This is a genomic window from Pedobacter sp. ASV28, from assembly GCF_016428855.1.
Classification (GTDB): Bacteria; Bacteroidota; Bacteroidia; order Sphingobacteriales; family Sphingobacteriaceae; genus Pedobacter.
Window position 1 is genome coordinate 1 of sequence record NZ_JAELTN010000033.1, and the last position, 57,671, is coordinate 57,671.

The following is a 57,671-nucleotide window of genomic DNA, read 5'->3' on the forward strand; positions in this document are numbered from 1 at the left end:
CCCCCGAGATCTACACTATGGCTCGATCGTCGGCAGCGTCAGATGTGTATAAGAGACAGGAACCAAAAGAAACTCCTGAACAAGTCGGTTTCTGTGAATCGTAAATTGAAACTTTTTCCATGTGTCCGCATCGTGTGCAATAGTGCCACCGTGGAAATCTTACGAATGGAATCTTCAATGATGGATTTGTAATTCCTGGTCCGGGGTCTCTGAAATCAGGCGGTAATCTGAATTCTTTTACGCCTAACCTTTTTGCTAATCGTTCTTCGGTTACTTTAAATTCATCCAACTCAGAAATTGTTCTGAATTTTTCTTCCCACATGTCAAGTCCGACAACCATCAATGATTCATCCTTTGGAAAGTTTATCATCTGTCCAACTCCCCAGGGAGAAATTAACTGTGACCTTCTTATTGGTTTTTTAGCTGGCATATTTTAGTTGTCAATGTTTAAGTATTCTGCCGGAATAACATACGCTTCACAAGTTGAATCAACATTTCTCATTGATGTTGGCGTTGACCATGCTCTTGCCTTTATGTCTTCTGATGGATTTGTTCCAGCCGGATACATTAGTGGAATATTTGTTTGCTGTCCGAATGAACCATAAACAAGAGGCAATTCATTTTTCCAGTAGTCCAGTTTTTCTTCAATAAGTTCCAATGTCTTTTCGTATTCTTCATCGTCAATCAAATGAACTCTGTCAAAAATTATTTGAGTTACTCTTTCAATAATTTCTTTTTGAGGAAAAGGTCTTGGCGTGATTGAACTTTGGTCTGTTGAATAAAATCTAACCAACCCAACTAAGATTGCATGCAACGCTCTTTCTCTTGCCGGTGCTGAAAAAGGAGTAACGCTTGTCGGTTCAACCTTGCTGTAAATTTTTGAATGGTATTCCTGGAAATGTTCAAAGTGTGAACGGTCTCTTGGCTTTGAACAGTTGTAAATGGTAAAGACAAGCCCAGGACCTTTCTTTGAACGACCAACACGGCTTGTTGCCTGAATGTATTCGGAAGTTGTTTTTGGTTGCCCGATTACCGTCATTAAGCCTAGTCGTGGAATGTCAACGCCTACTGAAATCATGTTTGTTGCAAGGCAAACATCAACCGGATATTCTGATTTATTTCCTGTCCATGATTTTGAAAGTTGCTCTAGGTATTCAGGAATATCATTGCTGTTGATACGGCTTGTGAGTTCAATATCACGATTGATAAATCTTCTTTCATCACCTTTGATTGCCTTCCGAATCCAAATTGAATTCATGTATTCCCGTATGTCTGCACGAATGAGTGTAGCGGCATGACCTAATTCCCGAATACTGTTGAAGTAAGTCAATGCAGTCCAGTAAGGGTCTCTTTCTTTTTCATCAGCAACCGGAATTGATTTTACAGCTTGAAGTAATGCAGAAATAACTCTTACTTGTGCGGTTGCATGAGAAGGTAATGCAGATGCAAATATGCCCGTATATATTCTTCCTGTGCTTGTTGTGTCCTCGTATGCAAAGAACGAATCACCTGCACCTAAACATTGTGCAGGGAAAATGTTTACATTGCCTGTGCCTCTGCCATAAAGCGAATTGATTTGTTCCTTGGCTCTGCTGATTGTTGCTGACGAAGCAATAATTTTTGGTTTTACATTGTTTGCCGTGCAGAGTTCTTCAATCATTGTTTCATACAAACCTACCATAGAACCCAACGGACCTGAAATCAAATGCAACTCGTCTTGGATAATAAGTTCGGGTGGAGAAAACGGTCTTTCATTTCCCCTGAAACCAAAAAGTGTTTTTGCTTCCGGTCTCCATGTCAGCATTGCAAACTTGTCAACTGTTCCGATTAAGAGTGTTGGTGGATTGTCATAAATATCTTCGTCAATAACAACCAATGGCAAATTGTAATCAGGTTTTGAAAAATCACATTGCTGATTGTCGCACTGATATACAATTGTTTCTTTCGTTCCAACTTTTCTCCTCTTGTAGCCCTTCACCTTGTTTGTTCTCGCTTCTTTCAAATAACCCATTTGAGAACCGCACCAAGGACATTTCAGAACAATGAAAGGGTTTTCTTCTTCTCTGCCTTGTTCCATTATCTGAAATGCTTTTTTCGCTGCATCTCTTTTGTTCGGTGTCAATTCGCCAACCCAAAGTCCAATTGAAATTCTTGCTGTTCCTAATTCTTCCTCGTTCTCTTTTCTGATTTTATCACAAGCACAAATCAAAGCTGCTGCCCTTTGAAATTGTTGTGCTGTCAGTAGTCGTAATGTATAACGCATCAGCACAGTTGTACCTGAATCATTCTTGTCCTTCAATCTTTTCATAAAAATTGTAAACGCTGACAAACCCAGATATGCTTCTGTTTTTCCTCCGCCTGTCGGAAACCAAATCAAGTCAACCATTTCTCTGTCTGCATGGTTTGCATCCAACATTGCATTCAAGTTCATCAGTATGAAAGCAAGCTGAAACGGTCTCCACGCTCCAAGCCCTAGTTTCCACGTTGAACTATTATTGATGTCAGGAATGACTGCATTTTTCAAACCTGTGATGCTACCTTTATCAAGAATCCAGTTTCTTGTTTCAATGCTGTAATGAAGTTGCTGTAAAAGCATTGCACGATTCATCAACCTGAAAGCACGATTGACTTTTTCATTGCTGTTCAAAATAGCAACGCCTTCATTCATTCGTTGCAAACACAATCGGCAACTTTCAATGTGCCGCAAAGCGGTTTCAAGAAGTTCATCTTCCAATTCAGTATTTGCAATTTCTTCCTGTTGGTTTATCCATGCCTCGTATTCTGAATTCAGCTTGACAAGATTTGCCGTAATATCTTTGTCTGACAAATCACTCAGGTCAAACATTTTCAGTTCAACACTTTTTAATTCATTCGGAACGATGGGTTTTATTTCATAAACTGGAATTGCCTCCGTTATGATTGAATTTGTGAATTCAATATCGTTGTCGTTCCATGATGGCGAGCAACCGTGTCCAACTGCAAAAGTTTTTTTCTTCCTGAATAACAGCAGATTTGATTTCTCATCATCTTTATCGGTTTTGGATGCTGCTGCTTTGTAAGGGCAAAAACATTTTTCGGTTGCACTAACTGAAAACGAAACTTGGAAAAAACAATCTTCATTCCTGATATTCTCTACTCCTCCGATATGCAGATTTATCAAAGTGAATGTGAGCAGATGAATGTTTCTGCCAGTTTCATTTCCGTGAGTTCTGTTGCGGATATTCAGTTTAAGATTTATTTTATTTCCGTTTTTGTCAACAAGGGCTTTATCAATGTTTTTTCCTAGCTGTGTTGGAATTTCATTTGCAGCCAAAACAAATTCTTGGTCAAGTGAAGTTCTGTAATATGCTTTTCGTGTTACTGTGGTAGCATCCTCCTTCTGATAACTGTATTCCTTGATTTGATAAATTCCAACATTGACTTTAACAGCAAAACCGTCTTTAGGGATTTTTGTAAAGCAACTGAAGCCCATTGCGGATGGTAGAAAAGAATTTGCAAGCCCAATTTCTTCTTCAAAGTCCTCTGCCATGTCAACAGGAGCTTTGCTGTCCTCTGCAGTTACAGGGTCATCAACTTCTTTCTTTTCATCTTCCAGTTTTTCCAAAACCTTTTCTTCTTCGGTTGAAGTGGAATCAAGTTTTTCAATTGTGGCTGCTCTTGGAAATAATACACCTGCACCATATCTCAATCGTGGCGGTTCATTCAATAAAATTTCTTCTCCGTTCTCCTGTATGTGTGGTTTCACAGGGTCGGGGCCAATCAATTCTTTCTTTATAAATTTAAGAATATCATTTCTCATACTAATTGAGTTTTCGTTTTAGAATTTCCCTGTATTCATTCCTCATCTTCTCTGAAATGAAAAGTATCAAACCATATCTTGCTCTACTCATACCTACATATAATAATGACTTTGCAATTTCACTCGACAAATCTTCGATGTCCGTTATCAATATGTAATTACCCTCCATGCCTTTGTAGGATTGAACTGTTGCAAAACCATAAAAAGTTTGTGCCGGACAAATCTCATTGTTATTTTTTATTTCTCTGATTGTAAAACCTGAAGCAGAATAAGAACATGAGCTTTCAAATTTTCTTGGTGAAATTATCACCAACTCATTTAGAGGAAGTTTGATTGATGAAAGTTTTTGAAGTTGCTGCGCAAGCAAAGTTTTCTGATGTGTATCATCAGTGTAGAAAATGTATTCAACTGGAATTCCTTCGAGATGCTCCAACAAAAACGGTGGTTGCTCAAAACCCGAAATCAAACAGGTTTCCTCTCCGACTTGTTTTGTGTTACGGCAATTGATGGTTAAAAGGTGTCTTGAATAATTTCCAAATCTTTTTACGAGGTCTAACATTTCTTTTTCTGAAAGCTGTGCATAAATTGCTTGCCTCTCAAAGTCACCAAATATTTCCCAATTACCATTTGCTAAACCTCCCTCAACCATTGAATCAAATAGGTTCAGATATTCTTCTCTGATTAAGTCCTGACCTTCATCTATTATTAACTTATCAAACTTCTTACTTATCCCTTTTTGATAAATGTCTTTTAGTAGGGTCGGCAAATATTTACTGTAAAAATCCTGTTTATTGTCCTGTGATTTGTCATAGTCAAATCCTTTGGATTGCTCAAACAAAAAGCCATGTAAACTTGAAACAGTGATTTTATCTTTCCATTCTTCAACCTGCTTTTGCATCCATTCACCAATTAATCGGTTATAGCAGGTAAGGAAAACCGTTTTGCCTTCTGCTGCTGCTCTCACCGCTGATTCAATTGCAATCATTGTCTTACCTGTGCCCGCACTTCCTTGTGTAACACTTCTGTCATTCAGTTGAATCGAATCAAGTATTCTGTATTGCTCCTCTGTGTATTTTTTAACTTCCTTATCAAACTCCGCTAATCGTTCTTTTACTGTTCGCACTCTTTCAAAATCTCCTCTCAAAAAATCACAAAGCGAATTCAAATCATTTTTATCAGGCAAAGAATCCTTTTCAGAAAACCATCTTTGCCCCTTATGCTTTTGAATGAACTTCTGAACTAAATTCTTAAAAAAACTTTCTGTTACGCTTTGGATTGAATCTTTGTCAAGTATCTGCCATGATTCATACTCAACACTGTGCTTGTCAAAACTTATGTGGGGGAATGCACAAAAAAAACCGGATAAGATTTTTGTGAACTTATGTCCTTTGCCAAATTCTTTTTCAATTGCGGAACGCAAAGAAAACATTGCGTCTCTTGCTTGGTTGAACGGACTTTTGTTCTTGTTTACATTTCCATGCCTGTCTATGAAATGCCAAACTCCGTCAATACATTTTACATCACCACCTTTCACTTCCATTACAAAAATTCCACCTCCTGGAATCAGAATCAAAAAATCAATTTCACCATACAGGCGTATTGTGTGTTGTGAAAGGTTCAGTGAGTGCAGCACAATCCAATCTTTAGCGAAAGAATTGTTTTTGAGAATTTCAAAAATCATTTTCTCGCCTGTGCTTTTGCAATTCCTGTCTATATATGGTGGTAATAGTTTCGCCATTATATAATATCTTTTTGCAGTAATCTGTTTATATATCGTCCGTCAATATTCTCCCACTTATCTGAAATATCAGTTATTTTCAAAACCGTTATACTTCCTAGGTCTTCTATCACTATTGTATTATTTACAATCGAACTATCTGCAAATTCATGAATTTTTGATTTGATTTTTTTTATAATAGCATCTGCCGCTTTCATCCTCCATCCGGTCATTTTCCTAATGGCCTCCCTCACTGTAATTATATTATCGTTCAAAAGGTCTGAATTAGTTAATAAAGCGATACTAATTAAATCTGAATCATCATCAGGCCCGATTCTGTTTTCATCCTGTAACCAAGTTTTGATAGTAATTTCATGTTTTTTGCAATCATGTTCCCGTAAATCCTCAATCAGTTTTTTGAAGTCATTACCTATTGAGACGAAGTATTCTTTCAGTAAATTTTTCCAGAGGTTAGTCCATTTTTTCACTGCGGTTAAATCTTCATGAGTAGTGTTTTTTTCGACCAACTCCGCCAGAATATCTCTGTCGGTGTTTATTAAAGCAATTATATCACCTGTTTTTAATGCTTCTGCTGTTTTTCTGTAATAACGTGTATTGTCTTTTTGACCTTCGATTAAGTCATTTATAACAAGTAATTTGTGTGATTCACTGGCATAAATGAAAGAGTCATTTTCAAAATCAATCCGTTTTGCTTTGACACTGTCAGCTATATTTCCGGTCAATTTGTATCTGGAATACTGGACATTGTCAAGTTTTAATTCAAATTCCAGAATATCAAACTGACTTCCAGAAGTCGTTTCAATACCTTCATCGGATGAATATAAATCCTCAAACCCTTTTGATTCTGCAGAATATTCCGGTGAACGGATACCATCCCTAGTGATAGTTGATTTTACATTCTCGCTGTATTTTCTGTTTCGCCTTTGCAGAGAGTTGTAATAATTATTTTCAAACTGATAAAATAAAAGAGTGAGTTCGGAAAACAGAAATGAAGAAAAAATCTTGTTTAGGTTTTTCGACTTTGCCCATCCCGTGATTATAGCTTTCACGGGTTGACTACTAAGCATATTGTCATTCATATCTGTAAGAGATATTACCTTTGTATTGTATAGGTTTTCAGCTAAAAAATTTCTGAGCGCCTGTACTTCATCTGCCGTCGGGCAAATGATGTAGTCATAGTTGTGCTGACTAATCAGTGTTTGCAACTTTGTGCATTTCTCTGATGGTTGTATTAAAAATTTTTCAATAACTGATTTCAGCAGTGAAATACTTTCTTCAATAGGTTTATGAGAATCACCTAACCACATTTTGTTTCTCTGAAACAATGTTTCAAGGTTATTTACCTTTTGATTGAGCACTGAAATTTCACTGGAAACCGGAATATGACAAATTCTTGAAACAATATTTGTAAGTTGAATCAGATAAACTTTTAGCGCATTTAAATCATTATTGAATTCATCCTTTTCAATGGAATGAATTTTCTTAACTATGGTTTCAAGTTCTGTATTCTGGCAAACTTCTTTTATAATATTAAATATTGTGTATTTTTTCAGTTTCTTATTGAAAGCGTGAAAAGGAGAATTATTTGAATGGCAGTCAATATTTAGATTTTCTTTTGTGAAGTTGAAAAACTCAAATCCATAATTACCCATGAACTCAAAATTTTCAATTTCTGATAAATCAGTAATCAGAATAGTTGGAATGTTTTTCACATCAATATCAGAAAAATCAGTTCCTCTTTCCTGAATAACTGTAAATCCATCAATAATAATTGCAGAAACAGGATTTTGTATTGTATATAGGGCTAGGTTTGAGAGATTATTTGAAAGTAACACAGCGGAATTATTATCAACCGTCCCATCATTTTTTATTTTTTCTAGATGAGCATATTCTGTTAATGAAAAAGAATTGATTAAAATGTTTTTGGTCGATTTTTTAAAGTCAGCGTATTTGCCAATCAAACACACTTTACTTCTAATAAATTCTTTGTTGCCATGAGTATGAATACCTAATAAATTTTCTATTGGTGTCTTTACATTTGATGGTAAGACACTTTTGACGAGCTTCAACGGGGATAATCGGTTTCTGTTGTTAGGAGCTGTTTGAAGCTTTATAACATCCGAGAATTTAATGGTGATTTCCGCTCCTGATGATTCTTTTTCTGATTTTGTTTTAAAAGTTGCGCCGTTTTGTTTTATCCCAACCCATTCAACTATAGCTTTATTATTTAAAATTAATTTATCGCCCGTTTTGTAAGATTTATAAGCTTCATAAATCTCATTTTCGAATTTTGAAAAGTCATTCTTAATAATTGATAACACATATGGAATAGAAATCCATTGTGCAATCAGTTCTTTTGCTGGCAAGACTATGCAAAGTTTGTTTGATAAATTATTAGAATAGAAATCTACAATGAGCTCTAGTATATCCATCATAACAGAAGGGGCTTTATAAGCCTCTGGCTGGTCTACATAAGAATATGAAAGTTTATCTTGCATAGGCTCATACGTATATTTCTACGCTTTTAAAAATCTCCAACAATCTGTTCAGATGTTAGGATAGTTATAGATTGTAAATCTATTATACTTCTATTGAAAATTGATGAGAGGGTTTCATAAACTAATTGAATTTCTGAGGTTTCCTTAACTATTATATAGGAAATATCTTGTAATTCAAATTTTAAAAGATAATTCTCAAGTCTTTGATTATAACCATCTTTATTAAATCGATATTTCTTATCATCGACAATAGGAGGATTCATGGCTATACTTTCCGTCTTTGGAACTAACCTCCATTCTCTTTCATCGTAAAATCTATACTTTTTATGGACAACTTCGCTACCGCGTACTAATTCTCCTTCGTAGTTTTTGGCATATAGTATTGGAGTGTGATCATCTAGGTCGATAATCTCCCCTGCTTCGTTTAAAAGGGACTCATATGCTTTCCTTAAAGAATGGCTTACGAAGGAGTTTTGATCAATGTAAAGGACTGGATTAAGTCCTTTTTCAGATGCCCATTTTTTTGATAAACCGATTCCGTAATCTCCATAGTAACCTAGGTCTCCTGTATTCCTTTTATTATAAAAATGTTTTTTATAGTCAGATATGGGAATATCACAAAATGAAACCATTCCGATTGCAGCAGTATAATTTTTGCTTCCTCTTGTTTTTAATTTCTCAGAACAATAAGAGAACTTGAAGCCGCGATTCCTTAATATGCCTAATAAGAATTCGAATTTTCTAGTATAATGTATAAGTGAGTTTGCGCTAATTGCCATATTTATCTAGTTTTAGTCACCTTGTTATTTTCCGAATTATATTTCAACTGTTCCCTGCAAGACTTGATAAATCCTTTTCAAAACCATCAATAGGGTGAAAATAAATTCAAAAAGGAAAAAGTATAGGAAAAAGTGTAAAATCTTAGATGAAATTATATTAGAGATTACGATGGGGGCGATAATAGCAAATATTATAAGAAGCAGAGAGTATATTGTCGTAGCACTTATGTTTGCGATTATTTGTTTAATGATAGTTTTTCGTTGATTAGTTTTAAAGAATTCTTTCGTAGACAATTCAAAGATTAACATCAGAAAATTAATTGATAGACCTACATAAATAGAAAGACCAGCAATTAAAGAGTTGGATAAATTATCATTGATACAATAGCCGATGTAAACAAGATAACCAGAGAGTATTAGAGGGATAAAGAGAAAAAAGAGCCAATCTCTAAAGTCGGGTTTATTAGTATCACTATTGACCAACGTTCTTAAGTGATCTAAGATAATATTTGATACATCTATTTTATAGCTCATAATTATGAATTTAAACCTGTTTCAATAATCATTTTATTCATAAATGAAAGTAGATACTCTTTCATCTTTGTTGGATGAGGGTGATTGTTGACATCCAACGGAACATCGCTAGAGTCAACATGATATATTGGACTCAGCTTAACTCCATCTTCTACTTTCGCAGTTGTTTCTCTGCCTTTATGCTCAAATTTAGCAAAGACATCACTCTGCTCATCGATTCCTAATGTTTCTAGAGCAGCTATTTCAAATATTTGCGGATTTTTTCCTAAAACACTTTTCTTAATGTCATCTATCAGTAAAGCATTAGATAATCGATCCATGAAGCTAACTTTAAGCTCTATTTTAATATCACCATAGTCTTGGTACTTTTTCGTAAATAAATGATCTCCTATATCTTTTGATAAACCACTTTTTCTGATTGTTATCGATTTTATATTTCCTTTTTTATAGCTTTCAATAGCCTCTTTGGTTATCTTTTCGTTGTAATCTATCGCTACGTCGATACCTAAGTTTTTTACAAATAATTGAAAGTTTAGTTGTAATATGTCGTGCATTTGAATCTCTCCCATTGACTGTACAATTAACAGCCCAAGGTTTGAATTTTCAGGGATATGAAAAATAAAATAAAATGGGGATGAGGTAACTTGGTTTTTCTCAATAAGAAGGCCTTCTCCGGTGTTATCTAAGTTCTTGACACGGAAAGTCTGATTGGTGGGGCCGCCTTCAAATTGACCATAAAATAATCTTTCTTTCGATTTGAAGTGCACGTCTAATTCTGGTACAGTTATGGCCTTTGGCCAATTTTTGTAGGTGATAAATTTTCCCTCAAAACTTTCTAAGTAGGCTTTAAAAAAAGCATTAAATTTTTCTTGTTCATTTCCTTCATATAGATTGAACACCTCACTCCACATTCTGTTGGGATCTTTTTTAGCTCTACTCTTCTTCAATCTTAGAGTGAATACCTTTAATTTAATATCATATGACATAATGAGAACTTGTTGTTTAGATTTATAATTTTACATTTTCTTATACCCCTCCCCAAACTCCTTCAACCTCTTTATCAACTCTGGGTTATTCACTTTTAGGTTTTTTCCTTATCAAACCGTGCAAACTCTTAAAGCATGTCTTCTTCATCAACCCTACTTCTTCACTAATTTATAAAACACTGGCTTTGGCCCACGTCCTTCTCTTGCCGTATCTTTTCTTTCGGTTCTCTCTATTTTTTCCTTAAAAGATTTCTTAAAGCGGTCTATAATTTGACTTACAGAGTAGGTTTCTCCATATTCTTCTAAAATGCTAATTGCGATGTCCTCTGCTAAAAACTCATCACCAACCTTATAGATTGTTATTGCTTCGTTGATCTGGTGGTTAATGTCACTTTGTGTGTAGGTAGTCTCCTTTGGGGTTCCTTCCGCCTTTCTATATGCTATACGCTGTTTGGTTTTTTCTGGAAGTGAATCAAAAGAGGGGATAGGATGATCGGGATTACCGAATTCAAAGTATCTTAGACCAAATGATTGAGCTATAGCCTCAGCTGTTTCGAGTTGTATGCTACCTGTATTATCCAAAACAGCAGAAATAGTTTTTTTAATCGACTTGGCCAAATACGCTATATCAATAGCTTCTAAAGAAAATTTCTTCATGTATCTTCTTAATATATCTGCGTATTCTGCAATAACAACTACTTCTTTCATTTAATTAATAGAAAACGTTTGTTTTTTATATTTTATATTATTATGTTTGTTATCAGTTAATTATAGCGACAAAATAGAGTGGGGCTTTGACCTTGCTTTTTACGATGTCACTCATGCCAGAAACCGTCAATTTCCACATGAGCCGATCGTGGGTTCGCTTTCTATTGAAATTTGTATCTTCGCATACTTATTCAATAGGGCGAACTTCATGTAAGTCTTTTGTGGAACTCAAACCAAAGGTTTGAGCGGTTCTTGACGGTACCACTGGCAAAAGCATTGAAGTTCGTCTTATTGATTCTATCAATTCGGTTCCTTCATTGCTTTAAGGGTATACATCGTTACATAATCAAATTAGTTATACCGTTATGCAACCGAAAAAATTAAGCGCCGTGCCATACCGTTACCTCCAGGAGGCTAGGTGTGGTTTTTCCCAATCTATCCTAATAAAGAACGTCATCCGTTCACCATCGTAGTGCGTACTAGATACACAAACAGAAAATAGCCAATAAAAAGAAGGGTGCATGAGAGCGCACTGATTTTCTTTAGATCGGTTTACATTTTGTTTGGTTAACAGTCCCTTAGCTTACAGGCCAAAAGATGCACTTAAATGGTATATCGCAATTCCAAGGTAGGCAAATTTCCCTATATAAGCAATAAGGTTTCCCGTAAAGGCGGGTAAAATACGCCTTCATGGGGCTGGTATGGCCTAAAAATATTTATTAATAAGGTTAAAAATATGATGAAGATTATTGATGCAAAGTACAAAGATTTAGCTGCGCTTTCTTTCAGTTCTCCGCTATGGTTAGCCTGTTCCGATATGATCGGAAAGATGACGGTAGGGGTAAGGGCGGTGCTAATGAAATGGAGATTGCCGTGTCGCTGCACTCCTCGCAATGACGGGGAGGGGAAGGGGTAGTGCTGGAATTCCTCCCCCAACACCTCTGAATAGTCGGGATAAACTCTCCAAAGAGCCTGCTCCGATGCATCGGAGGGGACATGGACAGTGTAATAAAGCAATACCGTTGCTAAGAACGACGGACGGCCTCAGCAAACCGACGTTGAGGAAATTGTTTGCTACAGCGTTAAAAATAAAAAGCTGTTTGAGCGTAGCGAGTTCTTTTTATTTAGCTGTAGAAGGCAATTTTTAGGAGGGATGGTACAGCCTAGATTTTTGCTTCTTTTCATCAATGGAAAAGAAGATGCTCCTCCGGCAAAACTTGTGCCGATCCGATAGCTATCGGATTATCGGTAGAGGAGAAGAAAAAACACCAACTACCACATTAAGATCCCGTATGGAGCACGGGATGGCGGTTTAGGAGGACAGTACTAATGAAATGGAGATTGCCATCCCGATAATATCTGGACAGGCTGGCTCGCTCAAACCAAGGCCTCGCAATGACGGTGAGGGGAAGGGGTAGTGCTGATGAACTTGGATGCTTCGACAGGCTTACCCATTTTATCGGTACAGGCTAGCATGACACGCAGGGGTGAAAGGGGGGCTATGGATAGTGCAAGGATGCAATGTTGCTAAGAACGAAGAACGGCCTAGCATATCGCCGAAGCAGAAAGCAACAAATTGCTTTGCAGAACCATTCGGCAACTACTACCAAGCAAGAAAGCAGTGTGTGAGGGAGACAGCGGAAGGATCAAACGCATTTTTCTTGCGCATAAGAGCTATTTGTTAGCTTAATGCAAGGGGATTTATGCAGGCCTTGATTTTTTGCTTCGTTTTTTATCAAGAAAAAATGAAGGTGTCACCACGGCGTAACTAGTGCCGATTTATTAGTAGAGTAGAAAAATAGATCCTTCGCTACGCTCTGGATGACAGGATGCTTAGAAGAAGGAACGATGAAACTTAACTAACACAATATGAAATACAACCATTACCCATTCGATCGCATTTACGCGCTCAAACCAAAGAATCCTGTGTAGTTAGCGACTAAACCCGCCGCCTATTCCATAAAAATTTAGGTTAATAATAATAATGCAACGCGGCGGGTTTTAGGAGTATTCAATCAACTAAAAACAAACTAACTTATTTATGACTAACAAAATAACGATATACATCGTACTGGCTATGCTATGCCAAAAAAAGCCGAAAGCTAAAAGGCCAAAGCTGAAAGCTTATGTACTAATAGCCTTATTGCTATGCTTAAATTTTGGGGCAATGGCGCAAGACCAAACCGAAATAAAACCCTTTTATGTCGGCGATCTCCTTCCGGAAACTTTCTGGCAGCAGGAACATCACATTTACGCCAATGGAAAAATAAATAGACAAACGCTGGCAACTTACAAAGAAAAACTGCTCGTTTTAGATTTCTGGGCAACCTGGTGTGGCAGCTGCATTAAGAAATTTTCCTTGTTAGACAGCCTACAGCATCAATATCCCCATGAACTTGCGGTGTTGTTGGTCAATGCCAAAAAATCCAAGGACAACCAGGCTTTGGTTGGGCAAACGTTGGAAGCTTATAGCTTAAGCTCGGTATTAGCAGATACTCTTTTGAGCCTGAACTTTCCACATCGCATGTTGCCACATTATGTATGGCTGCACAACGGCAGGGTATTCGCTATTACGGATGCCACGCATGTAAACCCTTACATGCTCACCACAGTGCTGGCGCGCTATCGAGAAATAAAGAGTTATAATAAACCGAAGAAGAGGCCATGAGCAAAAAGTGGATATTTGTGTGCTTCCTGTTGGGTGCAACAGTGGCACAGGCCTATGGCCAATACACCCTTAGTGGCAAGGTAACTGATCGAAGTACCGGGATAGGAATTGGAAAAGTCAAAATCAGTGTTCCGGATCAAAAGCAAGAGCTCTTAAGTGCAGATGATGGAACGTTCAAGTTCAGCTCAAGCCAAAAGCAAATCGCCCTCAGCTTTGCTGCGGTAAACTTTCATACTTTAGATACACTGCTCACATTACCACTGTCCAATGTCAATATTACATTAAGGAACAAGGTACAGGAATTGGAGACGGTCAACATCAGTACGGGCTATCAGGTATTGCCAAAAGAGCATTCCGTTGGTGCTTATCAGGTCATCGGGCAGCAGCAACTGGCCGAACAGATCAGCTATAACATTACCACAAGACTAGAGGCTATAGGTAACGGCCTCATGGTAGATCGGGAGAGCAGCAACCGTAACAACCTGATGCTTCGCGGCCCAGGTACACTTAGTGGTCCATCGCAGATGTTGGTAGTGGTAGATAACTTTCCCTATGAGGGAGATCTCGATTTGCTAAACCCCAACGATGTAGAAAGTATCACCGTGCTCAAAGATGCTGCTGCAACTTCGGTTTGGGGCAGTAGGGCGGGCAATGGCGTTATGGTCATCACCACCAAAAAAGGAAAACAGAACCAGTCCCTAACCATCAATGCCAATGCGGCCAATACCTACACCACAAAACCAAATCTGTTCTATATCCCGCAAATGGCCACATCCGATTTCATCGATGTAGAACTAAGGCTCTTCGCCGCCAATAAGTACCTAAACGAGTACAACAGCGTAGCCAGAACCCCCTTAAGTCCGGTGGTAGAAACCATGTACAATACTTCATTAACGGCATCACAAAAAGAAAATATCATCAACGGGTTCAGAAGTTTGGAGGTTAGAAACGACTATGAAAAGTACATCTATCAGTCAGCGGCTATACAGCAGTACAACTTAACGGCACAGGCGGGGGGCAGCAATTATGCATGGATTGCTACGCTGGGCTATGATGCGGCAACGGGTACCCTGGCCGAGAGCAACGATAGGCTAAACCTGCGTTACCAACTTCATTTTACGCCAGTTAAAAATCTGCGTTTAGACCTTGGCTTGGCTTATGGTATGGTCAATAAAAAAAGCGGTAAAGAGGCCTATGGGAATGTATTGATGGGCAATTACCAGATTTATCCCTATGCACAACTGGCAGATGCCGAGGGCAATGCCCTGCCGTTGGCACGTGACTACAGACTGAGCTATCTAGCTGGACTAGATAGTAGGTTGTTGGATTGGAAATACTATCCGCTAACCGATTACAGCTACAATACCATAAAAACCAATACCTCAGATCTGAACCTGAACGCCGCCATTGCCTACCAATGGAAAGGGCTCAAGTTAAGCCTCACGGGCAGGTACCAAAATCAGCCCAGCCAAAGTCAAAATCTTCAGCAGCTTGGCGGTTACATGGCAAACAACCTGATCAACCGTTTTACGCAGCTTACCGCAACTACGGCAAGCTATCCATTGCCCATGGGCGATATCATGGACAGACAGTGGTCCAGCTTCAAGGCAACCGACCTAAGGGCACAGCTCGATTACAAACGTAGCTTTGGCAAACATGGCTTCAACTTCATGGCAGGTGCCGAACGTAGGCAGAACGAAACTGAATCCAATGCCACTAGGCAATACGGCTATAATAGCGAGCAACTATTAGGCATAGCTGTAGATTACGTCAACCAATATACGACCTATGTAACAGGGGCTAGAGCGATTATTCCCGATGGTCAGTCAGATAGACGCTACCTCAATAGGTTCATCAGCGTCTATGGTAACTTTAGCTATGATTATCTCCAACGCTATGCACTTTACAGCAGTATCAGAAGAGATGCATCCAACCTTTTTGGTGTAAATATTAACGACAAGTGGAAGCCCTTATGGTCTATAGGCTTGGGTTGGCAGGCAAGTAGCGAACCTTTCTACAACTTCAAGGCCATAGACTACCTAAAGCTAAGGCTTACCTATGGTTTTTCAGGTAATGCCGATCCCTCACGTACGGCGGTTACCACCATCATGTATGGCGGCACCTCGCCCTTTACACAAAGTGCCTATGCCTATGTAGATAGGAAGTTCAATCCCGACCTGAAATGGGAAACCATACGTACGCTTAACTTGGGGCTCGATCTCAAAGCTTTTGGAAATAGGCTTTCTGGAAGTATAGATTATTACATCAAGGATGGAAAGGATCTTTTCAGTGCTTATCCAATTGATTATACCACAGGTGTAGGTGCAACTATTGTTAGGAATGTAGCGAGTATAAGGGGGCAAGGTGTAGACCTTCAATTGAATGTACTCAATGTTGCTGGTCGCTTCAATTGGCAGACCCAATACAACATTAGCCATAATACCAATAAGGTAACAGCATACTACGTTGCATCTGCGGCGGCAAGCAACTACGTGGCTGGTGCGGCAGCGCAGATCACGGGCATTGTAGGCAAACCCGTGTACAGTGTATTTACCTACCGTACCGATGGCCTCGATGCCAATGGTAATCCTATTGGCTACCTTAACGGCCAGCCTAGCTACAATTATAACAGCATCATAGGAACTGGAACCTCCATTAACGAGCTCGATTTTAGCGGTGCCTCTTTGCCTACTTGGTTTGGTAACCTTCAAAATAGGTTCAGTTATGGTGCGTTCAGCTTGCAGACAAGCATCAGTTTCAAAGCGGGTTATTACTTTAAGCGCAACTCCATCAACTATGGCAATCTCATCAATAACGGACAGGGCCATGCAGATTATGCCTTGCGTTGGCAAGCTCCCGGCGATGAGGCAAATACCATAGTGCCCGCTTTCCTTTATCCTAATGTGGCAGGAAGGGATGCTTTTTACAACGGCTCCTCGGTATTGGTAGAAAAAGGCGATCACGTAAGGTTACAATACATCAATTTAACCTATCAATTGCCATTGGCAAAAACGTGGATTAAAAGAATACAGATGAGTTTTAACGCCTCAAACTTGGGTATTCTGTGGCGGGCGAACAACAAAAATATAGACCCGGAATACTATAGGGGTAACTTTTTTCCGATCTCCAAAACCTATGCCCTTGGGCTTAAACTAGATTTTTAATACGATAATTATGTCTAATGGAACCGATCTAGCTATACGAGTAACTCAGGCCTTCACAGAGCTGAACAGGGCGCAGCCGTGGCTTTTTTGCCTACTTTTTCAGCCATAGGAAAAAGTTGGACACGCGTTAGCGACAGCGCATTAAAGCGTTCAGGAACCATGTTAATTTAATTAATGCTGCTCATAAAGAATTTTACCCTAAAAATGATATCTAATGAAAAAAGTGTTTAAAATGAGAAGCCTAGTGTTTGCAATAGCTGTACTGGGCATGTTGGCCTCATGTAAAGATTATTTGGATGCAAAACCTGATACAAGACTGGCGGTCATCACCAGCATCAAGGATATGCAGGCTATGCTAGACTATTATCCAAGAATGAACTACAACGATCCCTCGGTGGCTGCCGTATGCGCAGATGAATATTTTATTACCGATGACGTTTACCAATCTAGAAAGGATACAGAGCAGAACCTTTACAAATGGGCACCGTCCCACGTATTCGACGAGCGTTCCAATGCCTGGAAAGATGTATATGAAATCGTCTATTTTTCAAATGTGGTGCTCAATGCCGTAGAGGAAAACAAAGACAAATTAAATGTAAATGAGCTAAAGCAGATTTCGGCACAGGCAAAGTTTCATAGGGCACGCCAGTTTTTGAATGCTATCGACATCTGGACATTGCCATATCGAGCAGCAACGGCGGCAACCGATCAGGGCATCCCACTACGCCTGGATGCAAATTTCAATACGCCCAGTGTAAGGGCTACGCTTGCAGAAAGTTTTACACAAGTAATCGCCGATCTACAAGTTGCCGCAGCAGGCTTGCCCAGCAAACCGCTCACACCAATGCGACCTGCAAAGGCAGCAGCCTATGGCATGCTTTCTCGTGCCTACCTTCGCATGGGAAATTATACCATGGCAGGCCTATATGCAGATAGTTGCCTCCAAATTGAAAGTCGGCTGATGGATTTCAATACCCTAACCACGAGTGCCAACTTTCCGATAGCTCAGTTAAATAGCGAGGTGGTTTTTGAGAGTAGGGCGGTACCTCTTGGCCCTGTTACAAATGCTAGGGCTTTGGTAAATCCGGCTATCTATGCAATGTATGAAAACGATGACCTGAGAAAAGCAGTTTATTTTAAGGCCAGTGGCACAGATTACATTTTTAAAGGCCAGTATGCAGGCTCGGCCAATATGTTCAACGGGATAGCGGTGGATGAAATGCTACTTACCCGTGCCGAGTGCTTTGCGCAGAATGGCAAGCTAGATAAGGCCTTGGCAGACCTTAACTTATTACTAAAGAATAGGTATAAAACAAATACTTTTATTCCCTATGTCTTAACAGACCAACAACTAGTATTAAGTCTGATCAAAAAGGAAAGGTTGAAGGAATTATACCTGAGATGCTTGAGATGGGCAGATATTAGAAGATGGAATGCGACGGGAGATCATTTGGTGCTCAAGCGCAGTATAGGAGGCAGCACGTTTGAACTGGAGCCGAATTCGCTAAGGTATGCTTTGGCGATCCCGGAGGATATCATTGCTTTGTCGGGCATGCAACAGAACAGAAGATAAGAGATTGGCTGGACGTAAATCCAGCCAAAATCAACTTTAGTCTGCTTTCTTGAACATCGCGGCATCGGTAATGTCGCTATCATTCTGAAAGATGTTAGTATCACGTAGATAATCGTCTAATAAAGCTTGACTGCTAATGGAAGCATCAACTTCCAACACGCAGGGTAGGTCATTGCCCGGATCACAGGCCTCCGCCTCCGGACTCGTAACTTGGCTATAACTATAGCCATCCCTAATATCGGTATGGTTATTTTTGGTGTATTGCCAGTAAACGTTAGTTTTCTTTTTAAACGCACTTACACTAAACATCAGGCCAAACGCTAAACACAGCGCTGCAAGGCCAAAGATTAAACTTTTTAGATTTTTCATGTTGTTTGACTGCTTTGTTGCATTTGAAAAAGCAGACGAAAAAGTTTGGTTAGAAATTAGGTTTTGTTTCCATAGGCTGGAGATTGCTTCGTCACAAGTTTCTCGCAATGACGAGCAATGTATGGCCACTTAGGTAGGCTTTGTCACCTGCTGCAGCCAGCTCCCCGAACCAACCACCGCCTTGTCTTTTCTCCTTGTTCCTTTCCATCTTGCAACTTCGGACTTCCGACATCGGACTATGGTCTTTACTCCTTCATCCTTGCTCCTCCTCCCTCAGCACATACCTTTTCAGTGTCCTGTCGTACACAATGAAGTGGCCTTCGCGGCGCAAGCGGGCAATGCGGTGTTTTAAGGTGCGGGTACTGCAGTTGAGTCTTTTGGCCGCGGGTACAAGAGAGCCTACCTGTTGGTGCCTGAGCAGGAACAGGAGATGGTCGAGGGCTTGCCTGTATTTTACGATCGCGTTCATTTCCAGTTTTGGTAGCGACCAATTTCGAGGCCTTGGGGGCAACCAAAAATGAACAAATGTTAACTTTTATGGCCATTTGTTGGCCGCCTGATCGTTTCTTTGATGATACGGCTCAAGGTTTGGGGTGCTAGGCCTAGGTAGGAAGCAATGTGTTTCTGGCTCACCATGTTGGTAATTTTCGGGTATTTCTGGCAAAGGTAGAGGTAACGTTCGGTAGCATTGGCGGTGCGGTAAAATTCCATATCCTGATAGAAGCGCATGAGGTATTGGGTGGTGATGTTCTTGCTCAGGACCAAAAAATCGGGATAAAGTTCTTCCAATGCCCGCAGGTCGTAATAGCTCAGGGCATAAATGTAGGCATCGGCCTCGCATACAATGCCATGGCTGCTGGGCTTTTGCCGAAAGAAACTGGGAATTACGGTCACAAATTCGCCTGCGGCCGCAAAATCTGTGGTGCGCTCGCCATCAGCGGTATGTTGGTATAGCCTAAAAAAGCCCTCGTGAATGTAGTATAGCTGTTTGCAAACATCGCCAAGCTGTACCAGGCCTTGCCGTTTGAGCAGCTGCAATGGCCTTGCCCTGTTTCGCAGGGCTTGGTAGAGGGTTTCGTTAAGGTGGGCATTTTTGGCCAGGTGGGTGATAAATTCATTAAAAAACATGGTTAAGAGTAGTTAATGTAAGCGAATATTTTTTTGCGGTGCTGGGCTTAGCTTAGTGTCAGCTAAATGAACGCATATGTTAATAGAGCAACAACTTGCCCAGTTGCTGGCCCTACAGCAACAGATCCTGTCCCTGTTGCGGCAGCACTTAGGTAAAGCGCAGTTGGGCGACTACCTGGATAACGCCGATCTGAAACAATTGCTGAAAGTGGGAGATAAGAGCATTTACAGGCTGCGTAAAAGCAGGCAGTTGGGTGGATTTAAAATTGCGGGCAAATGGTATTACCCCAGGCAAGAGGTGACGGCGCTTATAGAGCAGGGCATGCAAAAACCAGACTGAAAAGCGGGGGCTTGCCCAGTTGGCGATAAAGGAAAACGGGTTTTAGGGCAATGCGCTGGACAAGAAAAAGGAAGCCGGCTCTGGTGGTTCCAGGCTGGAGCTGTTGGACAGCGGCTTTCTTTTGTTGAATTGTGCTCATCAGTTTGGCGTTAAAGAAAGAATGGCTAGTGGATATAGGCAATATACCATTTTTTTTGCACTGTCAATGGGTTTAAGTGCTTGGTGGCCAAATTTTAATCTCTTTTTAATCTCGTTGCCCGAGCGATCGGTTTTGGTTTTTCTTTACTGTGCTTTGCTCGGTACTTGTTCGGGCCATGTTCGCAAAAATGACCGTTTTACCGAACAAGTACCGAAGCATTCCCGAAGGAGCCCCGAACAAGTGGGCCGTTGTACTGGACAAAACCGGTCGGCAGTGGACAAGACCGGACAGGCCTTTCCAGATCTTCTTTTTTACAGAAAACAGAGTCTAGTTTTAGGTCAGCTAACCTGCATTGCCGGCAAAAAAGGTTGGACTAACGAACATGGTTTAACTTAAAAACAAAGAACATGGGAACATTTAAAAAAGGAATCCTAGGTGGATTTTCGGGAAAAGTGGGTACCGTTATCGGGGCCAACTGGCGTGGGCTTGACGTAATGCGCAGCCTGCCCAAAAAATCGGGCGTAAGCCCTACGTTGCTACAGGTAGAACAGCGGCAGCGCTTTGCGGCGGTAATGGGCTTTTTGGCCCCCATTGGCAATTTGCTGGCCAGCTACTATGGCTCGCCATCGGGCACCCTGTCGAGGCTGAACAAGGCCGTTTCGTATCATTTAAAGCATGCCTTAATGGGCAATAGTCCTAATTTTTCGATAGACTATACCAAAGTGGTATTGAGCAAGGGCGAGCTGATCGGTGCCAGAAATGCTGCCGTGAGCGCCCCTACAGCGGGCAGCATACAGCTAGACTGGGACGATAACAGCGGGCAGGTGTTTGCTGCGGCCGACGACCTCTTGCTGGCCGTTTTGTACAATGCCAATAAAAGGCAGTTTGTGGTAGAAGAAGGACTGGCCACCCGCCAAGAGGGTACGGCCCATATGGCCATTCCAGTAGAATTTGCAGGCGATACCCTGCAGGTTTGGATAGGTTTTGTAGGCAGTACCTCGGCAAAAGCCGCGACCAGTGTCTACCTGGGCACGGTACAGGCTGTTTAATTAAAGGCAAGGGCGGTCTATCTTCAATTTAGAAGGGCCGCCATTGCCCTATGTTTTTCACTTATCGGTCTGTTCAAGTGATTGCGAGGCTGTGCCCAGACAATCTTTTGCAGAACAATTATTCACCTATTTATTTATTAAGGATCATGAAAACACTTTTTTTAGCATATCAATGGTATAGGGCCTATGATTATAGGTTGGGCATGTACTTCGCTCTGCTGCTGGTACTATGGTGGCTGCTGCCCAAATGGTTGACAGATTTTCCGGAGCTGGCCTTTGCCGACCTGGGCATATGGCACCTGATCTGGTTGGGGGTCTTATTGTGGATGCTCACACGATGGTTGAGCGGCCATGTCTTTGGCCAGCTACTGGAAAGGCTAAAGCTACCAGCCCTTGAAGTATTGATTTTAGAATTTAATGTATTAACAACATGGCAAAAATATATCTTGTACTATGCGCTGTTTGCTTTGTGCTGGCTAAGCCTGCTATGGAGCCTATTGGCCGTGCTGTAGCACCCAAGCGTTTAACCATACAGATTTTGAACATTGCCCGTTCGCAGCTTGTGGTAAGGGAGGCTACGGGCCATAACGATGGGCCTGCAGTAGAACGATATCTGGCCTATACGGGCCATAAAAAAGGGGCGCCCTGGTGCGCTGCCTTTGTGAGCTGGGTATTTGGCCAGGCAGGTTATGGGCAGCCACGTACGGCCTGGAGCCCGGCGCTGTTCCCAAAAGCAAGACAGGTGGCCGAGCCCGGTCCGGCCGTTGTTTTTGGTATTTATTTTGCCGATAAGGGCCGTATTGCCCATGCTGGTTTGGTAGAAAAACAGCGTGGACATTGGCTCTACACCATAGAGGGCAATACCAATTTGGCGGGCAGTAGGGAGGGCGATGGGGTTTACCGTAAAATAAGGCATAGACGAACCATTAAGGTTTATGCGAACTGGCTGCCCAATGGCCCGCCCTAATGTAGGGGATTTTCGTCGCTTCCTTTTTATGCGGTTGCAAGCGGTATGGTATTCCTTATATTTGGACAACCTATCCTGAACTCATGGATCCGCTTTTGCTGTTGTTTGTTATTGGCCTGTTGGCTGGCGCCATGAATGCGGCGGCGGGTGGAGGCTCGTTTATTACCTTTCCTGCCTTGGTATACGCTGGTGTACCACCCATTTCGGCCAATGCTTCCAGCACGGTGGCACTTTTTCCCGCCAGCTTGGCCAGTGCTTGGGAATTTCGGGAATACATTAGGCCCTTTCCACAGGTGGCCATGTGGGCCATGGTGCTGCTTACCCTATTGGGTGGCTGTGCCGGGGCCCTATTGCTGCTGTATACGCCTGCCGGAGAATTTAAGAGGATGGTGCCCTGGTTGTTATTGATCGGTTCATTGGCTTTCGCCTTTGGAAAAGCTGCTGGGCTGTACCTGCGCAGCAAGTTCAGTATTGGTAAGGGCGTGGTACTGGGCGGACAGTTCCTATTGGGGATTTATGGTGGTTATTTTGGGGGTGCCGTAGGCATTATGATGATGGCCGTATGGAGCCTGTTCGGGCTTTCCGACATTAAGGTGATCAATGCCAACAAAACACTATTTGTAGGCGTGGCCAATTCGGTAGCGGTAATGCTGTTCATTGCAGCGGGCAAGGTTGCCTGGCCCGAAACGGGTATTATGCTGCTGGCTACCATATGTGGTGGATATTTTGGGGCAAGGTATACCAAACGAATAGATCCGGTAAAGCTGAGGACCGCAATTATCCTCTTGAATTTCCTCATTACGGCGGTTTTCTTTTTTAAGGTCTATGCGGTTTAACCTAGCACAAGGGGAATGTTCGATGGTTACAAGGAGAGCGCTTTAGGTAAAATATGGGCTGGCTTGCACTCTATAGGGTTTAACTCTGATTTTTGGAGTGCTCCCCCCTATGTAGGGCTAAGATGAAGAGGGTCATTATCGCGATGGACACGAGCGAAGAGGGGAGTGTGCCCAATGCCAAACCGCCTTTAGCCAGGGGCTTGGTAAGAAAATCGCCAAATGTAGCCCCAAAGGGCCGGGTAAATACAAAGGCTATCCAAAATAAAAGGATTTGGTTGAGCTTGCTAAGGTAGTGGAGCAGGACCACGATGAGGATGATTGCACCGGTGACCATGGCGCCGTACAGGTAGCTCAAGCCCATATTGTCGCTTAGGAAATCGCCAAATGCGGTGCCCAGGCTATTTGAAAAGAGAACGGCAATCCAATAATAGGTTTCCTTTGTACGTTCGGTAATGGGAAAGACACTAAGTTGCTTATATTTTTTGTACCACAGCCAGAGGGTAAGGGCAAGGCCGCTGAGCAATAAAAGGCTGCCCCAGGCATAGCCCAAATGCAGGCTCCTATCAATAAAATCGGATATTTCGGTGCCCAAGGTAGTGGTGCCCACAATAACCAGCCAATAGATGGCCGGAATATACTTTTTGACCGATAATTGGACAAAGAGCACCATACCGAAAAAGCACAGCGTAATGGCTATGCCCATGGCGTAGCCCAAGTGAAGGGTCATGGACATAAAATCGCCCAAGGTTTCGCCCAGGGTGGTGGCCACAATCTTCATGAGCCAGAAGACCAGGCCTACTTCGGCAACTTTGTTCAGGGTTTTTATGTTCATGGCTTTTGGGGCATATAGGTGTGCCGGCTGGCTGCTTTTTGTCTACTAAAGATAGCCAATCTATTGTAGGATTCTGCCAACTATTTTTATCATGCTATAATTATTGGCCAGGTTTGAACCCTTCCACTAGTGAAAAAAGAAAAGGCAATTTTGCTCCCGCTCTCTGGCGCAAGCGTGATTTTCATTATTTCTAGTTTATTCTAGCGCAAGCGTCCCGCTTGTGCTATTAAATTGAGAATTAAAATATATGTTTCGGTCACAAGCGGGACGCTTGCGCTAAATTTTGTCTAAATTTAAACTAGATTTTGACATTTTTGGTCGTAGGGTAATATCTTTATAATATAATGAGTGTGAAATGTAAAATCCGGGATCTGACAAAATTATATTTCATCAGCTTTGCGGTTGTTTACTGGTTGGATGTATTTATAAAATGCCTTCGAAAAGCAATTGCAACTAATCCGATAGAAAGCAGAAAGAAATGTTTGTTATGGATGATGCAAAGAGCAGGAGATAAAAACAGCAACAATGACTGTTTCCAATTTTTGGCAACAGGATAACCACCCAATAGAGTTATGGGATAATTATATCATGGAGTAGAAGCTTGATTATATTCATAATAATCCAGTTGTATCTGGAATTGTAGATGACCGATTGAATTATTTGTATAGCAGTGCAAGGGATTATTCTGAAGTTAAAGGACTAATTGATATTAAATTGATTGGTTAATATATTAGTCACAAGCGAGACGCTTGCGCCAGAGGGGCGGTTCAGGCTGGGGTATATTTTGTACGGCTGAGCGGTACTGAAAACACGGTACAAAAGCTCCTCAAACAGTAAGGTCTCGTACAAGTAGTTTAACCCACCCATAAGGTGGGTTTTTTGGTTAAGTACTTTTCCGTGGGTGGGGCTAATTGATTTTTTTAGGCTTTGTTGATAGGGAAAAAGGTGTTTTAAATTATTTATAGGGGTTGGCCCAACAGTTCAACAGCTTCGATGTTACCCTGCTGAAGGGCCAGGTCGGCTGCACGCATTCCCCTAGCGTCGCAAATTTCTGAATCGGCACCATGTAGCAGGAGCAGCTTGACCAGTTCATTACGGCCAAACATGGCGGCAAACATGAGTGCGGTGCCGCCATTGCCATGCTGTAGGTCAAGTGCGGCACCGTTGGCAAGGAGGAGTTCGGCAATATCGGCATAGCCTTTAAAAGCGGCACCCATTAGGGCCGTGTTGCCTCCCTGGTCACTTGCATTTGGGTCTGCACCATGGGCAATCAATAGCTTTGCTGCTTCAAATTGATGGTTGTAGCAGGCAATGATCAGGGGCGTGTAGCCCTTTGGGTCGGGCTGGTTAAGGTCTGCATCACCCTTAATCAATTCTTCGAGCACGGCAATATTGCCAATTCTGGCAGCATGAATGAGCATTTCTTTTTCGAGTTCCATGTGGGTTAAATTCTTATAAGTAATATTAAGCAGGTACTTTTCTGGCCTTTTCTCTTTCCCAGTTGCGGTGTTGGGCAATGGCCGAGATAAACTGATCGGCCATCTTGGCGCTATCTCCAAACAATAATGCAGCATCTGTAGATTTGTCGTTTTTAGCATCGCGACCAAAGTAGGTGTGTGCAAGTAAGGCTTCAGCTTCACCAGCCAGGGCAATGGCCTTGCAATGTTTATAAGCTTCGTTAAGGAAATGTATGGCTTCTGGTTGTAGCGCAAGGGTGTCGATGCTTTTTTTGCCAGCAGGCACAAAGACGGCATCGTAGAACACAGACGCAGTAGTCAGCAGGCTTTCTTGTGCCTCCATTTTTTCCTTTCCTGCACTGATGCTGCCTAATTTTGGCGCAATGATTTCTATGGTTGCCCCTTGGGCCTCCAAGGCTTTTTTCATGTCTTGCACACTGCTTGGGTCAACGCCGTCTGCTACCAGAAAGGCAATTTTTCTGGTCCTGATGGTGTTTTTTATCGTGCCTGCCATACTGAGGGCAGGAGAATTTGCTACTGCCGGTTCTTTTTGAATAGGTTGGAAATCTTTTGGATCACCATCGGCAGGTACACTAAAGTTGAGCTGTTGGGGTTTGCCAGACAGGGTTAGGCCAAGGTTGGCCGCTACCTGCTTGGCCAGGTCCGTGTCAATTTGTTGTAGTACGCTTAACATACGTGCCCTAATGGCAATGGTTTTTACCTTGCCGAGCTCAAAACTAAGGGCATTGACGATGTGGCTTTGCTCTGGTTTCGATTGGCTGCGGTAAAAGAGCTTGGCCTGGCTAAAATGGTCGAAGAAACTGCGGCTTCGGGCACGGATCTTTTTGGCATCTATCCTTTCGGTATGGCTGGTAAATCCGCCATCGCTGGCCTTTACCTGTTGGGGATCGTTATTGCCGGTGCTATTTGGCCCATAACTGGCTTTCCCTACATTAATGGTCTGCCGCATATGTCCGTCTCGTTGGTTGTTATGCACGGGCACTATAGGACGGTTAATGGGTATTTCATGGAAGTTGGGGCCGCCCAAACGGATCAGTTGTGTGTCGGTATAGGAGAATAGTCTTCCTTGCAATAGCGGATCGTTGGTAAAGTCGATGCCGGGCACCACATGACCTACGTGGAAGGCTACCTGTTCCGTTTCGGCAAAGAAATTATCGGGGTTACGGTTCAGGGTTAGCTTGCCGATACGCTGTACGGGTATTACTTCTTCGGGGATCAATTTGGTTGGGTCCAATAGGTCGAAATCGAATTGATGCTCATCAGCTTCGGCCACTACCTGGATGCCGAGCTCCCATTCAGGGAAATTGCCCGTTTGTATGGCCTCCCATAAATCTCTGCGATGGAAATCGGGATCCTTCCCAGAAATGTGCTGGGCTTCGTCCCAAGTTACGGCATGTACCCCCAATAAAGGCTTCCAGTGAAACTTGACAAAATGGCTCTCTCCCTTGTCGTTGATCAGTCTAAAGGTATGCACACCGAAACCCTCCATCATTCTTAAACTACGTGGAATAGCACGGTCGCTCATGGCCCACATGATCATATGTGCCGATTCGGGCATCATGGAAATGAAATCCCAAAAGGTGTCATGTGCCGAAGCGGCCTGTGGCATCTCATTGTCGGGCTCGGGTTTTACGGCATGGATCAGATCTGGAAATTTCATGGCATCTTGGATAAAGAAAACGGGCATGTTGTTGCCTACCAAATCAAAGTTGCCCTGTTGGGTGTAGAACTTCACGGCAAAACCGCGTACATCGCGGGCCAGGTCGGTAGAACCTCTCGAACCCGCAACGGTAGAGAAGCGTACAAATACCGGTGTTTCGGTACGGGTATTTAGAAAATGTGCCTTGCTCAGTTGTGGAATAGGTTTGTACAGCTTAAATACGCCATGTGCCCCACTGCCCCTGGCGTGTACAATGCGCTCGGGAATGCGTTCGTGATCAAAATGGGTAATTTTTTCCCTTAGGATGAAATCTTCCAGTAGGGTAGCCCCACGTTCTCCCGCTTTGAGCGAATGCTGGTCATCGTTAATGCCCAGACCATGATTGGTGGTCATGGGCTGCCCTGAAGCATCGGCATGATGCTGCTGCAGTTGCTGTACTTTTTTGTTTTCTGGTCGTTTTGATTGCTTGGGGGTAAGGGGCTGCTTTGCCATATGCGTTATGGTTTAGGTATGAAATGAAAAAATAAGGCCTGCCTTGAAGAACGATGGTGGTCATATTCTTGTAGGTCGAGGAGACGACAAGACTTTTCTTATCGGTCACCTTATCTGTGCCATGAAAAACAATCCATATCGATTTTAGTTTGGTACGCTGACATAATTTGGGAGTTGTTACGGAAAAACACCAGCCCTTCCTTTAGGCCGTTAAATTCTTAAGCCAGGCCTGTCCATATGGCTTTTAATTAAGGGGGCAAATGCGAATGGGTTAACTTTTCTTACTAACTTTATGGCAAGTAAATTCACCTATATGCTAAAAGAAGCTTTACAATCACTCTTTACAAGAGACCTGAATAGGTTAAAATCGGAAATTGAACAATACAAAAATGAGGCTAACCTGTGGCGGGTGGATCAAAACATTGCCAATTCGGCGGGTAACCTTTGTTTGCACTTAATGGGCAACCTGAATACCTATATAGGTGGCGAGTTGGGCAAAACGGGCTATGTAAGGGACAGACCGTTAGAGTTCTCCCTAAAAAATGTACCAAGGACGGAACTGCTCAGGAAAATTGAAGAGACCATAGAAGTGATAAGGCATGCCCTTGATGGCCTAAGTGACAGCGACCTTAACGAAGATTACCCTTTGGTAAAGGTGGTGGAAGGGGGAAGCGCCATTGGTTTTATGCTGATCCACCTTTCGGGCCACTTGTCTTATCATCTTGGCCAGATCAATTACCACAGAAGATTACTGGACGTTTAAGAAAGATCAAGGCTTTCTATCCATAGAACGTTCTTCAAATTAGCCACCTTTGCACTAAGTTTTTGTGGGAAAACGGATACAAAAGGAAACACCAACCTGTTAGGATGGGTGTTTCGGTAGTCTTTTCGGGCGTTCGACTGCCCCTCTTTTAAGGGGGCTGAAACCCTTGAAAGCGCTTGAAGAAAATTCCCTTTTAAAATTTCATCTGCTGTATGCGTACCGCGTTTAAGATGGCCAATAAGGCTACCCCAACATCTGCAAAAACAGCTTCCCACATGGTGGCCAAACCACCGGCCCCTAAAACAAGTACAATGGCTTTTACGGTAAAGGCCAAGATGATATTCTGCCACACTATTTTTTTGGTTTGTTTGCCAATATTAATGGCCATGGGTATTTTGCTGGGCTGATCATCCTGTATAACGACATCGGCGGTTTCAATAGTGGCATCACTGCCCAAGCCCCCCATGGCTATGCCAACATTGCTCAAGGCAACTACCGGCGCATCGTTCACCCCGTCGCCCACAAATGCCACGGTTTCGTTTTTGGCTTTAATGTCTTTTACTTTATTTACTTTGTCTTCGGGCAATAAATCGCCGAAGGCATTGCGGATGCCTAATTTATCGGCAACAAATTTTACGACGGTGCTTTTGTCTCCGCTTAACATGGTGGTTTTTACCTGCAATGCGTTTAGTTTGGTTATCGTAAGCTGTGCATCCTCTTTTATGCTGTCGGCAATGGTAAGGTAACCTGCAAATCTTCTGTCGTAGGCAATCGCAATTAAGGTGTATACAATGCTTGTGGGGTCTATATCGTAACGGATACCGAACGTATCCATCAGCTTGAAATTTCCGACCAATAATTCTTTTCCGTTCACCATGGCCCTCAATCCCTGACCTGCAATTTCTTCCGTGTTTTCTAAAGGGATAGCATGATCTATTTCGCCCACATATTGATGGATAGCCGTTGCCACCGGATGTGTGCTCTGGCCCTCTAGGGCATTGACCATTTTCAGGAGCTCATCTTTATTCAGTTCGGGCTTTAATACCACTTCCTGTACTTTGAAAACCCCTTCGGTCATGGTGCCTGTTTTGTCCATTACCACATGCTGAATATTGGCCAGCCCATCTAAAAAGTTACTGCCTTTAAACAGAATACCATTTTTTGAGGCTGCACCAATGCCACCAAAATACCCCAATGGAATACTAATGACCAATGCACAAGGGCAGGAAATGACCAGGAAAACCAAAGCCCTGTACAGCCATTGGCTGAATACATAACTGTCTACAAAAAAATAAGGAACTATGGTAATGAGCAGGGCCAACAACACGACAATGGGCGTGTAGATTTTTGCAAACTTGCGAATGAACAATTCTGTTGGTGCTTTTTGTGCCGTGGCATTTTGCACCAGTGCCAAAATCTTACTCAACTTGCTATCGGTATAGGCGGCAGTGACTTTTACTTGCGCAAGGGTATTGAGGTTGATCATTCCTGCCCATATGGTTTCTCCTTTGGTTTTGGTATCGGGCTTGCTTTCTCCCGTCAGGGCTGCGGTATTGAAGGACGCACTTTCAGATAATAATGCTCCATCCAGTCCTAATTTTTCTCCAGGTTTTAACTGGATAACCTGGCCAATATTTACCTTTTCTGCCTTTACTGTTCTGGGTTGGTTGTTTTCTAAAATGGTAACCTCATCTGGTCTTTGGTCGAGCAAGGTTTTTATATTGGCCTTTGCTCTTGTTACCGCCAATGTTTGGCATACTTCGCCCAGGGCATAAAATAACATTACGGCTACGCCTTCTGGGTATTCACCAATGGCAAAGGCCCCAATAGTGGCCATGCCCATCAATAAGAACTCTGAAAATATCTCGCCCTTTCCAATGCTTTGCAGGGCTTCCCTGATCACCGGAAAGCCAACGGGAACATAGGCAACCATGTACCATAGCAGGCGTAGCCAGCCCGTAAACCATGAGGGGGCCAGCCAATGGTCAAAAGCAATGGCCACCATCAATAATATAAAACTGATGAGGGCAGGCAGGAACATTTGCAGGGTAGATGAGCCAGCTCCTGAATGGTCGTGACCATCGTGATCGGAATGGCCGTTTAATGAGGTATCCTTTGCACGATGGCCGTCTGCTTCATGTATATGCTCCAGTTGCCTATCTGCCGCTGCGTTTATCTTTTCTTCCTGGGTGCAGCAAAGCTGTCTGCCTGCTGCATCGTAAATATGTTGGTGTTCCATGATGATGTTTTTTGCTGTTCTTAATCCGTTAAAAGCTTGTCTTTCTGCCCAAAGCATTTACCGTATATACCCTGTTTGCTATCAATGTTCGTGCCCGCCGCTATTGCTGAGTTTGGCATTGACAAAGAATGCCCCCTTTACCACGATTTTTACCTTTTTGGGCATGTCGTTTACAAAAGTTACCGCTGTATAGCCCATGTCAGACACGCCTTTCAGCACTTCAATTTTTTCGAACGAGTACTCCTTGCCGCTCTCTTCATGTTTTTTGTGTGTTTCGCTTTGTTTTCCCTTTTCCCCTTCGCCACCTTCTTCATGTTCTTTTGGTCGCTTGTCTGTTAACACAAACACGTAGTATTTGCCATCGGCATTTACAATGGCATCGTTCGGTACGGCTGGGGTGGTGACCTTATCAAGGCTTACGAGACCGGTAATGTTCATGCCGTCTATCAATCCACTTTTGTTGCCGTTTACCTTGCAGTGTACGGCAATGGTCTTGCTGTCGTTCTCGAACGAAGAGCCTATGCTGAATACGGTGGCATCGTATTCGGTTGTTGGGTTGTTGGTAATGGTAAAATGGATGGTTTGCCCCACTTTTACCTGCGGTAGATCTTTTTCAAAAACCTGGAGATCGAGATGTAAAGAGCCATTGTCCACAATTTCTACCACGGGTGACGACACGTCTACATAACTTCCTATCTTGGCAAATACATTGCTTATTGTCCCGTTAAGTGGGCTGGTAACGATCAATGTTGATCGTAGGTGAGCGTTGGATACCGTGCTGGGCTGAATGCCCATTAGCGTTAGCTGCTGCTGCAGTGAGGCCCTGCGGGTACGCAGGGTGTTAAGCTCTGCCGTGGCATTCTGTAGGTTTTTGCCTGCACCTGCGTTGCCCTCGTTCAGGGTTTTCTGACGCTGCAGCTCCTGTTCGGCAAAGGTGATTTTACTGCCGGTGCTGAGGTATTCTTCCTGTAGCTGTATGAACTGTGGATTGGCAATGGTAGCGATCTCCTGTCCCTTCCTTACATAATCGCCAATTTGCACCCTTAAGGTTTTGATAACACCCCCATATAGGGAGGTAGCGTTGGCCTTATTGTTGTTGGGTACCTTCAGCATTCCATTGGCCTTTATGGTAGCCGTAAGTTCTTTGTATTCTACGTCCCCCAGCTGCACGCCCACGGTCTTGACCTGCTCTGGCGTAAGGCTGGCAATGGTAGGTGCCTCTTCCTGGTGCGCCACTTCGGCAACGGGTTTTCCTGTTTCGTTGTGTTCCGGTGCCCTGTCCCCGCTATTGCTTTTACAGGCGTGGAATAGGAGTGCCAATGAGGCAACTCCGATAAAGCATTTGATCTTATTTATGTGGAATTTCATGTTGATTATTGATTGATGAAGGAATAGATATTGATGACCGACTGGTTTACCTGCTGAATGCTTTTTAGGTAGCCCAGCTGTATATCCGTTGCGGTTTGCAGGGCATATAGATATTCTACATAACCGATATCGCCCGTTTTGTAGCCCAGTTGTGCAGCCGCAATAATATCATGGGCATTGGGCAGTGCCTGCTCCAGGTAATAACGGTACTGCTGCACATCTTGCCGATATTGGGATAGCGTATTCTGCAATAAAGTGGCCATGGTCTTTTGTTGCTGATGGGCATTGGCTTCGGCAGCCTGTTTTTTAAGGTCCAAAGAACGTGTCCTGGCTTTGGTAGCGCCAAAGCTAAGCGGTAGGGCTATGCCCAGGTTTACTGAACTGAACCTGTTGCCAGGGCCAAAGTACTGCTCGGCACCGTTTATATTCTGAAAACCGATGAGCGATTGGTTGACATAGCCTAATTTAAAATCGGGCAGCCCTTGTGCCCTTTCCACTTTTTTGGTTTGTTCGGCAATCAGGGCATCTTGGTACAGGGCCTGGATGGCCGGATGGTTGGACACGGAGCTACTGTCCAATAGCGTATTGAGCGTAAGGGGCTGATATATTTTGTCAATGGCTATGGTAAATCCACTGTCTATATTCATCAAGGCCTGCAAATGTTGATGCGCATTGGACAGGTATACCTCATTTTGCCTTAATAATAGATTGATTTCGCCTTTCTTTGCCTGAGCGGTGCTGATATCCACTTTTTTGGTGTCGCCTGTTTTATAGCGCAGTTGTGCCACCTTAATGAAATCGTTGAACAGGCTGTCGAGCTGCAGGAGTTTCACTTGGTTGTGCTGTAGGTATTGGATCTGATAATAATAGGTCCGTACCTGGGTTTTTAGTGCTAAAACGGTAAGCTGCTGTTGCCATTCTTTTCCCTTTACCTCTGCAACGATGAGCTGTTTCCTTGCTCCAAACAGGGTAGGGAAGGGCAGGGTCTGCGACACTTGGAACGACTGGTCGAAATGGGTACTGTTGTATTGGCCCAACTGCGCATTCAGGTCTAGCTTGGGCAATTCGCCAGCTGTTTTTTGGAGGGCTTTAGTGGCTTCTATATCTAGGCTGCCTGCTGCTACGGACTTATTGTGCTGCAGGGCAATGCTGATGGCTTCTTCTATGTTGATAGGTTTTCTGGTCTGCGCTTTTGCCGAAAGGCTGATGGCAGAGACCATCAGTACCATGATCATGGCGCTGGGTTTCATCTGGTATTTGGGTTTAAGGTTTATTCGCGAATTAAAAATAATATACAGTAAGGGCAGTACAAACAGCGTAAGGAACGTAGCCGTAACCAGACCGCCAATAACTACCGTGGCCAATGGTTTTTGCACTTCGGCACCTGCGCTGCTGCTCAAGGCCATGGGCAGGAAACCCAAACTGGCTACCGTGGCCGTCATCAATACCGGACGCAGCCGTATTTTTGTACCCTCTATTACCCTTTTTATCACATCGGTCCAGCCTTCTTTTTCCAATTGGTTGAAAGTGCCAATGAGCACAATGCCATTGAGTACGGCAACACCAAATAGGGCAATAAAGCCAATGCCTGCGCTAATGCTGAAGGGCATGTCGCGCAGCAATAGGGCAAATACGCCTCCAATGGCACTCATGGGGATGGCTGTAAATATTAATCCTGCCTGCTTGATTGAACGGAATGTAAAGTATAAAAGCACGAAAATGAGCAATAGCGAAACAGGGACCGCTATCATTAAGCGTTGACTGGCTTTCTGTAGGTTCTCAAACTGCCCGCCATAGGTGAAATAATAGCCTGGAGGCAGCTTGATCTGGGTGTCTAGCTGCTGTTGGATGTCCTTTACTACGCTTTGTACATCTCTTCCGGCAACGTTGAAACCGATGACGATCCTGCGCTTGCCGGCTTCGCGGCTGATCTGGGCAGGGCCCAGCTGATAATGGATGGTAGCAACCTGCGATAAGGGGATCTGATTGCCCGTAGCTATGGGCACCATCAGGTTGCTAACGTCATCGATACTGGTACGGTAAAGACTGTCCAAACGGACGACCAGATCGAAGCGTCTTTCGTTTTCAAAGACCACGCCCGCACTTTTGCCGGCAAAAGCCGTGCTTACCACATCGTTTACCTCTGCTACGTTAAGACCATAATTGGCCATGCGCACCCGATTATACTCCACGTTGATCTGCGGCAGCCCACTTACCCTTTCTACCTGTGGGGCCGTGGCCCCGTTCACCCGTTGTATCACCTCGCTTACCCGGTTGGCATACAAGGAAAGCGTATCCAGGTTTTCCCCGAATATCTTAACGGCTACATCCTGTCTAATGCCGGTCATCAGCTCGTTAAAGCGCATTTGTATGGGTTGGTTCTTTTCAAAGAACACGCCAGGTATGGCCTCTAGTTTTTCGCTGATGGCCTCGGCCAGTTCATCGTAGCTCCTGCCGCTTTTCCATTCCTTTTTTGGTTTCAGGATAATCATCACGTCGGTGGCCTCGGGCGGCATTGGGTCGGTAGGCACTTCCGCCGATCCGGTTTTTCCCACCACCATTTTTACTTCCTCAAACTGCTTGATCATTCTTGATGCCTGCATGGAGGTTTCGATGCTTTGGCTCAATGAGCTTCCCTGTGGTAGGATGCAGTGAAAGGCAAAATCGCCTTCTGCCAATTGCGGAATGAATTCTCCGCCCATTCTTGAAAAAAGTAACAGACAAGTGGCAAAAAGTGCCATGGTAATTCCTACTATGGCATATTTTATCCGGATTGCTTTTTGTAAGAGCGGTTGGTACCTGCGCTGTAACCAGTTCATCATCTGGTCGGAAAATGTGGCTTTGTGCGATACTTTTTTGGAAAGAAACAGGGCACACATCATGGGGATATACGTTAGGGACAGGATGAGGGCACCGAAGATGGCAAAGCCAACGGTTTGTGCCATTGGTCGGAACATTTTACCTTCTACTCCCACCAGGGTAAGGATAGGGATGTACACAATAAGGATAATGATCTCGCCAAAAGCGGCGCTGCTACGGATTTTGGAAGCCGAGGCAAAAACCTCATCGTCCATCTCTTTCTGCGAAAGCTTTTGCACCGATTTGCGCAGGCCCAAATGATGCAGCGTGGCTTCTACAATAATGACGGCCCCATCTACAATCAGCCCAAAATCAATGGCCCCCAGGCTCATCAGGTTGGCGCTTACGCCGAACACGTTCATCAGGCCCAAGGCAAAAAGCATGGCCAATGGAATGGCAGAGGCGACGATCAATCCGGCCCTGAAATTTCCCAGGAAAACCACCAGCACAAAGATGACAATCAGGGCACCTTCAATCAGGTTTTTCTCTACGGTGCCCATTGCCCTACCCACCAGATCTGTACGGTCAAGATAGGGTTCTATAATGATGTCGTCGGGCAGGGACTTTTGGATAACGGGCAATTTTTCCTTGATGCGGTTTACCACTTCGTTACTGTTTTCGCCCTTGAGCATCATCACTACGCCGCCAACAGCATCAACTTCGCCATTATAGGTCATGGCACCATACCTTACGGCATGGCCAAAACGTACATCGGCCACGTCCTTTATAAAAATGGGTACGCTTCCCGTGGTATTCTTTACACTGATGTTCTTCACATCTTCCAGCGAAGTGACCAGGCCAATGCCACGGATGAAATAGGCATTGGGTTTTTTGTCGATATAGGCGCCTCCCGTGTTCTGGTTGTTTTTTTCAAGCGCCGTAAAGATATCGGTAACACTTATGCCCATGGCTTTTAGGCGGTTGGGGTTTACGGCGACCTCATACTGTTTCAGCTCGCCGCCAAAGCTGTTCACTTCGGCAATGCCGGGTGTGCCGTAAAGCTGACGGGCCACAATCCAATCTTGCATGGTGCGCAGGTCCTTGGCATTGTATTTATTTTCGCTTCCCTTTTTCGGATGGATAATGTATTGGTACACTTCTCCTAGTCCAGTGCTCACTGGAGCCAACTCGGGGGTTCCAATGCCCTTGGGAATATTTTCTTCGGCCTCTTTTAGCTTTTCGTTGATGAGCTGACGGGCAAAATAAATGTCTACTTCTTCTTTGAATACGACCGTGATTACCGATAGCCCAAACCTCGAAATGCTGCGCGTTTCCTCCAGGTTGGGAATATTGGCAATGCGCTGTTCAATGGGGAAGGTAACCAGCTGTTCTACTTCCTGCCCAGCCAAAGTAGGGCATACGGTGATGATCTGCACCTGGTTATTGGTAATATCGGGTACGGCATCAATGGGTAGTTTTGTGGCGCTCCACACCCCCCAGATGATAAGCAACAAGGTCATTGCAGCAATGATCAGCTTGTTCTTGATACTAAATTTTATGATTTTATCTAACACGTAGTGCTGTTTAAGGTAGGATAATAGAGATTACAGGCTATACGAGCAGTATAGCAGACAGGCAAATGCTTATTGATGGAATGGAAAACGACCAGGGAACCGAAAAATGGGTATAGCCCAGGGTGGCCTTCTAGGTACCAGCGAATAGGACTTTTGGAAATAGGTATTCCATCAAGACCCGGTAATACAAATACCTACCACCATGGTTGGTGGTTAACCCTCAATTACATGAAATGACCTGTAAAATTACACCGCAACTTTGGGCGGTTGCCAAATATTTCCGTGGTAGTTGGAAATGAGAAAATGATCATGTAGTGCTGTTTTTTGAGGAGCGGGCACTTCTATGGGCTGCTTTATCTCATACAGTTTGAAATCGAAAGATGCCATACTGATGCTGCAGCAGCTGCAAAAACAAAATGGGGTACAGCTATCTTTACTTTCCTGCTTATGATAATGGGATTGGGTGATCTCGGTCTTTATAGTGGAATCTTCACAACGGCCTTTGGCATCGCCGCAAGGTGTTGCCGCAAGGGATGTGAGGTAAATGCTCCATATGATGAGTAACAATCTCATTGATACAAAGGTATAATTTTTTTTGTATACCAAAGTGGGTTCGGGTGTTGAGGTGAAATATTGGTGTCAGCTTCTGATTTCGCGGCGCATAAAAAGAGAATAGGCAAGTGCAAAGCATGCTACGGTTGCACCTATCAGTCCGCTTACTTGCGGCCAAACCACCATTAAGCTTTCCCTAAAAGGGAGCGGCGACGGAATTGCCCCCGCCATCTGCTCCATGGTCATGGGGCCAAGACTTCTTACGGATGGCATCAGCATGGTGGTGGTTGCATCCATATACAACTGGTTCGGGGCAATGCGCAAGAGATCCAATATGATTTCATTATAACTTAAAATCTTATCCTGAGAAAGATAGGCAGGGTCTGGCAAAAAAGATCTAATGAGCAGGTTGAGTACAATAGGATAAAAAATAGTAAAGAACAACCATATGCCAATGGCGGTTAGTGCAGCAGTAGCCGGCCCCCTAAATTTAATAGAAAGCACAATGGATAGGCTTAACCAGAAGGCAACATAGAAAATACTGATGACTACAAAACCAAGAATTCTGAGCAATTCCTGCGGCTCCATTCGTACCCCCGTAATCAAGAGCCCGCCACCAATCATCCATAATGCCAATATTAAAAACAAGGCAGCCACCAGTACCAGGGCACTTGCAAACTTCGCAAGCAGCACATTGTCCCTATAGATGGGTTGGGCCATCAATCGAGTAAGTGTGCCATTGTTCTGTTCTGTATTTATGGCATCGAAGCCCAAGCTAATGCCAAGTAAAGGGGCCAGGAAACTAAGAAAAACATGGAAAGGCGGAATAGAATTGTCTGTTGTGGTGAGCAGCTTTAAGTATAGGAAAACATGATCGGGATCATTAGCATTACTGGTGGCAGATCTGATATTGCCCAGCGATACGTACATGGCAGCTACAAATGTCAATAGGATCAGTGCAATGAGCACTACGAAACGCCAGCTCCGGATATGATCTGCCATTTCTTTTTTCATCATTACGCCAAATGGTTTCGGTGCCGAAGGTTTAAATAAAAACGCTAAACTTTTCATTTGCTATTGCGATTATGTTCTGCTTCAAAATATTTCTCATAGATTTCATCAAGACCATAGTCTTTTCTGTGTACGCTTAAAACATCATAGTTCTCTTTCACAAAAAAGCGCACAAGCGCAGCCGTAAGATCTTGCTTACAGGTACATTCAATTTCATTTCCACGCATACTGATTTTATGAATTTCCTTCCATTTCATCAGCTCAGTATGGAATGCACTGGATTCGGATATTTCTTGAGCCACTTTGATAGAGGTTACATGTCCTTCATGACCAAAAAGTGCTTTGGAGAGTGCCTCGATATTTCCTTGGGCCAATAATTTTCCTTTGACAAAAATGCCCACCCTGTCGCAAACCTGCTGAACATGGTGTAAATGATGCGAGGAAAGCAATACGGTAATGCCCTGTTCCCTGCTTAAGGACTTGATCAAAACTAAAAAATCTTTTACGCCCGTGGGATCGATTCCCAAGGTGGGCTCATCCAGTATGATGACTTCCGGTTTTTTGATCAGTACCTCTGCCAGCCCCAGTCGCTGCTTCATTCCACGAGAATATGCAGCCGTTTTCTGGTCTTTATCTGCCATTAAGCCTACCGTTTCCATGGTTTCCAGGGCCTGCTTCATGGCTTCGTTTTCTTTCAATCCATTTAGCCTTGCCGTATACATGAGGTTGTCTAAAGCGGTCATCTGATCGTAAAAGCCTAGGCTGTCGGGCATATACCCAACTTTTCTCTTCACGGCAATGGGATGGCTTGTCGACTGGTATCCGCAAACTTGCACCGAGCCGCTACTCGGTTCGGTAAGGCCCAACATCATCAGTATAGTGGTGGTTTTGCCAGCTCCGTTGGGGCCGAGCAATCCAAAGATTTCGCCTTTATGTACCTCAAGGTTTAGCCCATCAACAGCCTTAACCGCACCATAGGATTTGCTCAGGTCCTTTAGTTGAATAATAGGATTCTCCATGTTAGAAAAATAATTTATCCAGGTGTTGGTTATCGTCTTCCGTACTTGCGAACGAGATAGTAAACCAAACTGATGGACAGTAAGATGACCATGATGCCTATCCAGCCCGAAAGGAGTGAAGTCTTCACTATGATTCTGAAAGCTGCTGGCGCGTTTCCATTTGCACTACTAGCGGTAAAAGTTGCCGAATAATCGCCGGCAATGGTCTTATCGGGAACTTTTAGTTTCGCCTTTATTTCTTGTTGCTTGCCCGGTGCCAGGCTGCTGATTTTTTGGGGCTCAAAAGAAGCTTCCCAGTTTGCCGGAAGTTGTGAAGAAAGGTCGATGTTGTTTAGGGGAAGTGTGCCCGAATTCTTTACCGTCAGCTGGAGATCTGTATGGCTGCCGGAAGTTACTTCCTCGCTCAAGCGACCGGAAGGGGTAGTGAGCATGAGGCCATAAGAACCTTTCACCACGGCCTCCAGATTCAAGACCAAAGTGTCAACTGCCGATATGGCTTTAACCGGTATTTTATATTTATTCGGATCTGCAGTTGACGTAGCATTAATTTCGATAAAGATATCCTGGGTTTTTCCGGCATCCATTGCTAGCGATGTCACTGCGCTGCCATCAACCTTGTAGCTAATCATCCAGCCAGTTGGAAGTTGGGCCTTTAGTTCAACGAGCTTCGATTTGCTATCGCCGTTGTGCAGGGTAGTGGCATAACGGAATACCTCGTTCGTGGCTCCTTCGATGTTCATCAGCTTTGCCGTAAAACTGGATTTGCCAGTTACACGCGCAGCAGGTGTTTGGGCCTTGAGCGGGTTTACCATAGGGAATAAAACCAAGAGGAGTAGGGTAAGTTTGTGCGTTGCACAAAAAGATGTGGGTAAGAATTTGGTTAACATGATCCAACAACTAAAATTTAAAATAATAGCTCCAAAAAATGTAAGTTCAATTTGTTTTGAATGTGAAAGCAAATCAAAAAAAGAAAAGATTTTTTTCCAACGGTTTTAACATTTTTTAACAAATGCAAATGGGCGGAAGTAGGGGAAGATGCGCCTGCCCGGTGTATAACAGGGTTGAAAAAGGGAAACCCTCTTAAAGGGTTGTTTTCTTTGGGGGTAAAAAACAGGTACCCTAATTACAAGTTAGGGCGTAACATTTTACAACTCCCCGTATCTAACCCTGCAAATTTAAAATACCCTACATTTGAAGTCTATCTATGGATCATTTTGAAGAACTATATAATGGTTATGCCCCGCAGATATTCAGGGTATGCATGGGCTATACAAATGATGCAGAACAAGCCAAAGACCTCACACAGGAAACTTTTATCTCAGTTTGGAAAGGCTTATCAAAATTTCGCCATGAGTCTCATGTCGGTACCTGGATATTCAGGATAGCGACCAACATCTGTCTACGGGCAATAGAGCTTAAAAAGCGTATGCCACTAGCAGAATTACCATTTCAATTGGCCCAACCACAAGAAGAAGCAATGGAAGAAAAACTCGAGTTTCTCTATCAATGCATTGCGGAATTACAAGAGACCGACCGTATTATTATTTCACTTGAGCTGGAAGGATTGCCACAGGCCGAGATTGCCGCTATAGTTGGAATAAGCCATGGTAACATTCGTACCAGGGTTTATAGAATAAAGGAAAGGTTAACTCAAAAATTTAGAGAACATGGACAAATTTGATGAACTGAAAACGGTATGGCATTCTGCAAAGACCGATAGTTTGCCCACTTCCCATGCCCTGTTACAGGAGATTAAAAAGTTTCGGAACCAACGATTACAAAAGAAATGGTTGGTTATTGCCTGCTCATGCTTCTTGGCAGGCCTGATGATGGGGGTTTTAGTGATTATTGATTTTAAGCTGCCAAGCACCTATATAGGCGGATCGTTAATTGCTTTGTCGAGCTTACTCCTGGCTTATACAAATATCAGGTCGCTCAAGCGATTTATGGATCTTCAGGATGGCAGTAACCTGGAATTTGTTTCCTTTATTGAGCAGACCAGGCAAAATCAGATCTATTATTACAAAAAGACCCAAGCAAGGGTAATGGTATTGTGTCTGGTCGGTCTGTTGGTTTATCTATATGAGCCCTTTTTGCGATATCCCAGCTTTGCGATCCTCCTTTATTCTTTGAGCAGTATTTGCTTGCTTGTGGTATGGTTTTGGTTACGCCCCCGCTACTTCAAAAAAGATTCCGAAAAACTCGATGCGATTCTACGCGTCTTGGAAAACATTTCAAAACAACTTAAATAATATGAAACGTATTCAGCCCAATGCCATTGCATTGCTTACCGTTGGCCTATTAATGGTCTCATTAACACCAATCTTAAGTCGCTATTTTACATGGCCAGATTCTTTAAAAGGATTTTTAACAGGCCTTGGTCTTATGCTCGAGTTTCTGGGCCTACTGAAAATACAACGAAGAAAAAAATGTCATTCTTGTGCAGACTGAATTTTTAATCGCACTGAGTGGCTAAGTAATTAGGCTGTCTAACGATTTTAATACGACGCTTTTTTTGGACAAGCTTTTGTTTTTAATCGCCCAGCTGGCTGCTGCTGTCTGTAGTTAATCCTTTCATTGGTTGTATTTTTTCTCTTGCAGATTGACCTGCTAATTTACCGGATGTCTTGCTCATGGTATGGTGAAAAACTTAATGAACAATTTGCTTGGCCATATCTGCAGAGAAATCATCAAGACTGGCAGTGCCGGTATTACTCAGCATGAGTATGGTAGCACCATCTTCCAGGATATGAAACAGCATGGCCTGTGCCCCCATGATAGAACCGGGCCTTTTCACTATTGTGTACAGCTTGCCGTTAATTTTGTAATCCTTATAAACCCATAAGCCATAGCCGTATTCACCAAGCCCTGAGGTAAACATCAGATCCAATGTGCTTTGCTTCAATAACTTTTTGGAGAAAAGGGCATCTGAGAATTTCAGGAGATCATCTACAGTGGAATACATGGCACCTGAGGCATACCAGTTTTCGATATACACCGGCAGATCGTTTACCAGTGCCTTGATATCATCCCTGTAAAAATAAGTATCCGCCAGTTCATCAATTACGTTCTGTTGAACCAGCATGCCCGAATTTTTCATTCCCAATGGCTTCAGGAACTTTTCTGCTAAATTTTCCTGGAAAGTTTTCCCGCTGATTTTTTCAATGATCTTACCCAGGATGATAAAGTCGGCATTATTGTAATCGAATTCTTTTCCAGGTTCCCTAATCAATGCACCACTGCAAAATTTAGTAAGCATCTCATCAGCAGTATAAGGCTTTTGGTATTGCGGAAGCCCGTTCTTCAACACGCTTTCCATTGTTGTTCCTGCGTCCATGTTGTAAATACCGGAGGTTGCTGTCAACAGTTGGACGATTTTCACCTTATTGGCTGCTTCACCTTTGTAATCGGGTAAATAAGTACTTATTGTTTTATTGAGGTCTATACGGCCTTGTTCATACAGCTGGAGGATCAGTACTGAGGTAAACGCTTTGGTAATAGAGGCGATCTTGTACCTGGTATTGACCCTATTAGGTACTTTAAACTGAAAATTGGCAAGCCCAAAGCTTTTCTTGTAATTAACCTTGCCATTCTTTGAAATCAGGATGGTTCCGTTGAAGTTGTTCTTCCTTACAAAGGAATCTATAAACAGATCAACTTTCTTTGCTTGTGCTGATAGGTCAAGCGTTTGCGTAAAGAGCATCAAGCTAAAAATTATTTTTTTCATAATAGGTGTATTGGGTTGATTTAAAAATACTTATGAAATATGTGGGGATAGACGTGAAGTTTCATCAATAGGTTGCAAGGTTCAATACGCTTTTCTGGTTAATTATTTGGTTAAGGTTTATGGAATGGTCAAGTTGAGGGTAGAATAAGAAATGCTAATGGATATGGGTATGTTTCCAGCGCCCATTGTGGTTTGATAAAACTTGGGACTGAGCAAATCCAATTTTTTGGTCCTTTCCACGGGTTTGACCGCAGGTTGAGTTTTCTCTTGTTTCTGTTTGGAAATTACTGGCTGGTGGACCGGTTCTTCTAGAGGTTGTGGAGCAGATGGTATCCTGCCTTTTTTCCTGGGCGACATTATGCTATCGGCAGTTGTTCGAGGGGCAGCAATATCGCTGGCTGCCGGGGATACGAGTTTTATTCGATCAGTGGTGTTCAAGCGGCTAAAAATGCTCTTGATCCTTAATTCTGCCGCTATGTATTTGTCCTGCACAATGTTCATGGTCCCAATATGTCCGGCGTTGATCCCTATAGATTTGACAGCTGGCGACAGGCTGATATTCACTTTGTCCCCGCCATGCAGGTCCAAGCTTACATCGGAAGATAATGAACCGATCGTCACACTTTCAAATCCTCGGGCAGTAAACTGACCACCGCTAATTGATTTGACGTTGGCGCTACCCTGCTGAACTGAAATCTTGACCTGTCCGCTGAACCTGCCTGCAGTTAGGTTTCCGTAACGTATGGCAAGTTCGGTACGGCCGCTAAGATCGCCGAGTAGGATATTGCCGAACTGATTTTTTAAGGCTAGTGATTGTCCCTTCGGTATCCACATGAGGTAATGGATGGAAACATTTGTCTGCTTTTGCCCTGATGGGCCTGCCTTTAGGGAAGCTTGCAGGGAAGTCAGAAGCGAGATTGTGTTTTCTGTACGCGAATCTGTTATCCTGATCGTTTCCATTGATCTTTCTGCGGCAGCCTTATCCTTTCCACTGGCGATCAGCTGAACCGTGACCTTTATGATCTTCTGGTCCCATTGAACTAGGGTAATATTTCCAAAGCGGTTATCGACTCGCAGGATCTCGTTTTTAAGGCCGCTATAGTTTTTATTGATTTCTTTTCTGAGGGTATCTGTTTCTGCTGCATGGCTTTTAAAGGTAAGGATGGTCAATAACAGCAGGAGGCTAACGGCTTTCATTTTCTTGTTCTTTAAGGGTTTGAAATAGGGCAAGTTGGTTGCTGAGCAGTTTTTCCTGGAGTTTTAGGTTAGTGCTCATGATTTGTAGAACCTGTTCGGGGTTAACCTGCTGGCCAAGTGTCTGCTCCAGTTCTTTATAAGAGCGTGAAAGGTCCTTGGTTGATTGCTGTACTGCTTTTTCAATGGCGGGATGATTTGCTGCTAAGCTGGCAAGCTGTTTTCGTTTGGCCAGTAGTTTTACGCTTAGTTTGCCGATGTATTTTCTCAGCTTCAGTTGGGTGGCAAAATCTTCCTGCACCTTGTCTGCTGTTACCTGTGGAGCTAAGGGCGGCACTGCTGGCCTGCCAGCGAGCCGAATTACAGGTGTATGTTTGTGCTGGTCTGTTGTAAGCAACCATGTGCAGAAGGCAATGGCCAGCACAGCGGCAATGCCTATAGGCAGGCGGTAGCTAGTCAGTAGAGCAGTTTTAGGCTTTGGTTTAAGCCTGGCATTTATCTTCTCCCATGCCCCCTGCGATGGGCTTTGTTTTTCCAGGAGTTCCCTGTGTGCCAATAGCTGTTTTTTGAATCTATCTTCCATGGTATTAGCTTTTGATATTGTTCAATATTCGTTTCCTTCCCCTTGCGTAATGGCTTCTCACCGTTGCCGATGGTACACGGAGCACGCTGGCGATCTCCTCAAAGCCCATTGCCTCGTACACATGCAGACTGATGGTGATCCGTTGGGGGTCGGGGAGCCTGGCAAGCTGGATATGGATGGCCTGGATCTGTTTGGAAAATCCCTCCTCGTCGAAAGGCTCGTCTTCATGGTACTGCGTCGTACTGCTGTCGATTTCCTGCCAGGATTTTCGTTGTCGCTTAACGTAGTTGACCGAGCGGTTGATCATGATCCTTTTCAGCCAGCCGGCAAATGCGTTGCTATCTTTTAGTCTTTCAAGCGAGGTAAACGCCTCTACAAAGCCCTCCTGTAACAAGTCTTCTGCATCGGTTTCGTTACCTGCTATACGCAGACAGGTATGGTACATTGCCTTTGCGTAACGCCCATAGATTTTCCTAAAGCTGTCTGTGTCGCCTTTTTTACATTGTTCGATCACCTCCTTGTCTGTGGTCTGTTCCAATGGTCGGGTTGATTTTGGGTTTGTTTGTATTAAGGTAACCAATTGGCCAAAAACGTTGCAGTTTTTGAAAAATATTTTTTTTGGGCAGAATTGCAACGAAACCCGAGTGGCTGTGACTTTCATTCAAACATTGATCATAAATAAAAAATAGGTAAACAGATGAAAAAACTATTCAGCCTTTTATTGCTGCTCTTCTGCCTTGGTTCGGCCATTGCGCAGACTGAAAAATACAATGAAATTATAGATCGGAACTTTAAACCAAATGAGCCGGGTGGAACGGTACTGATTGCCAAGGCCGGCAAGGTGATCTATCAGCGTGGATTTGGGATGGCGAGTTTGGAACTGGGTGTGGCGATGAAGCCGGAGATGATCTTCCTGATCGGTTCAATGACCAAGCAGTTTACAGCGGTATGTATCCTGCAGCTGATGGAACAGGGCAAACTGGAGCTGAAAAATCCGGTAAGCAGATATATTGCCGGGCTGCCTGAAGCCTGGTCAGGGATCAGTTTGGAACACCTGTTGACCCATACCTCCGGAATTCCCGAACTGCCGATCGATCAGGCTACCTCCTTAAAGGATATTTCGGTACTGGCGGCATCCAAGCCGCTGATGTTTCCCGCAGGTACAAAACGGGTTTACTGTAATACCGGGTTTGCGCTTTTGGGTCATGTAATAGAAAAGGTATCCGGGATCACCTATCAGGACTATTTGCAGCAACGGATCATCTTGCCGCTTGGAATGGAACAGACCTATTACAATAGTGGTAACCGGATTTATCCCGGCTTGGTGCCGGCCTATGTGAAAAAGCGAGAGTTCATGAATTTCAGGGGCAATATTCCCCCTTCCGGTGCAGGAGCGCTGCTTTCGGGTACCAGCGATATACTCAAATGGTATTCGGGGCTTGCAGCGGGAAAGGTGCTGAAAAAAGAGACCCTAACGTTGGCCTGGACTTCGCATGTACTTACCACTGGCGAGCGTATCCGTAACGGCTATGGATGGAATACTGGCGGTAGGATACAGGGGAGTGGTTTTGTGGAGCATGGGGGGATTAGTGGCGGTCATCTGGCCGATGCCATGTACTTTCCCAAAGAAGAACTGCTTGTAGTGGTCTTTACCAACCAGAGAGGACTGTCGCCGGAAGTGGTGACCACAGCACTTGCTGCCGCAGCACTGGGTAGGCCAGATACCATAAAGGCGGTCAGCTTGAGTGTTGCACAATTACTGGAATACCAGGGCGTTTATGCCGAGGCGGGTGATGCGCAGAAGTTGATCAGTGCATCAGCTGATGGCCTTTCTTATCAGCGGGCCGATGGCGGGCCGAAGCTGAAGATGGTGCCCTATGGTAAAGACAGATTCTTTTTTGAAGGTACGGTAACGCTGGCAAAGGCAGAAAGAGACAGTGCTGGCAGAGTGGTTTCGATCACATTGTTTGATAAAAGATATAGCGAGGAGCCGGGATCGGTATTGAAACGTACCGACCTGCCACTGCCAGGGCAGTGAGCGGAATGAGGAGACTTAAGTTGGCCTTCTTTTTCCGACTTATGCATATGGGTAATGTTATTGATTAGACCCTGTTTTTTCAATGCATTCTATCTAGGATAAATTTCAACCATGCTTCTTCGCTAATTTTATCATCGATATAGTAGTCGGGTAGTATGCCTACATCATCAATGGCGAGCTTGCTTATAATTATGAACCTAGAAGTGGAATATACCAATGTCAGTTTCTTATCTGTCGATTGGATGGTGCTAATATTTGCAATATCTATTGTACCAGCAGTTTGACTACCAAAGGTCTTTACTTTCCAACTCTGTTTCAAGTCTATGATGAACTGTTCGGCGGCGCTTGCTGTACGCTTGCCCATCATAACTGCAAATTTTCGGGATTGTGATATACACATCCAATTTAATTATAGAAATATCGTCCTTGAAAATTCTTTCAAAACCTCCGATGTTGGCTTGTAAACGATTTGCAAGATCTGTGAACAATAACTTTTCTTTTGCTGGTCAATTTTTGTCTTTGGATAGCGCTATCCACTTTTCATTGTTCAATTCGGAGGAATAAAATTCCAGTTGATTTGTGTGAATGGGATTGGTGTAGATGAAAGGTACGCTAAAAGCTCCTGGTCGTTATATTCTTGCAAAGGCATACCGTTCGTGTGAAAACCCTAAAGTTAGTAACCTAAATGCGCCTCTATATTAATCAAAGATTAAGTTATTGTATATAAATTTTTTCTTTATACCATACCTGTCCATTCAATAATATCTTGAAATAAATTTGCGAAACCGAATAGTTGCGTATATATTTGCAACCGAATAGTTTCATAATATAATCTTAAGCAAAATGAGGCGAGATGTCTTTCAAGCAATTGCAGATCCCACAAGACGAGCAATTATTGCATTAATTGCGTTACAGGCCATGACCCCAAATGCCATTGCCGAAAACTTTAACACTACAAGACAAGCGGTATCAAAACACCTTCGTGTGTTAACGGAATGCGAATTGGTGAAGCAAGAATATCAAGGTAGGGAGATTTACTACTCACTTGAAATTGAAAAAATGAAGGAGATAGACAAATGGTTAGATCAATACAGAAAGATTTGGGAAACTAAATTTAATCAGCTCGATGAACTATTGACAAAAATGAAAACACAAGCTAAAAAATAAACATCATGGAAACTAATTTATTATTTGAGTTTACGGTTAATAAACCCGATCAAACGGTATTGATTACCAGAGAATTTAATGCTGAACTTCCCTTGGTTTGGGAGGCCTTTACCACAAAAGAATTACTCGATCAATGGGTGGCACCGAAGCCCTGGTCGTCGAAAACAAAATACATGGACTTTAAAGTTGGCGGCAGAAGGTTTTATGCGATGGTGAGTCCTGAAGGATTAGCACGCTGGGCGGTACAGGAATATACTTCCATTACGCCGAAGACCAATTTTAAAATGTACAACACTTTTGCCGACGAAAATGAAAATAAAGAGCTGCCTGGTTCTGATTGGAATTATGATTTCAGTGAACACAACGGCCTTACAAAAGTGAGCATTACTATTGTCAATGACTCGCTTGCCCGTTTAGAGAAAATGATTGAAATGGGCTTTGAACAAGGCTTTAAAATGAGCATCGATAACCTAGAAAAATTATTGGCCACATTATCGAAAAAATGACCCTCGTTTTCACAAATCCTATTATACACTGAGCAAAATAAGTTTGTTCGAAATGGGCCGCAAAAGTACCACCCTTCTTACGGCCCATTTAAGCGCTCTTAAATCTTATAGAGGCTTAAGGCAGACCTAAAAATCGATATTCTTATTGGATCGCTTCAATGAAAATATGGTCTGCAAAACTACGGACGACATTACCAAAAGCAAACCCATATAAAATGAGAGGTTTAGTTCTTTACTTTCGTTAAAGAAAAGAAAGGCAATAATGATGGCATATACGGGTTCAAGGTTAAAACTTAAGTTTACCGTAAATGCGGATATACGCTTTAATGATTCTGCAAAAAGCACATAAAGTCCAACCGTGCAAAATGAAGCCAGCAGGATCAGATATACTGTATCTTTCCAATCTGGAATAAGCGATTGCGCAGGGAAATAATGGAGATAGACCGGGAGGGCGGCACCCAAGGCCACTGTACCTCCAATCATCTGGTAGTAATTGATGATCCTGCTATCGTATTTTCTTACCAGCCGCTCGTTGTAAATGGTGTAGAGGGCAGCGAAGGCCGAGGAAATGACGCCAAGTATTATTCCCATCTGATAGGAAGAGTCGAAATGGAAGATTAATGCAATGCCAACAAGCGTAAGTAAGCTCAACAACAGCTCAGTGATATTGAACCGCTGGCGGTTAATCAGCGGACTGAATACTGCGGTAAAAAAACTGGTCAGGCAATAGCACACCACACCAACTGAAATGTTCGAATATTTTATACTGGCGTAGAAGAATACCCAATGAATGGTGATAAAGAGCCCAATTTTAGCAATGTCAAATTTTTCTTTTGACGTGTCGCAGTCCCTTACCTTAAAAAGTTTCAGGACTAAAAACAGCATCACCGAAGAGAAGAATACCCTGTACCAAACCAGGAGCCCTTCGTTAAGGGAAATGAGTTTACCGAATATACCAGTGAAACCGGCGAGTATTACCGCAAGGTGTAATACCAAATATGTTTTTTTCATAAAAGAATGATCTTCCTGTGCCCACACAGGAAATAAAGATTAATAAATAAACTAAAAATATGTAGCCCTATTGAAGAGTGCCAGGCATTTAATTGGCAAAAATCGGGCATACCTTGTAGGTTAAATATTAGTATCTAGGGGGAGGAAGACAGCTCTTTCTGTTCATGTTATTAATTTGGACAAAAATAAATAAAATATCCGGAAATTGCTTACGGGCTTGCTGTGTGGAAAGTTCGTGCGAATTTTCGGTAGCGCCCCTTTGCCTTAAATACTCGCTAGGGGAAAAGGCCTTAATATATTTTAAGGGTTTGAATGAAGCATTGATGTTAAAGGAAGAGTAAGAGCTCCCACATTAAGCATCATATTGATAACATATTATCAATTTTACGGCGCAGAACAATTATTGCTAATGAGCTGTTTATCAGTTATGGAAGATACAAGACAATTGGTCGAAAAGATCAACCAGCTCTTCGTAGAAGGAAATATGGAGCGCTTCATGGACTATCTGGCAGAAGATGTAGTTTGGGAAATGTTCAGCTCCTCGTCTGGACACACCACCATCAATGGTAAAAAAGAACTATTTAATATGGATAGTAGTGGAATGCCAGCACATATGGGCTTTGAATTCGGAACCATAGTAATAGAAGGTAATGTTGCTTCGGTGCAGGGCACCAGTACGGGTAAGCTAAACGATGGGGGAGCATATAAAGGTTACTTCTGTGATGTTTATCATTTCAGAGATGATAAGATCGCAAACATTGAATCCTATATCATTGACAATAGAAAAGTAAACGGACCTAATTAAAGATATGATCATGGAACTACAATCCTTAATGTCGGAATTTGACCGGGAAGTGGAAGGCACAAGAAAGCTTTTGCAAGCTGTTCCAGAGAAAGATTTAAATTATAAGCCTTCATCCGTTTCGTGGACCATGGGTGAACTTGCGCAACACATCGCTACGATTTATTATTGGTATGTGGGGGTTTTTACGCAAGATGTTTATGATATGGCAACAGATCGTTTAGAGCGTGGGTCGCCAAGGGATATCAAAGCAACGCTTGAGCTTTTTGAAAAGAATGTAGCGCAGGCGAGAACTGCAATGAAATCGGCCACTGAAGAAGGCTTGCAAAAAGAGTGGACCATGAAAGTGGGGGCGCGAACCGTGTTGGGGCCAATGCCCAAGGCCATTGTTATCCGTAGTTTCTTATTTAGCCATATTTACCATCATCGAGGCGAAATGGTCGTTTATTTAAGGGCAACGGGTCATAAGCCTCCTGGGCTTTATGGACCAACCTATGAAGATAGTGCTGCAAAAGGATAGTTGGAAATTAGATTTTAAATAAACGCTTTTTTTAAAGGGATTGCCTGTGCAAATTTGACTGTCCCGTCTTAATCTGTGCAAGTTGACAGGTGAATTGTTGGGGTGTGGTGTTTTGGGGATTTTTGGGAAAAAAAACGAACTGTGGAATGAAAGTAGGCTTATTGGGCTGCTTTCAATTGGATAGCGAAGTCTGTTTTTTTTTGAAGGTTTTTTCGCATGTATTGATCAAATTGGAAAGGTTGTTGGTAAATGTGATGCCAGGGTTTATCGAAGCTTAAGTTTCTGGTATATAGTTTGATATACGCTAAAAAACAGTAAAGGATTATATATATAAATCATTTAACTTATCGCCCTCAAACCCTCATTTATGACTCTCAACCCCACTAGTCCAGTGTTCAGCTGGCGAAAGAATCTTTTACCCACATCGCTCACTTTTCAGATCAATCACATATGAGTAAACTATTACGTTACGTTTTATTGTTACCGTTATGCCTTGGCTTTTACATCAATGCCCAAGGCCAAAACTGTACGGTCAATGCGGGAATTGCCACTACGGTTTGTCCAGGCAGTCCCTTTGTACTTAATGGTCAGGCTAGCGGCCTTTTCGCCTCGGGCGGGACGGCGGTTTGGTCGCAGGTGTCGGGTCCTTCTGTCACCATCAGCCCGAGTACGATTTCTGGCACAGCGGTTACCGCTACAGTATCGGGATTTACCGCCGATGTAAATTATGTATTCCGTTTGACAGCCAAGTGTACCGATGGTTCATTGGTATACCAGGATGTAACGTATGTGGTTTCCAGTTTGGGTACTGTTAATGCAGGGCCAGATAATTATGCCTGCCCTGGAACCTACGTGTTGCAGGGATCTCCTTTAGGGTCAGGCGAAACTGGTATTTGGACAAAGATCTCGGGAACGGGACCAGACCCCAATGCAGCCACGATCAATAACCCTAACGCTACGATCACTTTTACTTCCAATGCCAGTGCACAATCAGCCACTTATCGATGGACAGTTTCCAAAACTACTGGTGGAAATACCTGTAGTTCTTATGATGATGTAGTGATTACAAACTTAGGTACCCAAGCAGTAAATGCGGGTGTGGATATTTCTAGGAGTTGTTATAATGTTACAACAAGTGCTCAGCTTAATGGGTCATTTGCCGGCGCAAATACCAATTATGGGCAGTCAGGACAATGGACCTTTGTAAGCGGGCCATCAAACCCAACCATTAGCAACGCTGCTGTATACAACCCTACTGTTTCTAATTTAGAGGAAGGCACCTATATATTTCGTTATACGGTAACAGGTCCCTGCTACAGCGGATCTGATGATGTAGCTGTCATTGTAGCGGCTGCGTCGCAAAGTTTAACCGCCCCAGGAAATTCTACCCAAACTTTTTGTGATGGGCGTACATCGGTAGTACTCACTGGGCCTAAGGCATTATATGCCAATGAGGTTGTACTTTGGGAAAAAGTAAGTGGACCTGGTACCCAAACTTTTAGTACCACAAATTCCAACAGTACGACCGTAAGTGGGTTGAGTGGAGCTCCTGGTGCTAACTATGTATTCAGATACACCATTTCCAACTCGGTTACTAATTGTACCAATAATGGAACCTATAATGTGCAATTCCGTGGAGCTCCTGCCATAACAATCACTACGCCAAATACAAACCCTTACTTCTTGGCATGTAATGCTACCTCTTTAGCAGTCAGTTACACCATCTCAAATGGAACTGCAACTCAATATGCATTGATTAGTGCTCCTGCAGGATCGACACGTGAAACAACTATGGGTGGATTAAACAATTGGACAACAGCCCCAGCTTCAGGTACCACCCTAACAGGTTTCGATAAAATAGGAACCTACGTACTGCGCTACCGTAGAAATACAGATAACGGATTGGGTGGATGTACTGATGCTTATGCCGAAATTACAGTGGTTGTTTCTGCCTCACCTACACCTTCTAATGGAGGTACCAAACAAGTGTTGGCCTGTAATGTATTCAATACCAATTTGGCAGGTAACTTGCCAACCTCAGGTATTGGTAAATGGAGTCAAGTAAGCGGCCCAAATACAGCCAATATAGTTAATCCTTTATCAAATACTACTGCTGTAACCGGTATGGTTAATGGCACCTACTCATTCCGTTGGATTGTTTCCGGTGGAGAAGGTGCTTGTACAAATACTCAAGCAGATGTTGAGGTAGTGGTGGCAGCACCAGTGCCAACTACTTCTGCAGCAGGCCTTCCACAAACGGTGTGTAACAGCACACCTGTGTTGTTGGATGGTAACGAGCCAATAATAAACGAAGTGGGTACATGGACTGTGGTAAGAACAGTGGGAAATGCTGCAGCACCTGAAGTGATCTTCTCTCCCAATGCCAATTCGCCAAAAGCAATTGTAAGTGGCTTGCTGGCTAGTACTTCATATACATTCAAGTGGTCTATTAACAATGCTTGCGGTAGTTCTTCGAGCGATGTGGTCATTGAAACTTCAGGTACGGCTGGTGCCAAACAAGCAACAGCGGCCATCTCGACAGGCACTATTTGTCTACCTAGCGGAACCGGTACATTGACTATGGCTGGTAACCAGCCTACCAATGGCGAAGTAGGTACTTGGTCGTTAATTAGTGGTCCTAATACACCAAACATAACTAATACGTCATTATATAATACCACCTTAACTGGTTTGATAGATGGAAACTATGAATTTCAATGGCAGCTATCTCGTAATGGATGTACACCAACAGCTAGCCGTATCAAAATTACCATATCGGCTCCTGCAACTACTGCTAATGCTGGAAGTGACCAAAACATCTGTGGTACGACAGTGACCTTGAATGGCAATCAGCCAAGTACTGGAACGGGTACATGGACACAGATTGCCGGTCCTGGGGGTGCTGTAATTACCAATGCATCGTTGCGCAATACCACTGTAACAGGTTTAAACGAGGGACGTTATATTTTCAGATGGACCATCAGTAATGGAACCTGCACATCCAGTACTGCGGAAGTGACCATCAATGTTTCCCAACCTCCATCAACGGCTGCTGCTGGAGTAGATTTTGAGGTCTGTAATTTAACCGCCACAGCCTTGAATGCAACTCCAGTAACGTTGGGAACGGGTTACTGGTCCGTTGTAAGTGGTCCAAATATCCCTACTTTTTCAAGCATCAACAGTGCAAATGCAACCGTATCAGGTTTGATATTTGGCCAATATACTTTTAGATGGACAGTGCGTGGAGGAATTTATTGTACCCCTTCTACAGATGATGTGGTCGTTAGGGTAACCAGTAATGCCAATGCAGGTGCAGACCAAAATCTTTGTGCCTTAACTTCGACAACTTTAACGGGAACCAATCAAAGTACTGGTACATGGACGCAGACAGGAGGACCTAATACTGCTACCATTACTACTATTTCTGCCAACACGGCTATCGCAAGTAATCTAACTCCTGGATCAAGTTACCAGTTTACCTATACCATTGCGGCAACAGGCTCTTGCCCTCAAAGCAGTGATGATATGATGGTAAACATTTCAGCACTGCCATCTGCTGCTGATGCTGGACTAGACCAAAATTACTGTAGCTTAACTGCTGCCCCAATTACTTCGGTTACCTTGGCTGCCGTTGCTCCAGTTTCGGGTACTGGCTCATGGAATGTGATTGAAAAACCTACTGGCAGTCCAACGCCAACATTTTCGCCTGCAAATAGTGCTACTGCTACCTTCGGTAACTTGAGAGCCGGAACTTACATGCTAGAATGGATTGTAACCAGTGGTAGTTGTACTGGTGCCAATTCTAACAGAGATATTGTAAAAATCAATATTTATACTGAGCCCACTACGGCCAATGCTGGACCAGACCAAAATGCGGCCTGTACCAGTAACGTAATACTTACAGGAAATACCCCAGCGGCAGGTGCAGGGGTGGGTACTTGGAGCATTGTTTCCGAACCTGTAGGTTCAAATGCCACCTTTAGTGCCATCAATTCGCCAACAACAGTAGTTAACAATACCATTACTGGCACTTATGTTTTCCGTTGGACCATTTCAAATGGCTCACCTACTTGTACTTCTAAAACAGATGATGTTACGGTAAAGGTAACCAGTGTACCTACTACGGTAGCCAGCGTAGGTACTAATCAACAGGTATGTAACACAGGTTTTCCCGGAACACCTACCATAAGTACAACCTTAACAGGTAATACTCCTTCTGGTATGGAAACAGGAACTTGGACCTTTGTAAGTGGGCCAACTACCCTTACCGCAGCGAACTTTAATGATATCCATTCGCCTGTTGCCACGATTACGGGGCTGGCGCAGGGAACTTATGTACTTCGTTGGACCATTGTACCTACTTCAAATCAAACCTCTGCAGATTGTCAATCATCTGCAGATTTAACCATCACGGTGGCTAACCAACCTACCACTGCAATAGCGGGAGTAAATCAGGTGATTTGTCTTTCTGATCCAGTAACTTTGGCCGCTAATACCATTACTTCAGGTATCGGAACTTGGTCGGTAGTGAGCAAACCTATTGGAGCGGTTGATCCGGTTTTTGCAAACCCTAATTCGCCAACTTCGGCAGTAAATGGATTTGTGGCAGGTAACTATACTTTACGTTGGACCAGCAGCAATGGTACTTGTACCAATAGCACTTCCGATATGACCATTACCGTAAAATCTTGTGACATCGCCATTTCGAAAGCAACAAGTACACCAGTATTGCAGTCTGACGGCAGTTATAACATAACGTTAACCTTTAACGTCCTTAATAACGGTGACCAAGCGCTTTCAAATGTCCAAGTCGAGGATGATCTAACATTGACTTTTCCTAGCCCTAAAACCTATACCGTTACAAGTATTACAAGTGGGTCTGGAACGTTAACGGTAAACAGCGCTTTCAATGGAAACAGCAATAAAAACTTGCTAAATGCTGCCGCTTCAACTTTGGCCGCAGGAAGTCAACAGACTATTACGCTTGTACTCAATGTTAAACTCATCTAACCTTAGCAGCAATGATTAACTTTAATAAGACCCAAATTTCACAGTTTGCTAAAGGAGCGGTCATTACATTGATATTCCCATTTTTAGCTTTCTCTCAAGCATTATCACAGAACACCTATAAAGGGAATAACTCTGCAACCGCAAAAGGTACTGCACTTGGAAAAACTGTAAGCGATTATTCTAATAGTGGCCTTACGGTAAACAAAACAGACGATAGTCCAACAGCCATCAATTTCCCGATGATCGGTATTGGAAAAACTGCTTCTATCCCATCTTTCCAGACGGATGGCAGTTACAATGTGAATTATGTAATTACCGTAAAAAACTTTGGACAGTTGCCTTTACAAGCTGTTCAGGTAACGGATATATTGTCCACAACCTTCCCTTCGCCCATGACCTTTTCCATAAGGGCATCAGGTATCACGATTACCGGTGGAACAGGATTGGCCTTAAATACTTCTTTTAACGGTACCAGCAATACCAATCTTTTGGTGGCGGCTTCAAGTACCCTAGCAGTAGGGCAAACCGGAACAATTACCATTCCACTAAATATAGTGCCCAATGGTAGTTTTGGCTTGATAAACAATACCGCAAGAGCAACAGCTACCACAGCAGACGGAACCGCAGTTTCAGATTTATCAAATAATACGACCGATCCAGATGGCAATGCCAATGGAACACCTTTTGATGATTCTACACCAACGCCAATTACGCTTACTGCCCCTGACATTGAAGTGGTAAGCAAAACCGTAAGTAATGCTACCCCTAATGTGGGGTCAAATGTGACCTTCACCATTACCGTGAGAAATAACGGTGGCCCCGCTGCAAATGTGATTGTAAACGACCTACTTCTAGCAGGCTATCAATATGTTTCCCATACCACGGCAACTGGATCGTATAATACGACTACGGGAGACTGGTCGGTAGGAAACCTAACTAATTCTACGTCTGTATCATTGCAAGTGGTGGCTAAGGTTTTGGGCAACAAATTAGCTTCTGAGTATAGAAACACGGCTTCAACCAATCATCTTGGTGATTCGGACGCCAGTAACAACAGTAAGTTTGTAGATGTAACTCCAGTACCAATAGCCGACCTAGCGGTGACCAATACCGACGGTAAGACTACCTATACCCCGGGTACCACCAATACCTACACTTTTACAGTGACCAATAGTGGACCGAGCGATGCGCCAGGTTCAGTGATCACTAATACCTTACCTACTGGCGTTACGGGTACTTGGACTGCAGTCTACGCAGGTGGTGCAGCAGGTGCAGCTAATGGAACAGGTAGCATCAGCCAAACAGTTGATATTCCAAGCGGCGGTTCGGTAACCTATACTTATGTGGTAAGCGTGCCATCATCGTTCACGGGCAACTTTGTGAACACGGGTTCTGCGGCAACCGCTACGGGCATCACCGATCCAACCCCTGCCAACAACACGGCAACCGATGCGGATGCTCAAAATAGCATTGCTGATCTATTGGTGACCAATACCGATGGCAAGACCACTTATACCCCAGGCACCACGAACACCTACACCTTTGTGGTGACCAACGGTGGGCCAAGTGATGCACCAGGTTCAACCATTACCAATAATTTGCCTGCTGGCGTTACGGGTACTTGGACTGCTGTCTACGCAGGTGGCGCAGCAGGTGCAGCTAATGGAGCAGGCAGTATCAGCCAAACAGTTGATATCCCAAGCGGTGGTTCGGTAACCTATACCTATGTGGTGAACGTACCGTCATCTTTCACGGGCGACTTTGTGAACACGGGTTCTGCGGCAACCGCTACAGGTATTACCGATCCAACCCCTGCCAACAACACGGCAACCGATACGGATACACAGGCAAGTATTGCAGATCTTGCGGTCACCAATACCGATGGTAAGACTACCTATACCCCTGGTGCCACCAACACCTACACCTTTACAGTAACCAACAATGGCCCAAGTGATGCGCCAGGCTCAAGTATTACCAATACCTTACCTACTGGCGTAACGGGCAGCTGGACTGCTGCCTATGCAGGTGGTGCAACAGGTACGGCATTAGGC

Annotated in this window: 45 protein-coding genes (1 of these 45 running past the window's edge); 20 read left to right on the plus strand and 25 right to left on the minus strand. The window is 43.3% G+C overall.

What is annotated here, in order from left to right; genetic code table 11:
- Positions 1-433 precede the first annotated feature (433 nt).
- The 6 genes from JHD79_RS13145 to JHD79_RS13170 all read right to left on the minus strand — a co-directional run bounded on the left by JHD79_RS13145 (position 434) and on the right by JHD79_RS13170 (position 11,042).
- The gene (locus tag JHD79_RS13145) at positions 434-3,799 is read right to left on the minus strand and encodes a helicase-related protein (RefSeq protein WP_199119736.1); all 3,366 of its coding nucleotides are present in this window, start codon (positions 3,797-3,799) and stop codon (positions 434-436) included.
- Position 3,800: 1 nt separating this feature from the next.
- Positions 3,801-5,537 carry a nuclease-related domain-containing DEAD/DEAH box helicase gene (locus tag JHD79_RS13150; protein WP_199119738.1) on the minus strand — a complete coding sequence of 579 codons (1,737 nt, stop codon included), beginning with the start codon at positions 5,535-5,537 and terminating at the stop codon, positions 3,801-3,803.
- On the minus strand, positions 5,537-8,035 hold the full coding sequence (locus JHD79_RS13155) for a DrmE family protein (protein WP_199119740.1): 2,499 nt from the start codon (positions 8,033-8,035) through the stop codon (positions 5,537-5,539). The genes JHD79_RS13150 and JHD79_RS13155 overlap by 1 nt, the downstream gene beginning before the upstream one ends.
- A 26-nt stretch (positions 8,036-8,061) precedes the next feature.
- On the minus strand, positions 8,062-8,814 hold the full coding sequence (locus JHD79_RS13160; protein WP_199119742.1) for an abortive infection system antitoxin AbiGi family protein: 753 nt from the start codon (positions 8,812-8,814) through the stop codon (positions 8,062-8,064).
- Positions 8,815-9,350: 536 nt separating this feature from the next.
- The gene (locus JHD79_RS13165; protein ID WP_199119744.1) at positions 9,351-10,334 is read right to left on the minus strand and encodes a hypothetical protein; all 984 of its coding nucleotides are present in this window, start codon (positions 10,332-10,334) and stop codon (positions 9,351-9,353) included.
- A 153-nt stretch (positions 10,335-10,487) separates the two neighbouring features.
- Positions 10,488-11,042: a hypothetical protein gene (locus tag JHD79_RS13170; protein ID WP_199119746.1), complete on the minus strand. Its 555-nt coding sequence runs from the start codon at positions 11,040-11,042 to the stop codon at positions 10,488-10,490.
- A 2,041-nt stretch (positions 11,043-13,083) separates the two neighbouring features.
- On the opposite strand from JHD79_RS13170, the gene JHD79_RS13175 reads away from it, so the two are divergent.
- From JHD79_RS13175 to JHD79_RS13185, 3 genes are all read left to right on the plus strand, one after another.
- Positions 13,084-13,710: a TlpA disulfide reductase family protein gene (locus JHD79_RS13175; RefSeq protein WP_199119748.1), complete on the plus strand. Its 627-nt coding sequence runs from the start codon at positions 13,084-13,086 to the stop codon at positions 13,708-13,710.
- A complete protein-coding gene (locus tag JHD79_RS13180; RefSeq protein ID WP_199119750.1) occupies positions 13,707-16,874 on the plus strand; it encodes a SusC/RagA family TonB-linked outer membrane protein in 3,168 nt (1,055 codons plus the stop codon). Before JHD79_RS13175 ends, JHD79_RS13180 begins: the two co-directional genes overlap by 4 nt.
- A 214-nt stretch (positions 16,875-17,088) precedes the next feature.
- Positions 17,089-18,447, plus strand: a complete 1,359-nt coding sequence (locus JHD79_RS13185; RefSeq protein WP_199119752.1) for a RagB/SusD family nutrient uptake outer membrane protein — start codon at positions 17,089-17,091, stop codon at positions 18,445-18,447.
- 36 nt (positions 18,448-18,483) lie between these two features.
- Here JHD79_RS13185 and JHD79_RS13190 read toward each other — a convergent pair whose 3' ends face one another.
- From JHD79_RS13190 to JHD79_RS13200, 3 genes are all read right to left on the minus strand, one after another.
- Positions 18,484-18,816, minus strand: coding sequence for a hypothetical protein (locus tag JHD79_RS13190; protein ID WP_199119753.1), 333 nt, complete (start codon positions 18,814-18,816; stop codon positions 18,484-18,486).
- A gap of 91 nt (positions 18,817-18,907) precedes the next feature.
- Positions 18,908-19,048: a hypothetical protein gene (locus tag JHD79_RS13195; RefSeq protein WP_199119755.1), complete on the minus strand. Its 141-nt coding sequence runs from the start codon at positions 19,046-19,048 to the stop codon at positions 18,908-18,910.
- Between the two features lie 296 nt (positions 19,049-19,344).
- Entirely contained in the window at positions 19,345-19,944 is a 600-nt protein-coding gene (locus tag JHD79_RS13200; protein WP_199119757.1) for a Crp/Fnr family transcriptional regulator, read from the minus strand.
- A 76-nt stretch (positions 19,945-20,020) separates the two neighbouring features.
- Between JHD79_RS13200 and JHD79_RS13205 the strand changes: the two genes are divergently transcribed.
- The 6 genes from JHD79_RS13205 to JHD79_RS13230 all read left to right on the plus strand — a co-directional run bounded on the left by JHD79_RS13205 (position 20,021) and on the right by JHD79_RS13230 (position 23,275).
- A complete protein-coding gene (locus JHD79_RS13205; RefSeq protein WP_199119759.1) occupies positions 20,021-20,284 on the plus strand; it encodes a helix-turn-helix domain-containing protein in 264 nt (87 codons plus the stop codon).
- A 121-nt stretch (positions 20,285-20,405) separates the two neighbouring features.
- Entirely contained in the window at positions 20,406-20,819 is a 414-nt protein-coding gene (locus JHD79_RS13210) for a hypothetical protein (protein WP_199119761.1), read from the plus strand.
- 11 nt (positions 20,820-20,830) lie between these two features.
- Positions 20,831-21,472: a DUF6266 family protein gene (locus JHD79_RS13215; protein WP_199119763.1), complete on the plus strand. Its 642-nt coding sequence runs from the start codon at positions 20,831-20,833 to the stop codon at positions 21,470-21,472.
- Between the two features lie 146 nt (positions 21,473-21,618).
- The gene (locus tag JHD79_RS13220) at positions 21,619-21,984 is read left to right on the plus strand and encodes a hypothetical protein (RefSeq protein ID WP_199119765.1); all 366 of its coding nucleotides are present in this window, start codon (positions 21,619-21,621) and stop codon (positions 21,982-21,984) included.
- Positions 21,903-22,439, plus strand: a complete 537-nt coding sequence (locus tag JHD79_RS13225; protein ID WP_199119767.1) for a CHAP domain-containing protein — start codon at positions 21,903-21,905, stop codon at positions 22,437-22,439. The genes JHD79_RS13220 and JHD79_RS13225 overlap by 82 nt, the downstream gene beginning before the upstream one ends.
- An 83-nt stretch (positions 22,440-22,522) precedes the next feature.
- Entirely contained in the window at positions 22,523-23,275 is a 753-nt protein-coding gene (locus JHD79_RS13230; protein ID WP_199119769.1) for a sulfite exporter TauE/SafE family protein, read from the plus strand.
- A 79-nt stretch (positions 23,276-23,354) separates the two neighbouring features.
- Here the strand turns inward: JHD79_RS13230 and JHD79_RS13235 are convergent, their stop codons facing one another.
- From JHD79_RS13235 to JHD79_RS13245, 3 genes are all read right to left on the minus strand, one after another.
- Positions 23,355-24,107, minus strand: coding sequence for a hypothetical protein (locus JHD79_RS13235; RefSeq protein ID WP_233164695.1), 753 nt, complete (start codon positions 24,105-24,107; stop codon positions 23,355-23,357).
- A 959-nt stretch (positions 24,108-25,066) separates the two neighbouring features.
- The gene (locus tag JHD79_RS13240; protein ID WP_199119772.1) at positions 25,067-25,681 is read right to left on the minus strand and encodes an ankyrin repeat domain-containing protein; all 615 of its coding nucleotides are present in this window, start codon (positions 25,679-25,681) and stop codon (positions 25,067-25,069) included.
- On the minus strand, positions 25,572-27,737 hold the full coding sequence (locus JHD79_RS13245) for a catalase (protein ID WP_199119774.1): 2,166 nt from the start codon (positions 27,735-27,737) through the stop codon (positions 25,572-25,574). The genes JHD79_RS13240 and JHD79_RS13245 overlap by 110 nt, the downstream gene beginning before the upstream one ends.
- 292 nt (positions 27,738-28,029) lie before the next feature.
- Here JHD79_RS13245 and JHD79_RS13250 point away from each other — a divergent pair, with 292 nt between their 5' ends.
- Entirely contained in the window at positions 28,030-28,500 is a 471-nt protein-coding gene (locus JHD79_RS13250) for a DinB family protein (protein WP_233164697.1), read from the plus strand.
- A 193-nt stretch (positions 28,501-28,693) separates the two neighbouring features.
- Here the strand turns inward: JHD79_RS13250 and JHD79_RS13255 are convergent, their stop codons facing one another.
- The 7 genes from JHD79_RS13255 to JHD79_RS13285 form a co-directional block, all read right to left on the minus strand.
- Positions 28,694-30,739: a heavy metal translocating P-type ATPase gene (locus JHD79_RS13255; protein ID WP_199119776.1), complete on the minus strand. Its 2,046-nt coding sequence runs from the start codon at positions 30,737-30,739 to the stop codon at positions 28,694-28,696.
- Between the two features lie 81 nt (positions 30,740-30,820).
- The gene (locus JHD79_RS13260) at positions 30,821-32,107 is read right to left on the minus strand and encodes an efflux RND transporter periplasmic adaptor subunit (protein WP_199119777.1); all 1,287 of its coding nucleotides are present in this window, start codon (positions 32,105-32,107) and stop codon (positions 30,821-30,823) included.
- A gap of 5 nt (positions 32,108-32,112) precedes the next feature.
- Entirely contained in the window at positions 32,113-36,480 is a 4,368-nt protein-coding gene (locus JHD79_RS13265) for a CusA/CzcA family heavy metal efflux RND transporter (protein WP_199119779.1), read from the minus strand.
- 246 nt (positions 36,481-36,726) lie between these two features.
- Complete coding sequence (locus JHD79_RS13270; protein WP_199119780.1) at positions 36,727-37,053, minus strand: DUF6660 family protein; 327 nt, start codon at positions 37,051-37,053, stop codon at positions 36,727-36,729.
- 66 nt (positions 37,054-37,119) lie between these two features.
- Positions 37,120-38,103 carry an ABC transporter permease gene (locus tag JHD79_RS13275; protein WP_199119781.1) on the minus strand — a complete coding sequence of 328 codons (984 nt, stop codon included), beginning with the start codon at positions 38,101-38,103 and terminating at the stop codon, positions 37,120-37,122.
- Positions 38,100-39,062 carry an ABC transporter ATP-binding protein gene (locus tag JHD79_RS13280; protein WP_199119782.1) on the minus strand — a complete coding sequence of 321 codons (963 nt, stop codon included), beginning with the start codon at positions 39,060-39,062 and terminating at the stop codon, positions 38,100-38,102. The genes JHD79_RS13275 and JHD79_RS13280 overlap by 4 nt, the downstream gene beginning before the upstream one ends.
- Positions 39,063-39,091: 29 nt before the next feature.
- Entirely contained in the window at positions 39,092-39,949 is an 858-nt protein-coding gene (locus JHD79_RS13285; protein ID WP_233164698.1) for an NEW3 domain-containing protein, read from the minus strand.
- A gap of 317 nt (positions 39,950-40,266) precedes the next feature.
- Here JHD79_RS13285 and JHD79_RS13290 point away from each other — a divergent pair, with 317 nt between their 5' ends.
- From JHD79_RS13290 to JHD79_RS13300, 3 genes are read left to right on the plus strand one after another with little or no spacing between them, the layout of a single operon-like run.
- Entirely contained in the window at positions 40,267-40,743 is a 477-nt protein-coding gene (locus JHD79_RS13290) for an RNA polymerase sigma factor (protein ID WP_199119783.1), read from the plus strand.
- A complete protein-coding gene (locus JHD79_RS13295) occupies positions 40,730-41,314 on the plus strand; it encodes a hypothetical protein (protein ID WP_199119784.1) in 585 nt (194 codons plus the stop codon). The genes JHD79_RS13290 and JHD79_RS13295 overlap by 14 nt, the downstream gene beginning before the upstream one ends.
- A 1-nt stretch (position 41,315) precedes the next feature.
- On the plus strand, positions 41,316-41,513 hold the full coding sequence (locus JHD79_RS13300) for a hypothetical protein (RefSeq protein ID WP_199119785.1): 198 nt from the start codon (positions 41,316-41,318) through the stop codon (positions 41,511-41,513).
- Between the two features lie 199 nt (positions 41,514-41,712).
- Here JHD79_RS13300 and JHD79_RS13305 read toward each other — a convergent pair whose 3' ends face one another.
- The 4 genes from JHD79_RS13305 to JHD79_RS13320 form a co-directional block, all read right to left on the minus strand.
- Positions 41,713-42,789: a serine hydrolase gene (locus JHD79_RS13305; RefSeq protein WP_199119786.1), complete on the minus strand. Its 1,077-nt coding sequence runs from the start codon at positions 42,787-42,789 to the stop codon at positions 41,713-41,715.
- 117 nt (positions 42,790-42,906) lie between these two features.
- Positions 42,907-43,986 (minus strand): hypothetical protein, encoded by a 1,080-nt coding sequence (locus JHD79_RS13310; RefSeq protein ID WP_199119787.1) that lies wholly within the window; start codon positions 43,984-43,986, stop codon positions 42,907-42,909.
- A complete protein-coding gene (locus JHD79_RS13315) occupies positions 43,973-44,566 on the minus strand; it encodes a hypothetical protein (protein WP_199119788.1) in 594 nt (197 codons plus the stop codon). Before JHD79_RS13315 ends, JHD79_RS13310 begins: the two co-directional genes overlap by 14 nt.
- A gap of 4 nt (positions 44,567-44,570) precedes the next feature.
- Positions 44,571-45,227: an RNA polymerase sigma factor gene (locus tag JHD79_RS13320; RefSeq protein ID WP_199119789.1), complete on the minus strand. Its 657-nt coding sequence runs from the start codon at positions 45,225-45,227 to the stop codon at positions 44,571-44,573.
- Positions 45,228-45,263: 36 nt separating this feature from the next.
- On the opposite strand from JHD79_RS13320, the gene JHD79_RS13325 reads away from it, so the two are divergent.
- Positions 45,264-46,604, plus strand: coding sequence for a serine hydrolase (locus tag JHD79_RS13325; RefSeq protein ID WP_199119790.1), 1,341 nt, complete (start codon positions 45,264-45,266; stop codon positions 46,602-46,604).
- A gap of 79 nt (positions 46,605-46,683) precedes the next feature.
- Here JHD79_RS13325 and JHD79_RS13330 read toward each other — a convergent pair whose 3' ends face one another.
- Positions 46,684-47,004: a S41 family peptidase gene (locus JHD79_RS13330; protein ID WP_233164699.1), complete on the minus strand. Its 321-nt coding sequence runs from the start codon at positions 47,002-47,004 to the stop codon at positions 46,684-46,686.
- A 443-nt stretch (positions 47,005-47,447) separates the two neighbouring features.
- Here JHD79_RS13330 and JHD79_RS13335 point away from each other — a divergent pair, with 443 nt between their 5' ends.
- Both JHD79_RS13335 and JHD79_RS13340 read left to right on the plus strand, forming a co-directional pair.
- Positions 47,448-47,771 (plus strand): helix-turn-helix transcriptional regulator, encoded by a 324-nt coding sequence (locus JHD79_RS13335; protein WP_199119792.1) that lies wholly within the window; start codon positions 47,448-47,450, stop codon positions 47,769-47,771.
- Between the two features lie 5 nt (positions 47,772-47,776).
- Positions 47,777-48,277 (plus strand): SRPBCC domain-containing protein, encoded by a 501-nt coding sequence (locus tag JHD79_RS13340; RefSeq protein WP_199119793.1) that lies wholly within the window; start codon positions 47,777-47,779, stop codon positions 48,275-48,277.
- Between the two features lie 126 nt (positions 48,278-48,403).
- On the opposite strand, the gene JHD79_RS13345 is transcribed toward JHD79_RS13340, so the two are convergent.
- Entirely contained in the window at positions 48,404-49,288 is an 885-nt protein-coding gene (locus JHD79_RS13345) for a DMT family transporter (protein ID WP_199119794.1), read from the minus strand.
- Positions 49,289-49,715: 427 nt separating this feature from the next.
- Between JHD79_RS13345 and JHD79_RS13350 the strand changes: the two genes are divergently transcribed.
- The 4 genes from JHD79_RS13350 to JHD79_RS13365 all read left to right on the plus strand — a co-directional run.
- Positions 49,716-50,093, plus strand: a complete 378-nt coding sequence (locus JHD79_RS13350; protein ID WP_199119795.1) for a nuclear transport factor 2 family protein — start codon at positions 49,716-49,718, stop codon at positions 50,091-50,093.
- A 10-nt stretch (positions 50,094-50,103) separates the two neighbouring features.
- Positions 50,104-50,610, plus strand: a complete 507-nt coding sequence (locus tag JHD79_RS13355) for a DinB family protein (RefSeq protein ID WP_199119796.1) — start codon at positions 50,104-50,106, stop codon at positions 50,608-50,610.
- 450 nt (positions 50,611-51,060) lie between these two features.
- A complete protein-coding gene (locus JHD79_RS13360; protein WP_199119797.1) occupies positions 51,061-55,620 on the plus strand; it encodes a hypothetical protein in 4,560 nt (1,519 codons plus the stop codon).
- Positions 55,621-55,631: 11 nt separating this feature from the next.
- Positions 55,632-57,671: part of a DUF11 domain-containing protein coding region (locus JHD79_RS13365; RefSeq protein ID WP_199119798.1), annotated on the plus strand (this coding region is incomplete at its 3' end). Its footprint extends 1,073 nt past the window's final position; the window shows 2,040 of its 3,113 annotated nt.

What these genes read in the sequence shown, in the direction of transcription:
- JHD79_RS13145 (WP_199119736.1), bottom strand. Translation starts at nt 3,799, where the DNA reads ATGAGAAATGATATTCTTAAATTTATAAAGAAAGAATTGATTGGCCCC.
- JHD79_RS13150 (WP_199119738.1), bottom strand. Translation starts at nt 5,537, where the DNA reads ATGGCGAAACTATTACCACCATATATAGACAGGAATTGCAAAAGCACA.
- JHD79_RS13155 (WP_199119740.1), bottom strand. Translation starts at nt 8,035, where the DNA reads ATGCAAGATAAACTTTCATATTCTTATGTAGACCAGCCAGAGGCTTAT.
- JHD79_RS13160 (WP_199119742.1), bottom strand. Translation starts at nt 8,814, where the DNA reads ATGGCAATTAGCGCAAACTCACTTATACATTATACTAGAAAATTCGAA.
- JHD79_RS13165 (WP_199119744.1), bottom strand. Translation starts at nt 10,334, where the DNA reads ATGTCATATGATATTAAATTAAAGGTATTCACTCTAAGATTGAAGAAG.
- JHD79_RS13170 (WP_199119746.1), bottom strand. Translation starts at nt 11,042, where the DNA reads ATGAAAGAAGTAGTTGTTATTGCAGAATACGCAGATATATTAAGAAGA.
- JHD79_RS13175 (WP_199119748.1), top strand. Translation starts at nt 13,084, where the DNA reads ATGACTAACAAAATAACGATATACATCGTACTGGCTATGCTATGCCAA.
- JHD79_RS13180 (WP_199119750.1), top strand. Translation starts at nt 13,707, where the DNA reads ATGAGCAAAAAGTGGATATTTGTGTGCTTCCTGTTGGGTGCAACAGTG.
- JHD79_RS13185 (WP_199119752.1), top strand. Translation starts at nt 17,089, where the DNA reads ATGAAAAAAGTGTTTAAAATGAGAAGCCTAGTGTTTGCAATAGCTGTA.
- JHD79_RS13190 (WP_199119753.1), bottom strand. Translation starts at nt 18,816, where the DNA reads ATGAAAAATCTAAAAAGTTTAATCTTTGGCCTTGCAGCGCTGTGTTTA.
- JHD79_RS13195 (WP_199119755.1), bottom strand. Translation starts at nt 19,048, where the DNA reads ATGTCGGAAGTCCGAAGTTGCAAGATGGAAAGGAACAAGGAGAAAAGA.
- JHD79_RS13200 (WP_199119757.1), bottom strand. Translation starts at nt 19,944, where the DNA reads ATGTTTTTTAATGAATTTATCACCCACCTGGCCAAAAATGCCCACCTT.
- JHD79_RS13205 (WP_199119759.1), top strand. Translation starts at nt 20,021, where the DNA reads ATGTTAATAGAGCAACAACTTGCCCAGTTGCTGGCCCTACAGCAACAG.
- JHD79_RS13215 (WP_199119763.1), top strand. Translation starts at nt 20,831, where the DNA reads ATGGGAACATTTAAAAAAGGAATCCTAGGTGGATTTTCGGGAAAAGTG.
- JHD79_RS13220 (WP_199119765.1), top strand. Translation starts at nt 21,619, where the DNA reads ATGAAAACACTTTTTTTAGCATATCAATGGTATAGGGCCTATGATTAT.
- JHD79_RS13225 (WP_199119767.1), top strand. Translation starts at nt 21,903, where the DNA reads ATGGCAAAAATATATCTTGTACTATGCGCTGTTTGCTTTGTGCTGGCT.
- JHD79_RS13230 (WP_199119769.1), top strand. Translation starts at nt 22,523, where the DNA reads ATGGATCCGCTTTTGCTGTTGTTTGTTATTGGCCTGTTGGCTGGCGCC.
- JHD79_RS13235 (WP_233164695.1), bottom strand. Translation starts at nt 24,107, where the DNA reads ATGAACATAAAAACCCTGAACAAAGTTGCCGAAGTAGGCCTGGTCTTC.
- JHD79_RS13240 (WP_199119772.1), bottom strand. Translation starts at nt 25,681, where the DNA reads ATGCTGCATTATTGTTTGGAGATAGCGCCAAGATGGCCGATCAGTTTA.
- JHD79_RS13245 (WP_199119774.1), bottom strand. Translation starts at nt 27,737, where the DNA reads ATGGCAAAGCAGCCCCTTACCCCCAAGCAATCAAAACGACCAGAAAAC.
- JHD79_RS13250 (WP_233164697.1), top strand. Translation starts at nt 28,030, where the DNA reads ATGGCAAGTAAATTCACCTATATGCTAAAAGAAGCTTTACAATCACTC.
- JHD79_RS13255 (WP_199119776.1), bottom strand. Translation starts at nt 30,739, where the DNA reads ATGGAACACCAACATATTTACGATGCAGCAGGCAGACAGCTTTGCTGC.
- JHD79_RS13260 (WP_199119777.1), bottom strand. Translation starts at nt 32,107, where the DNA reads ATGAAATTCCACATAAATAAGATCAAATGCTTTATCGGAGTTGCCTCA.
- JHD79_RS13270 (WP_199119780.1), bottom strand. Translation starts at nt 37,053, where the DNA reads ATGAGATTGTTACTCATCATATGGAGCATTTACCTCACATCCCTTGCG.
- JHD79_RS13275 (WP_199119781.1), bottom strand. Translation starts at nt 38,103, where the DNA reads ATGAAAAGTTTAGCGTTTTTATTTAAACCTTCGGCACCGAAACCATTT.
- JHD79_RS13280 (WP_199119782.1), bottom strand. Translation starts at nt 39,062, where the DNA reads ATGGAGAATCCTATTATTCAACTAAAGGACCTGAGCAAATCCTATGGT.
- JHD79_RS13285 (WP_233164698.1), bottom strand. Translation starts at nt 39,949, where the DNA reads ATGTTAACCAAATTCTTACCCACATCTTTTTGTGCAACGCACAAACTT.
- JHD79_RS13290 (WP_199119783.1), top strand. Translation starts at nt 40,267, where the DNA reads ATGGATCATTTTGAAGAACTATATAATGGTTATGCCCCGCAGATATTC.
- JHD79_RS13295 (WP_199119784.1), top strand. Translation starts at nt 40,730, where the DNA reads ATGGACAAATTTGATGAACTGAAAACGGTATGGCATTCTGCAAAGACC.
- JHD79_RS13300 (WP_199119785.1), top strand. Translation starts at nt 41,316, where the DNA reads ATGAAACGTATTCAGCCCAATGCCATTGCATTGCTTACCGTTGGCCTA.
- JHD79_RS13305 (WP_199119786.1), bottom strand. Translation starts at nt 42,789, where the DNA reads ATGAAAAAAATAATTTTTAGCTTGATGCTCTTTACGCAAACGCTTGAC.
- JHD79_RS13310 (WP_199119787.1), bottom strand. Translation starts at nt 43,986, where the DNA reads ATGAAAGCCGTTAGCCTCCTGCTGTTATTGACCATCCTTACCTTTAAA.
- JHD79_RS13315 (WP_199119788.1), bottom strand. Translation starts at nt 44,566, where the DNA reads ATGGAAGATAGATTCAAAAAACAGCTATTGGCACACAGGGAACTCCTG.
- JHD79_RS13320 (WP_199119789.1), bottom strand. Translation starts at nt 45,227, where the DNA reads ATGAAAGTCACAGCCACTCGGGTTTCGTTGCAATTCTGCCCAAAAAAA.
- JHD79_RS13325 (WP_199119790.1), top strand. Translation starts at nt 45,264, where the DNA reads ATGAAAAAACTATTCAGCCTTTTATTGCTGCTCTTCTGCCTTGGTTCG.
- JHD79_RS13330 (WP_233164699.1), bottom strand. Translation starts at nt 47,004, where the DNA reads ATGTGTATATCACAATCCCGAAAATTTGCAGTTATGATGGGCAAGCGT.
- JHD79_RS13335 (WP_199119792.1), top strand. Translation starts at nt 47,448, where the DNA reads ATGAGGCGAGATGTCTTTCAAGCAATTGCAGATCCCACAAGACGAGCA.
- JHD79_RS13340 (WP_199119793.1), top strand. Translation starts at nt 47,777, where the DNA reads ATGGAAACTAATTTATTATTTGAGTTTACGGTTAATAAACCCGATCAA.
- JHD79_RS13345 (WP_199119794.1), bottom strand. Translation starts at nt 49,288, where the DNA reads ATGAAAAAAACATATTTGGTATTACACCTTGCGGTAATACTCGCCGGT.
- JHD79_RS13350 (WP_199119795.1), top strand. Translation starts at nt 49,716, where the DNA reads ATGGAAGATACAAGACAATTGGTCGAAAAGATCAACCAGCTCTTCGTA.
- JHD79_RS13355 (WP_199119796.1), top strand. Translation starts at nt 50,104, where the DNA reads ATGGAACTACAATCCTTAATGTCGGAATTTGACCGGGAAGTGGAAGGC.
- JHD79_RS13360 (WP_199119797.1), top strand. Translation starts at nt 51,061, where the DNA reads ATGAGTAAACTATTACGTTACGTTTTATTGTTACCGTTATGCCTTGGC.